Raw genomic sequence first — 57671 nt, 5'->3', positions numbered from 1 at the left:
GGCCTTCTCCTCGAGCGTCATTCGGGCCGCGAGGTCGGCCACCCGCTCCTCGGGGGTGAGCGAGGGGTCGCTCCACGGGCCGTCGGCGGTGGTGGGCGGATCGGCACGGCGGATGTGCGGGGCGGGGTGGATTGCCATGGCGGCAGGGATTCCTCTCATGAGTGCGGTGGTCCGGAGCGGCGTCGATGTGCTATTTGCCGCCCACCCCCATCAGTCCGCTGATCAGCGCCCGCCTCGCCACGAGGTACACGGCGAAGATGGGTATGACGGAGAGGATGATCGCCGCCAGTACCGCGGGGATGTTCACGCCGAACTGGCTCATGAAGTTGAACAGCCCGAGCGTCAGCACGCGTTGCTCCTCCGACTGGGTCAGGATCAGCGGGAAGAGGAAGCCGTTCCACGCCTGCAGGGCGGAGAAGATCGCCACCGTGCTGATCCCGGCCTTGGACAGGGGCACCGCCAGCTGCCAGAGCATGCGCACGGGCGAGGCGCCGTCCAGGGCCATCGCCTCGTACATCTCCTCGGAGACGTCACGCATCGTGCCGCTCAGCACGAGGACCGCGACGGGCATCGCGAAGGCGGCGGTGGGCAGGATGATCGCCCACAGGGTGTCGTACAGCCCCATCTTGCCGATCATCAGGTACAGAGGCACGATCACCGCCTGCGCCGGGATCGCCACCCCGAGCAGGAAGGTCCGGAAGGCGAGCGACGAGAGCCGGCTGCGGGTGCGCACCGCGACGTACGCCACCGGGACGGAGAGCACCAGCACGATGGCCACCGTGGCCACGGCGACGATCGCGGTGTTGCCGATCAGCGAGAGGAACCCGCTGTCGAGCACGAAGCTGTAGTTGTCCAGCGTCGGATCCGAGGGGATGGCCAGCGGGTCGCCGTTCAGCGCCTCGTCCTGCCGCATCAGCGACGCGGAGACCAGCGTGTAGAGCGGCACCAGGACGATGACGAGCCAGACCAGCGAGCCGATGCCGGCCACGGGGTTGCCCAGGGACCTGCGACGGCGGGCCGGGCGGCCGCGGCGCGGCGGGGCGGGTGTCGGGCGCTGCCGCGGAGAAGCGGGGCGGGTGTCGATCGACATCGTCACATACCTTCCCGGGTGGAGCGCATGGTCCCGAAGCCACTGAGGCGGACCATGATCAGCGAGATACTGGTGGCCACGACGACGAGAGCCGTGGCGATGGCCGCCGCGTAGCCGAGGTCGTACGTCTGGAAGCCGGTCCGGTACATCAGGTAGGGCAGGATCGTCGTGTCCGTGCCGGGCCCGCCCTTGGTCATGATGAGCACGGTGTCGAAGTACGTCAGCGAGCCGACGATCATCAGGATCGAAGAGGTCGTCATCGTGTGGCGCAGCTGCGGCAGGGTGATGTGGAAGAACTGCCGCACCATGCCCGCGCCGTCGATGGAGGCGGCCTGGTAGAGGACCTCCGGGATCTGCCGGGCGCCGCCCTGGTAGATCAGCGTGTGGAACGGCATGAACTGCCAGCCGCCGACGAACGCCACCACGAGCAGGGCGCCGGTGGACGATCCCATGACGTTGGGGTCGATGCCGAACCAGGGCCCGATCGTCTGGATCACACCGAAGTTGGGGTCCAGCAGGGCGCGGAACAGTATCGCGATGGCGGTGGTGGAGAGCAGGAGCGGGATGAAGAAGATCGCGGACAGGAACGCGCGGCTGCGCTGGCGGCCCGCGGCCCACACACCGAGCAGCAGGGCCACCGGAGTCTGGAAGACCCAGCTGATCGTGGTGAGCAGGAGGCTCAGCCAGGCGGCCTGGCCGAACTCGGAGTCGCTGAACAGCCGGGTCCAGTTGTCCAGACCCGTGAAGGTCGGGGAGTTGAGCCCGTCCCACTCGGTGAAGGAGAGATAGACGGCGATCGCCAGAGGGACGATCGCGAAGACGGCGAAGAAGAGGATGCCGGGGACGGCCCAGGCGACCGGGGGGCGGCCGACGTTACCGGCGGCCGCCTTCCCGTCTCCGTGGCTCTTCGCGACCGGAGTGTGGTGGGACATCGTTACTTTGCGGCCTTCATTGCTTCGACGAACTGCTCGGGGGACGTCTTGCCGGCGAACAGCTTGCTGATCTCCGTGAGCAGTGGCGTGGCGTACTGGGATTCGAGCGCCTGGTCCCACGAGAGGGTGAAGCTCGGGGCCTTCTCCACCATCTCGTACTGGTCGGTGGCGAACTCGGGGTTGGGCGAACCACTCAGCATCGATGCCGCGTTGGACGTGGTGGGTACGTCACCGTTGTCGACGAGTGCCTGCGCGTATGTCTTCGAGGCCATCGTCTTCAGGAACGCGATGGCGGTGTCCTTGTGCTTGGTCCGGGCGTTGACGGACCAGTAGTTGGTGGGGTTGCCCACCACGTTCGCGGGGTCCCCCACGCCGCCGGCGACCGTCGGGAAGGCGGTCCAGCCGAGGTCCTTCTTGGCGAACTCGGGAGCCTTGCCCAGCTGCGTCGAGTACTCCCACGAACCCATGAGGTGCATGGCGGCCTTGCCCTTGCTGAGCAGGGTCGGCGCCGCTCCGCTGCCGTAGTCCACGGAGTTGAAGTTCTTGCCGAAGGCGCCCTGGTCGATCAGCTCCTTGACGGTCCGGGCCGTCTTGAGCACCGCGGGGTCGCCCCAGCCGTCGCTGTCGCCGTCCTGGATCTTCTTGAAGACCTCCGGGCCGCCGATCCGGTCCAGCAGGTACTCCATCCACATCAGTTCGGGCCACTTCTCGGAGCCGCCGAGCGCGAAGGGGATGATTCCGGCGGCCTTGAAGGTCTTGATCGCCGCCTGGAGGTCTTCCCAGGTCTTGGGCGGCTCGATCTCGTGCTCGGCGAAGAGGGTCTTGTTGTAGAAGAGCATCACGGGCTGCATGCCGCGCATGGGCACCCCGTAGATCTTCCCTTCGAGACCACCGGCCGTCATGATCGAGGGGATGAAGCCGTCCTTCAGCGTGGCGTCGTTCTTGACCGTCGAGGTCAGATCGACCAGGTCGCCGGAGTCGACGTACGGCTTGATGGACCCGCCGCCCCAGTTGAAGAAGACGTCCGGGGCGCTGGGCGAACCCATGGCGCTGCGCAGCTTGTTCACGTAGTCGGCGCCCGGGACCGGAACCAGCTTCACCTTGACCTTGGAGGTCTTGTTGAACGTCTCGACCGCTGCCTGCTGAACCTTGACCGCGTCGTCCCCGTAGACGTAAGCGGTGATGGTTCCGCTGTCGCTCCCGCCGCCCCCGGAACCGCAGCCGGCCAGCACGCCGGCCATGAGCATCGCCGCGCCCGCCGCGGCCCATCTCGTCGTACGTGTGCCCTGAGTGAATATCCCCGACCGCATGACCGCACCCTCTGTCGAATGTTTCGGCGTGCCTTTCGAATGTTGCCGGAACCGTACGGTCGTGTTTCGGGCGCGTCAAGAGGGCAGGAGCAAGGATTTACCAACCTTGCCCGGACGCCTGTCCAGGGCTGCGAGGGAGCTACGATTCGTGCATGAGCCCCGCAAAGGTCCAGCCCCAACAGGAGAAGGCGCCCGTCGGCGAGTCGTCGGAGAGCACCGCCACGCTGGCAGAGATCGCCCGAGCGGCCGGAGTCTCGGCTCCGACAGTTTCGAAAGTGCTGAACGGCCGCGCCGATGTCGCCCCAGGTACGCGCACGAAGGTGGAGGAGCTGTTGCTGCGGCACGGCTACCGCCGCAGGCGTGGCGCCTCCCAGCAGTCACAGCTCATCGACCTGGTCTTCCACGAGCTGGACAGCGCCTGGGCGATGGAGGTCGTCCGGGGCGTCGAGAACGTCGCGAGGGAGGAGGGCCTGAGCCTGGTCCTCTCGGAGAGCGCGGGCCGGCTCACCCCGGGCCAGACATGGGTGGACGGTGTGCTGGCACGCCGGCCGGCAGGGGTGATCCTGGTCCTCTCGGACCTCGACGCGGCGCAGCGTGCCCAGCTGACCAGCCGCTCCATCCCGTTCGTCGTCGTCGACCCGGCGGGCGACCCGGGTGACGACATCCCCTCGGTCGGGGCGGCCAACTGGCAGGGCGGGCTCGCCGCGACCCGCCACCTGACGGGGCTGGGCCACCGGCGGATCGGCGTGATCGGTGGACCGGCGCGCATGATGTGCAGCCGCGCCCGGATCGACGGCTACCGCGCCGCCCTGGAGACCTCGGGCGTCCCGATGGACCCCGAGCTGGTCCGGGAGGGCGAGTTCAACCACGAGGGCGGCTATACGGCGGCCCTGGAGCTGCTGCGCCTGCCGGAACCGCCGACGGCGATCTTCGCGGGGGACGACCTGCAGGCACTCGGTGTCTACGAGGCCGCGCGTGAGCTGGGGCTGCGGATCCCGGAGGACCTCAGTGTGGTCGGCTTCGACGATCTGCCGCTCACCCGCTGGATCGGCCCGCCGCTCACCACGGTGCGCCAGCCGCTCATAGAGATGGCCGAGACCGCGGCCCGGCTGGTCCTGGACCTGGGCCGGGGCAGGAAGCCGGCGACCACCCGGGTCGACCTGGCGACGAGCCTGGTGGTGCGCAGCAGCACGGCTCCGCCCGCGCGCTGAGCGGGCGCCCCCTCGGGAGCAGATGTCCGAGGGGGTTGAGGCGTCGCCCTGACGAATGCCCGGACCGGCCCGCACCGATGAGCTCGCGCTCCCTGCCACGACCGCTGTGACCTGGGCTGACGCCGCGTCTCCCGGCCGTTGTCAGTGGTCGGGTGCAGACTGGCCTCGACCGGCGACAACGGCGTTTCGGGAGGTCCTGTCATGACCGAAGTACTGCTCACCGTAGGCACCCGCAAGGGACTCTTCATCGGCCGCAGACACCGCGGCTCGTGGACGTTCGGCGATCCGCATTTCAACGCGCAGGCGATCTACTCCATCGCGATCGACACCCGCGGCGAGAAGCCTCGTCTGCTGGTCGGCGGTGACAGCGCGCACTGGGGCCCTTCCGTCTTCCACTCCGACGACCTGGGCGCGACCTGGGTGGAGCCGAAGCAACCGGCCGTGAAGTTCCCGCAGTTCACCGAGGCGTCGCTGGAGCGGGTCTGGCAGCTGCACCCCGCCGGGCCCGAAGCCCCCGGCGTCGTCTACGCGGGGACCGAGCCCGCGGCGCTGTTCCGGTCGGACGACAGCGGCGAGTCGTTCGAGCTGGTCCGCCCGCTCTGGGAGCACCCCACGCGGTCCGAGTGGGTGCCGGGCGGAGGCGGTGAGGGGCTGCACACCATCCTGACCGACCCGAGGGACGCCCGGGCTGTGACCGTCGCCGTCTCCACGGCGGGAGTGTTCCGGACCGAGGACGGCGGCGAGCGCTGGGCCCCGTCCAACAAGGGTGTCTCCGCCGTCTTCCTGCCGGACCCGGACCCCGAGTTCGGCCAGTGCGTGCACAAGGTGACACGGGACGCGGCCGACCCCGACCGGCTCTATCTGCAGAACCACTGGGGCGTGTTCCGGAGCGACGACTCCGGGGAGCACTGGAAGGACATCGGGGCGGGCCTGCCCTCGGACTTCGGCTTCGCCGCCGCCGCGCACCCGCATCGCGCGGACACGCTCTACGTCTTCCCGATCAACGCCGACGCGGACCGGGTCCCCGCCGGCCACCGCTGCCGCGTGTTCCGTACGCAGGACGCGGGGGAGACCTGGGAGCCTCTGACGCAGGGCCTCCCGGACGGTGACCACTACGGCACGGTACTGCGGGACGCACTCTGCACGGACGACGCCGACCCGGCGGGGATCTACTTCGGCAATCGCAACGGCGAGGTGTTCGCGAGCGCGGACGACGGCGACACCTGGGAGCAGTTGGTCTCCCATCTGCCGGACGTCCTGTGTGTGCGGGCGGTGGTGCTCCGCTGACCGGTCCTGCCACGGTGAACGGGCGGACGACGGGCGCGGTCAGCACCCCGCCGGCGCACAAGTAGAGTGCGCCCCGTGGCAGCAAGACCGTTGAAAGAGATCGTCGAGCCGGGATGGGCGCAAGCCCTTGAGCCCGTGGCCGAACGCGTCGCCGCTATGGGCGACTTCCTCAGGGCGGAGATCGCCGCGGGGCGTACCTACCTGCCCTCGGGGCCCAACGTCCTGCGGGCGTTCCAGCAGCCGTTCGAGGAGGTGCGCGTCCTGATCGTCGGGCAGGATCCCTACCCGACGCCGGGGCATGCGATCGGCCTCAGCTTCGCGGTGGCACCGGACGTCCGCCCGCTGCCGGGAAGCCTGGAGAACATCTTCCGGGAGCTGCACGCGGATCTGGGGCTCCCACGGCCCTCCAACGGCGATCTGACGCCCTGGACCCGGCAGGGGGTGCTCCTGCTCAACAGGGCGCTCACGACGGCTCCCAGGCGCCCTGCCGCCCACCGGGGCAAGGGCTGGGAAGAGGTCACCGAGCAGGCCATACGCGCGCTGGCTGCCCGGGGAACGCCGCTGGTGTCGGTCCTGTGGGGGCGCGACGCCCGCAACGCGCGTCCGCTGCTGGGCGATTACCCTGCGGTCGAGTCCGCCCACCCCTCCCCCATGTCGGCCGACCGCGGCTTCTTCGGTTCCCGCCCCTTCAGCAAGGTCAACGAACTTCTTCAGCGCCAGGGGGCACAGCCGGTCGACTGGCAGCTGCCGTGACCGGCGCCCCGGACCTGCCGTTCGCCGTAGGCGTCGACTCCGGCGGGTCCGGGCTGCGCGTGGCTCTCGCACCGGTGGCGGCGGGGCACCCGGCGATCACCGCCGCGTGCGCCGAGCCCGTGCGGACGGGTGCGCGTGGCATCGACGCGGGGCACCTGCTGGAGCAGCTGCTGCCCGCCGTCCGCCGACTGCTGGACCGGGCAGGGCCCGGCGCGGCCGTCACGGCGGCGGCCGTGGGGGCCGCGGGGATGGCGACCCTGGGCGAGGAGCTGCGGGCCCGGCTGCCCGGCGCGCTCGCGGACACGCTGGGCGTCCGGCGGGTGGCGCTGGCCGCCGACGCGGTGACCGCGTACGCCGGGGCGCTGGGACAGCGCCCCGGCGCGGTCGTCGCGGGCGGCACCGGCATGATCGCGCTCGGCACCGACCTCACGTCGTGGCGCAGGGCGGACGGCTGGGGGCATCTGCTGGGCGACAGCGGCGGCGGCGCCTGGATCGGTCGCGCGGGGCTCGACGCGGCGATGCGGGCCCACGACGGCCGCCGCGGAGGGTCGCCCGTCCTGCTGGCGCGGCTCGAGGCGGTCTTCGGGCCGGTCACCGGCCTTCCGGGTCTGCTCTATCCGCGTACGGACCGTCCGGCTCTGCTCGCCTCGTTCGCCCCCGAGGTCGGGGCCTGTGCCCTTCAGGACGAGGTGGCGGCGAACATCCTGCGGGAGGCGGCGGCCCACATCGCCGAGGCGGCGGCAGCGGTGTGTCCGCGCCCCGCGGGCTCCCGCACCGATCGGTGTGAAGTCGCTCTGACCGGTGGGCTGTTCCGCATGGGTGAGCCTCTTCTGGGCCCGTTGCGGGAGGAGCTGGCGCAGCAGGTCCCGCAGGCGCGGGTGGTTCCGGCGGAGGGTGATCCGCTGCACGGTGCGCTGGAGATCGCACGGGCCCTCGCGGGACCGGGTCTGCGGCTCCCGGCCCACCCGTCACTGCTCTTCGTACCGGGAGTAACGTAGACGAATCGAGCACTCGTCCGCCCGGACGGAGCAGGTCAGTCGCCTGCTATGCCATTCAACAGACATATACGGACAGATAACGCCTGGCGGCCCCCTCCCCGAACAGAGGGGCACCCAAAACCAGTAGCATGCGGCGCCATGAGCACCCCCACTGGGCCCGCTTCCGGCCTGCCTGTACGAATGCCGCGACCTCGCCAGTCCGGACGGCACCGCCGCCCGGAGCCCGTGGTCGCACCTGAGGGCGCTGCCGCGCTCGTTCTTGCCCTTCCCGGTACCCCTTCCCCGGCCTCGCGCAGCCTGGCCGAGGAAGTGATCAGCATCGCCCGCTCCGAGCTGCCCGGCCTGAACGCGCGGATCGGCTACCTCGACGGCGACGACGCCGAATATCCCACTCTTGTCTCCACGCTCAGCCACGCCGCCGCCGAGCGCACCGCGCGCTACGAGCAGGCCGTCGCCGCGGGCCGCGAGGTCGCCGAGCCCTCGGGCCCGTCCGCCGTCGTGGTGCCGCTGCTGGCGGGCCCGGACAGCGCCCTGATCCGGCGCATACGGCAGGCCGTCATGGACAGCGGGACGCAGGCCGAGCTGACCGACGTACTGGGTCCGCACCCCCTGCTCGCCGAGGCACTGCACGTACGCCTTTCGGAGGCCGGTCTGGCGCGCGCCGACCGCGCGCGGCTGTTCACCGTGGCGACCGCGGCCGACGGCATCGTGCTGGCCACGGTGGGCGGCGAGGAGGCCGTGCAGGCCGCCGGGATCACCGGCATGCTGCTGGCCGCCCGTCTGGCCGTGCCCGTGATGGCCGCGGCCCTGGACGTGGAGGGTTCGGTCGCCTCGATCGCCGCGCAGCTGCAGAACTCCGGCTCCGCGCAGCTGGCGCTCGCGCCGTACCTGGTGGGGCCGGAGATCGACGCCGGCCTGCTGGACGCGGCCGCGAAGGAGGCCGGCTGCTCGGCCGCCGAGCCGCTCGGCGCGTACCCGGCCATCGGCAAGCTGGTGCTCTCGCTGTACGCGACGACGCTGGGCATCACCCCGGAGACCCCTCAGGGGGTCCAGGGGGCGCCGGCGCACTGATCCGCGCCACTCGTGCCGGACGATGCGGCGCGGACCGGTTTCCCCGGTTCGCGCCGCATGCCGTCGCCGGGCCGGGCGTCAGGCGAAGACCACGCAGGAGGCGGCCGGAACCTCGATGGAGCCCGCGTGGGCGGGAATTCCCGTTTCCGCGTCCACGGCGAACCAGCTGACGTTTCCGGAGTGCTCGTTGGCGGCGTAGAGCCACTGGCCCGTGGGGTCGAGAGTGAGATCGCGGGGCCAGCGTCCGCCGCACCCCACGGCCGCCGCCAGGGCGAGTTTCTCGGCCGTCTCGTCGAGTGTGAGGACGGAGATGCTGTCGTGGCCGCGATTGGCGGTCCACAGGAACCGGCCGTCGTGCGAGACCACCACTTCCGACGGATACGTACGCGCCTCCTCGCCCTCGTCGTGGTCGTGCGGCAGGACCTGCGTCTCCCCGAGCGGTTCGAGCAGGCCGCCGACGGCGTCCCAGCGGCACACGGTGACCGTCGGCTCGAGCTCGTTGAGGACGTACGCGTGTCCCCCGGAGGGGTGAAAGGCGAGATGGCGCGGTCCGGTCCCCGGCCGCAGTGCCGTCTCGGCGTGCAGCCGCAGGGAGCCGGTGGCGGGGTCGAGCGCGCAGACGCGTACGGAATCCGTACCGAGGTCCACGCTGAGCACCCAGTTCCCCGAGGGGTCGGTCATCACCTGGTGGGCGTGCGGGCCGGACTGGCGGCCCTCGTCGGGGCCGCGGCCCTCGTGCCTCAGCACGCCGGCCGCCGGGCCGGGTGAACCGTCGTCCCGGACCGGCAGCGCGGTGACACTCCCGGAGCCGTAGTTGGCCGTCAGGAGATGGCCCGCGGCGAGGGTCAGATGGGTCGGGCTGCTCCCGCCGACCGGCCGGGCCTCGCCGATCAGCCGCGGTGTGCCGCCGTCGTCGATGGAGAAGGCCGCGACGGCGCCCTCGGAGGCCTCACTGACCGCGTAGAGCACGGGGTCGCCCGTCCCGGGAGTACGGCCGACCGCGAGGAAGGAGGGGTCTGCCACGGCGTCCGTGGACGCGAGCACGGACGGCGCCCCGGTGTCCCGGTCGACGGCGGCGACACTGATGCCGAGTCCGCCCGCCGACGTGAACGACCCTATGAATGCCCGCTTCTCCTGATCGGCGCCCATCCCGCTACCCCTCTTCACGTCCGTCACGATCTTCCCGGCCGACGGTAGCAGGCGTCCTGTCCCGCTCCCGGGCTGAAAGCAGGGAGCGTCGGATGACGGTCGGCGGAGCGTGGGGAGCCTGGTCCGAGCCGGGATGGTGCTCACCGATCCCGTCGTGGACGACGGCTCAGGCGCCGGCCGGGACCGGGCGGGACCTGCGGAGGGGCACGGCGAGTTCGAGCAGGGCCTGCTCCAGCGCGTGGAGGTGGGTGAGCATCTGATCGGCGCCCGTCGGCTCCGTGGCCGTCGTCTCGTCGGGCCGCGGGTGCCGCCCGACGGCCGGCGCATCGGTGAGGGCTTCGACGGCGGCCTCCACCCGCCAGCAGGCCGCGGCGAGCCGGACGTCGTGCGAGGCCTCCGGGTCGGCAGCGACGGCGGCCAGGCCGCGCACCTCGCGCACGCAGTCGTCGAGCAGCGCGAGCACCTGCCGTGCCCGTCGTCTGCGGGCCCGCAGCGGGTTGAGCGGGTGCACCAGCGGTGCGAGCGACAGGCGCACCCGGCCGAGGATCGCCTCCAGCTCGACGACGCGCCCAGGCGGGTCGTCGCCCTCGCTCCCGGCGAGCCGGGCGGCGGCCTCCGCCGTGCACGTGTGCACGCATCGCAGCGCCCGCTCCACCCACGCCTCGGTCACCGAGTGCGTGGTCACCGGCAGCACGAACAGCACCGCCAGTACGGCGCCGAGCGCACCGGCCGCGGTCTCTGTCACCCGCAGCACGAGCAGACCCGTGTCGAGCACGCCGAGCAGGCCGTACAGCATGCTCGCCATGACGGTCACGGCCAGCATCATCCAGGTGTAGGAGACGGCGGCGGTGTAGAAGATCCCGAACACACTGGCCGCCACGACCACGGCGGCCACGACCGGCTCGTGGTGCAGCGGCACGGCCACGGCGAAGCCCAGCCCGATCCCGAGCACCGTTCCCAGGAATCGCCGGAACCCGCGGACGACGGTCTCGCCTCGCGAGGTCGTGGCCACGAACACCCACCAGGTGGCTCCGACCGCCCAGTACCAACGCTGGTCGGAGAGCACCTGCCCCACGGCGAGCGCGAACCCGGCCCCCACTGTCGCCTGCACGGCCTGCCGCGTCGTGATCCGCGCGAGCCCGGACGCCCCGGAGGGGAGGGCGACCGCCATGGGGGCCGGGAGCCGCCGCTCGTAGCACCACACGCCGAACCGCACCGCCGAGGACGCGACGAGCGACAGCAGCACGGCCGCGTACAGCTCGGGCAGCTGGCCGGGCACGGTGTGCAGGAACTGGGCGGAGAAATATGACATGAAGCCGAACACGCCCAGCGAGTGCCCGCGAGGCCCCCACCGCCTCGCGTACACCCCGGCCCCCACGACGGCGAGGAACGCGAGGTCGCGGGCGACGGGCACATCGTGCAGCACGGCGGCCAGCGTGAGCACAGGGAGACCGACGGCGGGCAGGAAGGCGGTCGTGATCGCCTGCCCACGCACCGTCGCGTCGGTCACCGTGAACAGTGCGAGCAGCGCTGCCAGACCACCGGTGACGGCCGCCTCAAGCGAGTGCCCGGCGGCACCGCACAGCGCGACGGCGAGCCCGATGCCGAGCACGGCCCGGGACGCGAACCGCAGTCGCATCCGCCCCGGATCCGGTGCCACGAACGCCCTCTTCAGCAAGTTGCCCCCTACCTTCCGCACGTGGACCTGCGCAGACATGAGAAAGGCGCCGCGGTGATCCCCAGGGGGACCCGCAGCGCCATTGATAGCTCTATTGCAGCACCAGGAGGGCTGATGGTTCAACCGACCCACGATCTCCTGTGCCAATGGGCCATGAACCGCTGTCACTGCTCGGCCGCAGCAGAGCCAACGGACCAGCCGGAGGCGATACCTCGGACGAACGGCTCAGGAATGCGGACGGCGGAGCTCCGGCTCGGACCACCGGCGGCCGGCCGTCAGCTCCCGATCCCGCCGTCACTGCCGAGCAGTTGCCCGTCGATCCACCCGCCCCGCTCGGAGCACGAAAATCCGACCAGGTTCACGGGACGCCCGGGCAGCCCAGCGGTGGGGCCCGGACCGTCCGGTGTCACCGGCCGTACGTGGTGCGGCACAGGTCGACGATCTCGGCGGACGCGACCCCCCGCCCCGACGCACAGACGGTGCGCATGTCGTACGTCCGGTCCGGACGCGCCCGGTGGGGCGCGCCCACGCCGCGCGGCGTGCGGGGCCGGTCGGGAGCGGCACGTCGCGGCTGGTTCCGTGCCTCCTGGCGGACCGGTGGCGCGACGACGTCGGCACGCCGGGCCGGGGCGCGTGACCCCTTCTCCTTCTTCCGCTTCCCGCCCTCCGCTCGGTCCGGCCCCTTCTCGGTCCTTCCGAGCGTGTCGTGGACGGCCGCGGGCTCGGTGGGCGCCGTGGGCGCCTGCGCGGCGGGGACGTTTCCGGGACGTACGGAGGCGGAGGGCGAGGGCCTCTCCGCTTCGGCCTGGACGGAGACGCAGCCGGCCGTACTCAGCAGGGCGACGAACACGAGGGGGATGGACCGCAGGTTCATGCCGTGGTCAACGACGGGCCGCGCGAGCGGACACGTCCGAAAGCGCCGGTCAGGACGCTCAGTCGGACAGACCGGCGCGGGCGATACCCAGCGCGCGGTGGATGGTGTGTGACAGCGAAGCCGGCTGCGGGTCCGCACTCCACGCCCACTGTTCGACCGCGACGCGGAGGGCCCCGTTGAGCAGGGTCGCCTGCAACCGTGGTTCGAGGTCGTCCGGCCCGTGGTCCGTCCGCTCGGCGATGACCGCGGCGAAGGCCGGCTCCGCATCGTGGTGGACCTGCAGCCACACGGCGCGCAGCCCGGGTTCGGTCCGGGTGAGCAGGACGAGGTCGCGCAGGGCGTCCGCATCGGTGTCCGCCGATGCGGCCGGGCGGGAGGGCCGGGTCCCCGAGACGGCTTCCGCCAGCGGCCGGTCGCGCGGCCACGACCTCATCAGCGCGATGACGAAGTCGAGCGCGTAGGTCAGCAGGGGGCGGACGCACAGCTCCTTCGACGAGGTGTAGCGCCACAGGGTCCGCTGCGAGATCCCCGCGGCGGCGGCGATCTCCTCGGCAGTGGTCGCGGCCACACCTTGTTCGGCGAAGAGGCGCACGGCTTCACGGGCGATCTCCAGCCGGGTCGCGGCCTTGCGCCGTTCGGTCAGCGGCGGGCGTCCGAGGCGGGCGCCGCCTGCTGTGCCGTTGGCGGCGGTGGCCGGGACAGGGTCGGGCACCCCTCCCGCGTGCGCGGCTTCCACAGTTTTCGGCCACCTTCCCTCACGGCTTCGCCCATCGTAGCGACACCTTTTCTGGCACCACTTGCCATTTTGGCACTGGCCGCCATTAAAGGTAACGTTCCTGCCCTGTCGACGAAGCCGAGGAGCATCACGTGAACACCACCCCCAGCGGCCCGGGCCGCAGCGTCATCGTCACCGGCGCCGGATCCGGCATCGGCCGGGCCACCGCCCTGCTGTTCGCGAAGGAGGGGGCCCGCATCGTGATCGCCGATGTCGACGAGGCGGCCGCCCGGATCGTCGCGGAGGAGACGGAGCAGGCCGGCGGGACCGCGGTCACCGTGATCGGGGACCTGCGGGACCAGGCCGTCGTCGACCGGGTGGCGGCCACGGCGGCGGAGGAGTTCGGCGGTATAGACGTCCTGGTCAACAACGCCGGAATCATGGACAGCATGTCGGCCGCGGCCGACACCGGTGACGACGAGTGGGAGCGCGTCATCGGCATCAACCTCACGGCTCCGTTCCGCCTCACGCGTGCCGTGCTGCCGCACATGCTCGCCGCGGGGAAGGGCGCCGTCGTCTTCACCGCGTCCGAGGCGTCCCTGAGGGGCAGCGCCGCGGGTGCCGCCTACACGGCGTCCAAGCACGGCATCGCGGGCCTGACCAAGTCCCTGGCCGTCATGTACCGCGACAAGGGCATCCGCTCCAACGCCATCGCGCCCGGCGGCACCGTCACCAACATCCGGGTCGACGCCGACCGGGGCGCCCACGGGCCGGCCGCCCTCGCCCCCTACATGGGCAATGTCGGTTCGCCTGCCCGGGCCGAGGAGCAGGCGGCGGCGATCTTTTTCCTGGCGTCCGACGCGGCGAGCAACATCAACGGGGCGATCCTTCCCGTCGACAACGGCTGGTCCGCCGTCTGAGCACCCGGCACCCGCGAGGGCGTGCGAGCGGGCGTCGCGGATCGCTCAGTCGAAATAGGATTCGAGCGTTCCGCGGCGCCTGACGTCGAGAGTCGCGCAGTGGAAGGAGCCTCCGAACGGCGCGTAGTGCAGAAGATCGCACGGGATCGGCTCGAAGCCCCACTTCTCGAGAGCGCGCAGCATGCCCGTGTGGCGTCGCTCCGCGATGACCCGCTTCTCGTCGACCATGAGGATGTTCATGCTGAGCCACTTGCCGCAGAGCGAGGTGAGCTTGAGCAGCCGCTCGTTGATCCGGTCGGGTTCGGGGGCGATCAGGATGTCCCACGACCGCAGCACGTCGGGCAGGCGGTCGACGTCGACGTATTCGGGATTGACCAGCACCTTGCCGGGAGCGAGCACGAGGAACGTCGTGTCGATGTGCATGGGCGTGCGGCAGCGGCTCTCGATCTCGTGGATCCGGTAGCGGGGCCCCAGATGACGTCGCAGCCAGTCGATGCCCATGCGGTTGGTGACATTGCTCCGGGTGACGAACAGGTCGCGTCCGGCGCGCACGAAATCCGCCGCATCGAACACCGGCTCGAATTCGGTCAGGATGTAGCGCATGGGCTCGCCGGCCGCCGGGGGCCGGAATTCCGGGTCGAACAACTCGTCGGTGAGCTGCGGTTTCGGTGCCGCCGTCCAGCGTGCGCCGCGCCTGAAGTAGTCCTTCAGGAGCGAGCGGTAGGAGTGGGTCTCGAAGTACCTGCACGGCCAGGCCATCGGGGTCTCGATGATCTCGTCGCCGATCACGAGCATGCTGTCACGCGGGCAGGTGTTGCAGAATCCGCGTGACGTCCACTCGGGGGTGCTGAAACGCCGCTTGTGGTCGACCGCGTCCGGGCGCCTGACGGTGACACCCAGGGATTCGAGCAACTCGACGAACCGGTCGAGTTCCTCCTGTGCGGGCTCGATCAGCCGGCGCGGGTAGGCGAGACCCGACGCCAGCCCCTGCAGCCGTCCCGCCCAGGGCGGGATGTTGCACGACACGACCGGATGACCGGAGGGGATCGTCGCGCCGTCCAGCCGCCCGACGATGATCTCCTCCAGCGGGTCCCACTCGTTGTGTGAATTCACCGGCGAAGCGAGGGCCATGTTCACCGCTTTCGGTCACAGACCGGGAGTAACTCCATGAAACCTGTCCACCACCCAAAGCAATCACGGCCGGTCGGCACCGTCAAACGGTCACCCCGACCGATCCGGCTGCCGTGCGCGCCGACGCCGTACGGCCCGGCCCTGGGTAGAGTCGGGCGACCGATCTCCGACCCAGGAGGAGCACAGCCCGGCATGGCGGTGGACGCCCTCGACACCCGTATCCTCCGGCTGCTCATCGAGCAGCCCCGCACCAGCGTGCGGGAGTACGCGCGCATCCTCGGCGTGGCGCGCGGCACCCTGCAGGCCCGGATGGACCGTCTGGAGCGGAACGGAGTGATCACGGGCACGGGCCCCGCCCTCTCCCCCGCGGCCCTCGGACACCCGGTACTCGCCTTCGTGCATCTGGAGGTGACCCAGGGGCATCTGGACGAGGTGGGTGACGCGCTCGCCGCCGTACCGGAGATCATCGAGGCGTTCTCGACGACCGGGGGCGGCGACCTCCTGACGCGCGTCGTGGCCCGTGACAACGGGCATCTGGAGGACGTGATCCAGCAGCTGATCCAGCTCCCCGGAGTGGTCAGGACCCGGACGGAAGTGGCTCTGCGCGAGCGTGTGGCACACCGGGTCCTGCCACTGGTCGAGTCGGTGGGGCGGGCAGCGGACCCCGGCTGATCGCCTTCGGGCATGCTGGAGGCCATGAAGACCGCGCCCCTCCCCGCCCCGCCCGTCCTCTTCGACCTCGACGGCACCCTCGTGGACAGCGAGCCGAACTACTACGAGGCGGGGCGCCGGCTCCTCGCCAGGTACGGGGTGCGGGACTTCAGCTGGGAGAACCACACCCGCTTCATCGGGATCGGCACCCGGGAGACCCTCACCGTCCTGCGGGAGGAGTACGGGATCGAGGCGCCGGTCGACGAACTCCTGGCCGGCAAGAACGCCCTGTACCTGGAGCTCGCCGGGGCCTCGACCGAAGCCTTCCCGGAGATGCGCGCCCTCGTCGAGCGGCTGCACGAGGGCGGGGTGCCGATGGCGGTGGCGTCGGGGTCCTCCCGAGCGGCGATCGCGGCCTCGCTCGCGGTCACGGGACTGGAGGCGTACCTCCCGCTCTATGTGTCCGCCGAGGAGGTGGCGCACGGCAAGCCGGAGCCCGACGTGTTCCTGGAGGCGGCCCGGCGGCTGGGTGTGGCGCCCGGCTCGTGCGTGGTCCTGGAGGACGCCGTCCCCGGTGTCCGGGCGGCTCACGCGGCGGGCATGCGGTGCGTCGCCGTCCCCGACGCCCATGCGACGGCTGACGGCACGGAGTTCGGGAAGGCGGAGTTGCTGTTTCCGGGCGGGCAGGCGGAGTTCACCGCTGCCGCCGTGCTGGAGTGGCTCCGCGGCGGGTGAGAACAAGCCGGTCCGACCCGCCGATTGGCCGGATCCGGCGTCTCGTGCTCCGGCCGGGCGAGCGGCGGTCCCGGGGACGGATATCCTGATCATGCCGCGCACCCCGACGCACCGTACCGAGGCGATGAGCCCGATGAGGTCGCCGCCGCGGCAGTCGGAGAGGGCCATAATTCGAGATTGGTGTGCACAGGTGCTGGTTGCTGGGCGGTACCGGCTGATATCCCCCATCGGCCGTGGCGGTATGGGTGAGGTGTGGCGCGCCACGGACGAAGTACTGGGCCGGGCCGTGGCGGTGAAGCTGCTGCTGGGCGACCAGGCCGATGCCTCGTCGACCGCGCGTTTCCGCCTCGAGGCGCAGACGGCCGCACGTCTGAGCCACCCTCACCTGGTGGCCGTGTTCGACTTCGGCTCCTGGGAGGACCGCTTCTATCTCGTGATGGAGCTGGTCGAGGGAAGGAGCCTGGGGGATCTGCTGGAGGCCCAGGAGACCGTCCATCCCGAGCAGGTGGCCCATATCGCCGGCCAGGCCGCCGCCGGTCTGGCCGCCGCCCACAGGCAGGGCATCGTCCACCGGGACATCAAGCCCGGCAACCTGATGCTGGACGCCGACGGGTCCGTGAAGATCGGGGACTTCGGCATCGCCCAGTTCGTCGACGACCCCTCCACGGCGCTGACCACGGCCGGCCACATCGTCGGTACGAGCCTCTATCTGGCTCCCGAGCGGGCCCTCGGCCGTACGGCGGACTCCGCGTCGGACATGTACTCGCTGGGCTGCGTCATCTATCAGCTGCTCGCCGGACAGCCGCCGTTCCGCTCGGACACGGCGACCGCGACGCTCTACCAGCACGTGGACACGCCTCCGGTGCCGGTCAGACAGCGGGGGGTCGACATCTCCCCCGCGTTCGATTCGTATCTCCTGGGTCTGCTGGCGAAGCAGCCCGAGGACCGGCCGAGCGCGCAGCAGGTCTCCGACTGGTTCCGTACGGATGCCTGGCGTGGCCGGCCCGAGCCGCTGCCGCACCACGCGACCGCCGCCCCGCGGCCCGCCGCGCACGACGTCCCTCCCGCGCCGGTTCCGAACGCCCAGGCCGCCGGGGGCCCGTCGACGTACCGGCTGCCGCAGTCCGGCGGTCGCAGACGGGCGGCTCCCGCGCCCCGGACGTCCAGATCCGCGGCCAGACCGGCCACGACTCGCCGGATCAAGACGAGTGAGGCCATCCGCCGCCGCCCGCGCGTGGCGAGTGCTGTGGCCGGTACGGTCGCCTTCCTGGCGGCGGTGTATCTGGGCACGATCCTCTTCGCACCGGACACCGGCGCGGCGGACACCCCGGATCCCGGTTCCTCGCCGACCGCGGGGCTCGAATCGCCCGCGCCGACCGGACCCGCGGCGGAGCCGGGCCAGGACGGCGAGGGCGAGGACGACTGAGCCTCGGCTCACCAGCGCGAGTGGATCTCCGCGCGGATCCGGCGGTCGTACAGGTCGCGCACCGCGTCGAGGGTGCTCTGCGGAAGCGGCGGGAGAGCGGCGGCCGACGCGTTGGCCCGGGCCTGCTCCACCGACCGCGCACCGGGGATGACGCTGGTGACACCGGGCTGCTGGATGATCCAGCGCAGCGCGGTCTGTGCCGGGGTGGCGCCTTCGGGAGCGAGTCCGGCGAACTCCGACGCGGCGGCCACGCCCGTGGCGTAGTCGATGCCGGAGAACGTCTCGCCCTGGTCGAACGCCTCGCCGTGGCGGTTGTACGTGCGGTGGTCCTCGGGAGCGAAGACGGTGTCGGCGGTGTACTTGCCGGACAGCAGCCCGGAGGCCAGCGGCACCCGCGCGATGATGCCGACCCCGGCCTCCGCCGCGGCCGGGAGCACCTCGTCGAGGGGCTTCAGGCGGAAGGGGTTGAGGATGATCTGGACGCTCGCGACTCCGGGCCTGGCGATGGCCGTGAGCGCCTCGGCGCATGTCTCCACGCTCACCGCGTACGCGGCGATCCGCTGCTCGGAGACGAGCGTGTCGAGGGCGTCGTACACGGCGTCGGAGGAGTAGACCGCTGTGGGCGGGCAGTGCAGTTGTACGAGATCGAGGGTGTCGACGCCGAGGTTGGCGCGCGAGCGGTCGTTCCAGGTACGGAAGTTGTCCAGGACGTAGTTCTCCGGAAGCTGTTCGGCCCGTCGGCCCATCTTGGTGGCGACGAAGACCTCCGCATCCGGGCGTTCCTTCAGATAGCGGCCGATCAGCTGTTCGCTGCGGCCGTCGCCGTAGACGTCGGCGGTGTCGAAGAAGGTGACCCCCGACTCGACGGCGGCGTCGAGGACGCCGAAGGCATCGGCCTCCCGCACCTCGCCCCAGTCCCCGCCCAGCTGCCAGGTTCCCTGTCCTACGACCGATACGTCACGGCCGGTCCTGCCGAGTGTGCGCTGCTCCATACGGATCATGCTACGTCCGCACGCGGACCGGCGGCGGTGGCCGGCGCCGGTCCGCGTCCGCGCTCAGTCGGCTGTGGTCACGCGGACGTAGTCGACGACGAGCTGTTGCGGGAAGCTGGTGCTGCCGTCGGGGTCACCGGGCCAGTAGCCGCCCACGGCGAGGTTGAGGATGAGGAAGAACGGCTTGTCGAACACCCAGGGGTTGCCGTTGAGGTCGGCGGGTGTCCTTCTCTGGTAGACGGTGCCGTCGACGGACCAGGTGATGGAGTCGGGGGCCCAGTCCACGGCGAAGGTGTGGAAGTCGTCGGCGAAGGCGGCTCCGCCGGGGAGGGTGTATCCGGCGCCGATACCGCCCGAGCCGGAGTAGCCGGGGCCGTGCAGGGTGCCGTGGACGGTGCCTGGTTCGAAGCCGACGTTCTCCATGATGTCGATCTCACCGCTGTTGGGCCAGCCGACGCTGCCGATGTCGGCACCGAGCATCCAGAAGGCCGGCCATATGCCCTGTCCGCGCGGGATCTTCATCCTGCTCTCGACGTGCCCGTACGTCGCGGTGAACTTTCCCGAGGTGTTGAGCCTGGACGAGGTGTACTCACAGGTTCCGTACCAGCACTGGTAGTTGCCGGGGTTCTCCTTACGCGCGGTGATGACCAGGTTGCCCTGGCCGTCGAGGGCGGCGTTGCTGTTGCCCGCCGTGTAGTACTGCCGCTCGTGGTTGTTGACGTTGTCGCCGGTCTCCGTCAGCCACTTGCCGCCGTCGACGGCCGAGCCCGCGGGGCCGTCGAACTCGTCGGCGAAGGCCACGGCCGCCGTCCGGGAATCCGTGGAGGATGCAGCCGTGTGGGGGTCGGGTGCGGCCGAGGCTCCGGCGGGAAGTGCGGTCATGGCCACGGAGCAGCAGAGCATGGAGAGTGCGGCGTACAGCGTCGTACGGCGCCTCTTCGGGAGGCGGCGCACGGTGTGTCGGGGTGAATGCACGGTCATCACTTCTTTTCGGGGTGGGGGGATGACAGTCATGCGCATGACAGATGACGCCGAGAGGTGAACGCTTGGCACACTCACCCCGGGCGGCATCTTTCAACACTTGATTTAAGGGAGTGGTCCGAGGCCCGTCAAGGATCTGGTCCGGACCGGGCGGGCGATGGCAGAAGTCGACGCGGCGGGGAACGGACAACCCGTGCGCATCCGTGCCGAAGCAGCCCTCCCCGCTGCCGTCGGGCGGTCCGGCTACGCCGCCGTGCGCACCCTGGACCCGGCGGCCACGGAACCGCGGGTGGTGGACCGGCTGACGGCCGCCGGGGACCCCGCGTACCGCGGGCGGACCTTCGACGCCGCCTCGCTGGGGGCGCCGGACGGGATCCGGGTGTGGGAACCGGTGACCACCCGGTGGCACCGCTCCGGCGCGGCGGCCGACGCGACGCTCGCGCGGTACACCGGCTGACCGGAGTCCCGCGCGGCTTCCGCCGTGCGGCGCGCGGCCGGCGGAAGCAGAGTGGAGACATGGACTGTGCGGGGCCCGCACGGCCGCGACCGGGCAGGCGCGCATCGTCCGACCGCATCCCGGCGGAAGGATCAGGCGTGGACAGCGAGAGCACACGGCGTTTCGTGGTGCAGATCCACGACGCCCGGCGCATGCATTTCGATTTCCGTCTCGAGGTCGGCGGCGTCCTGAAGTCCTGGGCCGTGCCGCGGGGCCCGTCGGACAATCCGAGCGACAAGCGGCTGGCCGTGCCGACGGATGACCATCCCCTCGAGTACCGCGAGTTCGAGGGGGTCATTCCGCAGGACGAGCAGGGCAGCGGCACGGTGATCGTCTGGGACCAGGGCACCTACACCCCGACCAGTCACGACCTCGCGGGCGACCCGGTCCCGTTCGCCGAGTCCCTGGAGCGGGGGCACGCCACGTTCCGGCTCGACGGGGCGAAGCTGCACGGGGAGTTCGCGCTCACCCGCTTCCGTATCGACGACGAGGAAGGGACCCGGGGGCCGGAGGCCTGGCTGCTGATCAAGGCCAACGACCGGCAGGCCGTCCACGACCGGGCGGGCACTCCCGATCCGTACCACGCGCGTTCGGCCCGCACCGGCCGCACGCTGCACCAGGTCGCCGTGGCCGAGCGGGAGGGCGCCCACTGAGCACTCACCGGAGGGGCGGCGCGTCGCCGGACCCGGTGAGCCGGTCCAGGACGTCCGTATAGAGCGAGCGCCTGTCGGGACGGGCCTGGCCTGCGGCGTGCCGCAGAGCGGGGACCGCGGCTCCGCCCATCAGCAGCAGCCCGTCGGCGGCCTCCTGGCGGACCGCCGGATGCGTGTGGCCGAGCAGAGCGACCAGCGCGGGCACGGCCGGCTCCCAGGCGGCGTGGCAGAGCGTCCTGATGGCCATGCGCCTGACGTCCGGCTGCGGGTCGTCCAGCAGGACGGCCGTGTGGAGCAGGTGGGCCGGCCGGTCGAGCATGGTGCGCGAGATCCGGTGGGCGTGCAGCCTGACCTTGGGCCGGGGATGGGTCAGCAGCTCCCCGATCACCTCCTCCAGGGCGGGGTCCGGGTCCGGCGCCCGCCCGGTGTGCTCCTCGGCGAGACGGGTGAGGGCCCTGCGTATCTGCTCCGGTCCACCGGTCCGGGCCAGGCGGAGCAGTTCGGCGCGCCCGGGCCGGCGGACAGCTCCGGCGGGAGCCGTCGTAGCGGGGGCGGGGCCCTCGTCCAGCAGAAGCCTCTCGGCGAGGTCGTCCCGCCCCTCGGCGCACAGCCGCTCCCGGACTCTCGTCCTGTCCGGCGAGCCGAGCAGCGGCCGGCCCGCCAGCAGGTCGAGGAGCCCCCAGGCCCCTGCCTCGATCCGGGGCAGGAGGTGCTCCGCCAGGACTTCGGCGGGCGCCGCCCGCAGGGCGTGGGCGGCTTCCGTCCGGAGACCGGCCGGGCCGTGCTCCCACCATCCGAGCAGCAGCGGAATCAGGGGCACGAGCTCCCAGGTGTCCAGGTGCGGGGCGAGGCCGGCCATCCTGGCGGGCAGGATCTCCTCGGTGCTCAGCTCCTCGGGAGCGACGGCGGCCAGGGCGCGTGCCAGGCTCTGTCCGGGCGGCAGGTCGACACGTCCTCGGAGGTAGGCGTCGAGGACCACACGTGCCGTGTCCGGCTCCGGCCAGTCCAGGAGCTGCCGGGCGGCGCCGGATCTGCGGCCGGGGTCGGACGCTTCCAGCATGCCCGTCAGCCGGCCGCGCCGCTCGGCGGAACGCGGCCGGCCGAGGTCGTCGCGTACGACTTCCGAAGCCGGACCGGCCGGCTCCGAGAGCGTCCACGGAGGTGTTCCCAGCGGCTGGAGGCCGGTCATCCAGTCGACGAGGAGTGCGCGTACACCGTTGTCGCCGGCATGGGAGTAGGCGTCGACGAGGACGTGCAGGCGCTGCCGGGAGTCCGGCGGGTGAGGGACGCGGCGCCGGAACTCCTCCAGGGCGCGGCGGGTGCGGAGGGCCGGGCGCAGTGCGGACCGCCACGCTTCCGCCTCCTTGCTCGGCGTGGGCGGCGGCTCCGGGGTGCCGAACGCCTCACGCAGTACGGCGTTCTCGGCCTCCTGTACGTCGTCGTCGAGGCGGGCGGCGGCCAGGGCCCGGTCCAGGTCGCCTCGGACCGGCACGGCGTCGCAGGCACGGAGCAGCCGCAGCGCCGGCACGTGCTGAGGGGGCGTCATGGACCGTACGGCATCGGCGAGTTCCATGCGCTCGGACCAGGGCAGCCGTGGCGCCACGGCCTGGAGTACGGCGAGGAGTCCGGGCCGGTGCTCCCGCCGGCCCGCGAGACCGTCCGTCAGCACCTGGACGGAGTCCGCCATCTTCTCCAGTTCGTCGGCCGTCCACGGTGCGGGGCACAGCCGCAGGACGAGGCCGAGGACCCGGTCGCGGGCGGCTTCCGGTACGGACCGGGCCAGGCGGAGCCACTCCGCGAGCATCGGCCGCAGCTCCCTCAGGCGCCGCGGCGGCAGCGCGTCGGGGCTGTCCGCCAGGCACAGGGCGACCGGGGCGCTCCAGCCGTGGCCGACGAGCCGGGCGGCCCAGGAGTCGGCGTCCGCAACCGACGGATGGCCGGGCGGTGTGATCCCGTACCCGGCCGACAGCTCCGCGAGGTCGGCGGCGCTCCCCGCGCCGAGACGGATCCGGCCGTCGGCCACCGCGGCGAGCAGATACGGCACGAGCGGAGAACCCTGATCGGCCAGGGCGGTGACCGTGCGGGCGGTGAGGGCGCCGGTGAGGGCCCCCAGCAGCAGCGTGCGCTCACGGGTGTCCCCGGTGCGCGCCGCGGCGGCGAGGACCGTGGCCGTGCAGGCGTCACCCAGCACCGCGCGCAGCGCGGCGGCCAGTCCGGCGCGCAGCCCCGGGTTGTCGTTGCGGCCGAGGGCGCGCAGGAGTCCGGGCACGGCGGCCGGTGTCCCGGCGCTCGCGAGGACCGACGCGGCGGTCTTCCTGATGTTCATCGTGGGATGTTCCAGGAGTGCGGTGATCGCCGGGCAGGCCCAGCGGGCCTCCGCGTGGCCGAGGGCCAGCAGCGACTGGCGTACGGTCTGGATGTCCTCGGCCCGGGTCAGGGCGATCAGCGTGGCCGACAGTGCCTGTGCGTCCTCGCCCGCCGCACCCGCGGCCAGGACGGCGATCACGTGCTTGCGCACATGCGGATCGCGGTGGCGGAGCAGCCGGTGCACGCGGGGGCGGGTCTCCGCGGAGGGCGTGCGCCGCAGGACTTCCAGGAGGACGGACTGCTGACGGGCGGACAGGTCCGGCCGGTCCAGCAGGTCGAGGACGATTCCGGCCATGAGCGCGTCGCCGGCCTCCCGGGCGTCCCGGGCACCGAGCAGGCAGGACGGCCTGATCCTGCGGCGTTCGTGCAGGTGGCCGCCCAGACCGCGTACGGCGTCCACGACCTCCTGGGGGATCACGGGCTCCGTGGCGCGGGCCGGTTCCGGGCGCGGACCCGTCTCCACCGTCTCCCATGACGCCGCCAGTTCGCTCACAATCCTCAGCAGCAGGCCGGTGAGGGCGGGCAGGGTGGCCGCGCTCCCGCGGGCCGCGAGCGCGCACAGCGCCGCCACCGGATCGGCCGGCTCGGGACCCGCGGCCAGCAGGGCCAGTTCGCGCTCGTCGGGGGCTCCGAGGTCGGCCGCGACGGCCGGTGGCGGCGTGGTGGGACCGACACGGGCGAGCAGGCGGCGCCGGAGGTCCGGATCGGTGTTGAGCTGCCACAGGAGTTCGAGTGCCCGGTGGCGTACGGGGCGGAGGAAGGGCGCGATACCACGTCCGTCGCGATCCGGGCCGAGCGCCTCGGTCAGTGCCGCGACGGTGCGGTCCCCGCCGATGGCTTCGAGCGTGTCGAGGACGGCGGCCGGGACGTGGGGCAGCAGCGCGAGGACGGCCTCCTCGGCGTCCTCGTGACGGAGTGCGCGGATCGCGCCGAGGAAGGGCGCGGGTCGGCGGGCGGAGGGCAGCAGCCGGGTGACGGCGGCCCCGATCGGGAGGTCTCCCGTCCCCTGCCCGGCCAGGGCGACGAGCAGGTCGAGCCGACGTGGCGCGCCCGGGTCGTCCGCCGGGGCGTCGACGAGCAGGTCGAGGACCGTCCGGCGGCAGGTGTAGAGGACCGTCGCGACCGTGCCGGGGTCGATCGAGTGATCGGCCAGCGCCAGGCCGACGACGGCCGGCGCCTGCGACGCGTCGGGGAAGTGCCCGCGCCTGTGGAGCCCTTGCAGACAGCTGATCGCGGGTCCGCCGAGCAGCAGTGGGTCCTGGGCCGCGATGTCCAGGAGCGCGCCGATGTCACCGCGTCCCGCCAGGTCACCGAGGAGTTCCATGGCCAGTCGGCGTACCGCCGCGGGTGCGGCGGGATCCGCCGCCGTACGCGACAGCAGCGCCTCGTGCCCGTGCCGGGCCGCGGCGGTGAGGGCGCGAGCCGCGACCGCGAACGGCCGGGCCGGGTCGAGATGCGGGGCGAGGAGGGCGGCGGGAAGGGGGTCGGACGCCGCCCAGGGCTCGGCCAGTTCCGCCAGGGCGGCAGCCACGACGGCCGTGTCGTCCGGGTCCGCACCGAGCAGCCCGGCCAGATGGTCCCTGGCGAGGCCCGGGGCCAGCAGGCCGGCGTGCAGGCCCTGCCGGATCAGCCGGACCGCCTCCGCGCGCACGGCGGGGTCACGGGTGTCCAGGACCTCGGCCACGAGCCGGTCCGGCCGGTGGGCGTCCCAGGCGTCGACGGAGCGCACGGCCTGGTGGAGCAGCTCGCCGGGCGGCTCTTCCCGCAGCGCGGAGGGGTCGGTGAGGAGTTCGGCCCGCAGCCAGGCGATCCGTACCCGTTCCGGCATCGGGACCGTGCGCCAGGCGGGCAGTCCGCGCGGGAGGTGGATCCCGAGACGCCCGTGGAGCCCGGCCAGGAGGAGCGACTCGTCCGGCGCCTCGGGAACGTCCGGCGGCAGCAGCTCCGCCAGTCCGGCCGCTTCACCGGCGGGCAGGTGGGGCACGGCCGCCCGCTCGGCGAGGAGGGTGAGCCCCAGACGCCTCGTACGACGGTCCGCGTGTCCGGCGAGCCGCCCCAGCTCGGAGACCGGGCAGAGGTCCACCGCCATGTCACGGCCCGGACGGTCGGTGTGTCGCTGCTGTATCCGCACGTCAGCGGGGCTCGTGGTCACCCCGGGATGTTAGGTGCGCGGGGGACGGCCCAGCCACTGGATATCGGTGCCGTCAGCGGACCGCCGGGTCCACCGCCCCGACGCGGGACGCCAGTTGCTCACGCAGCCGGGTGAGTCGGGCGATCTCCGCGTCGAGGACGGCCAGCCTCCGCGCGGCGACCCCCGGGCTCTCCGCGTCCCCGCCCCCCGAGGCGCCGCAGCGCTGCGGCGGATCGTCCATCAGCAGGTCGAGACGGTCCGCGCAGTGGCCCAGGTCCTCCACGGTGAGCCCCAGGGCCAGCAGTTCGCGGATGAATCCGACCCGCGCGACATCACGTGCGCTGTACTGCCGCTGCCCCGTGGCGCTGCGCGCGGGAGGGGGCAGCAGTCCCCGCTCCTCGTAGAACCGAAGCGCTCTCGGTGTGGTCCCGGCAGCCGCCGCCGCGTCTCCGATCCGCATCCCCCACCCCCACTGCCGCCGTGCCGTCCCGGTGCTACAACTCGACCACCACTGTGCCGAGGTGCTGTCCGGCCATCAACTCGTGCAACGCGGACGGGGCGTTGTGAATGCCCGGGATCCGCACATGCGGAAAGGTGATCTCTCCCGAGCGCAGCCATGCCCCGAACTTCCGGATCCATTCGCCCTCGGCCCCGGGGTGGGCCGGCCCGGTGATCCCACGCATCGTGATCCGCTTGACGACCAGCTGGAAGGTGTCGATCTCGACCGGAGCCGTGGCGCCGCCCCCGTCTCCGGACAGCTGGCCCGCCAGTGTGCCGATCAGAACGAAACGGGCGCCGGACCGTGCGGCCCGTACGGCCGCCCGCAGCTGTTCGCCCCCGACCATGTCGACGAAGACATCGATGCCCTCGGGAGCCGCCGCGGCCAGCCGGGCCGACAGGGACTCCTCCGGGCCCCTCGCCACGACCGCGTCGTAACCGAGGGCGTCCGTCATCCTCTCGGCCTTGGCCGGAGAGCCGGTGGACCCGATCACACGTCCGGCCCCGAGCAGCCGGGCGATCTGGCCCGCCATGGAGCCGATGCCCCCTGCTCCACCCGACACGAACACGGTTTCTCCCGGCTGGAGTTCCGCGATCCGGGTGAGCGCCGTGTACGCCAGGAGGCCCTGGGACAGGTGAGCCACCGGGTCGGGGAGCCCGTCGCCGACGAGGAGCGTGCACTCGGCGGCGGGCACCACCGCGTACTCCCGCCAGCCGAGGAAGTGCGAGACCGTCGCCCCCAAGGGCGGCCCGGCGGTGCCCGGCCGCGCCACGACCTCACCGACGGCCGGGCCGAACAGCGCGTCCCCAGGGTTCAGACCGGCGAAGGGCGTGCCCTCCACCCCGCCGCCGATGAGGGTGCGCAGGGCCGGGAAGACCTGGAAGTACTTGTTGCGCACCAGCACCTCCCCCTCCCCCGGCCGGGGAAGGGGCTGCTCCACGACACGGAGGTGCTCGGGGCGCGGCAGCCCCTCGGGGACGGCCACGAGCCGTACCTCCCGGGAGGTACGCGGCAGGGACGGGTGTGCGGTCATGGGCGGACTCCTCGTCTGCGCGCTCCGGGCCCGGTCGGCCGGGAGCAGGCAGACGCTAAGCCCTCACCCGTACGTCAGGGGCAAGGGCCGCACCGCCTCAGGGGCTCTTGGTGGAGGCGAGGTGGGCGAACACCACCACGTTGTCCTCGTAGTCCTTCTTCTTCTTGTCGTAGACACCACCGCAGGTGATCAGCCGCAGCTGGGCGGTGCCGTTGTCGGCGTACACGCGGTCGTCGGGGAAGTCCTCCTTGCTGAAGGTCTCGACCGAGTCGACCTTGAACGTGGCGACGGAGCCGTCCCGCCGGGTGATGTCCACCGTGTTGCCCGCCTTGAGCGTGCTGAGCAGCAGGAACACGGCAGGACCGGTCTTGGTGTCGACGTGCCCGGCCACCACCGAGGTGCCGCGCTCGCCGGGGGTGGCGCCGTCCTTGAACCAGCCCGCGAGGTTCGCGTCGTTCGCGGGCGGCGCGTCCAGCTGTCCGGAGGGGCCGATCGACAGGGGTGTGAAGGGGGCGTCGACGGCGATCGACTTGATCGCGATCCGTTCGGGCTCGGACCGGGGCATTCCGAGGCCGGCGGGGGGCGCGGACACGGACGGTGCGGGCGAGGCGGGGGCCGAGGCCGCGGGGAGGGACACCACGGCGGGGGCCGGCGGGACCCCGGCCGACGCGTCGAAGGAGTTGTAGACGAGGAGGAAGCCCAGCCCCACCGCCGCGACGGGCCACAGCAGGGAACGGCCGAGGGCAGGGGAGGCGGGGGCTGGTTCTGACGGCTGCGGGGCGGCCATGCGCATGCTGCCTTTCGCGTACGGGAGGGACGGGTGGCTGTACGGGGGAAATCGGCGCGGCCACCGCCCCGGAGGGGGCGGCGGCCACGACGGATTCGATCAGTCAGCGGAGCGCCGGTCAGGCGGCCGCCGCACCCGAGGCGTTGCGACGGCGCAGCTTGTACGCGGCGGCGCCCAGGCCACCGAGCATCAGCACCGAACCGGCGGCCAGGCCGCTGCCGGAGAGCGCCATCGCTCCACCGCCGGTGTGGACGCCACCCTCGGGCTTCTCGTGCTTCCAGGTCTGCTCGCTGTCACCGGAGCCGGAGCCGGACTCCTTGTCCTTCTCCCAGTCGTCGGCCGTCAGACCGGCCAGCGCACCGCCACCGGCGTGGACGCCGCCTTCCGGCTTCTCGTGCTTCCACGAGTCCGGCTTCTCACGGTCGTCGTTGCTGCCGGAACCGGACTCCTTGTCCTTGTCCTTCTCCCAGTCGTCCGCCGACACGCCGGCCAGCGCACCGCCACCGGCGTGGACGCCGCCCTCGGGCTTGTCGTGCTTCCACGAGTCGGGCTTCTCGCGGTCGTCGTTGCTGCTGGCGGAGGAACCGCTGTCCTTGTCCCAGTCGTCCGCCGAGGTCACGGCGTATGCGGCGGGAACGGAGACCGCGAGGACCGCCGTGACGGCGGCCGATGCGAACAGGGTGCGGGCAGAGCGCATGGATACACAGTCCTTTCGCCACCCCCGCGCTGGCCGGCTGGTTGTCGGCTCATCGGATTCACGGGTGCGACGTGATCCACCGTCAGCTGAAATTCACGGGCCCACCACTCGGGAAGGCCGCATTCGAGGGAAGCGGTGGGCTCATCGTGTGACAGGGAGCCAGATGTCACCCGTTGGACGGCACGCCACGCCGGGAGGAGGTTTGGGCGGCGACGATCACCGGTGTAGGGGGCTCAGCGGTGCTCGTAGGATCACGGCATGAACGACATACCACCTGCCGGCTGCTGCTCACCCGGCCGTGGAACGACTGACGGCCTGTCCGGGACCGCCCGCCCCGTCCGCCCCGGACGGGACCGGCCCACCCTCGTGGCAACGGCGTCGAAGGAGGTCGCCGACGGGATGGTGCTGCTCCCGGGCGGACCCTTCCTCATGGGCGCCGAGGACCCCGACGGGTTCCGGGCGGACGGTGAGGGCCCGGTCCGCGAGGTGCGGGTGTCCGCCTTCCGCATCGACGCGCACGCGGTCAGCAACGAGCGGTTCGCGGAGTTCGTCTCGGCCACCGGTCACGTCACCGAGGCCGAGCGTTTCGGCTGGTCGTACGTCTTCGCCGGGTTCCTGCCGGCCGCGCTCCGGCGCGGCGCCGGCCGTCCGGAGGGCGCCCCGTGGTGGTGCGGGGTGGAGGGCGTGCGGTGGGACATGCCGGAAGGGCCCGGCAGCGGGATCGAGGACCGCGCGGACCATCCCGTCGTCCATGTCTCCTGGAACGACGCGCGCGCGTACTGCCGTTGGGCGGACGCCCGGCTGCCGACGGAGGCCGAGTGGGAGTACGCGGCACGGGGCGGCCTGGTGCAGGCACGCTTCCCCTGGGGCGACGAGCTGACCCCGGACGGGGAGCACCGCTGCAACGTCTGGCAGGGGCACTTCCCCACGAAGAACACCTCTGAGGACGGCTACGCGGGCACTGCACCGGTCGACGCCTACCAGCCGAACGGATACGGCCTGTACAACATGGCGGGAAACGTCTGGGAGTGGTGCGGGGACTGGTGGAGCACCGACCGCAGGGCGGCCCGCCGGAGCGATCCGCGCGGCCCCGGCACGGGCGACGCCAAGGTGATCCGGGGCGGCTCCTATCTGTGCCACCGCTCGTACTGCAACCGCTACCGAGTGGCGGCGCGCACCCGCAACACGCCGGACAGCACGACGGGGAACCTCGGCTTCCGCTGTGTGCGCGCGGCCTGATCCCGCCGTCGTTGCGGCAACATGAATATTTTTCCGGGTCATTGACCAAAAAATGGCGCGGTCATCATGCTGGGCGCCATGCACTCACAAGGTGGACCTCTCTCGCGGCTGAGGCGCGGGCACGAGGAACGCGTACTCGGTCTGCTGCGTCGTCACGGACCACAGAGCCGGGCGGAGCTCGGACGCCAGGCCGGGCTGTCCCGCACCACGCTGTACGACATAGTCGGGACCCTGGTCGCGAGTGGTGCCGTCGTGGCGGCCGCCGCGGAACCGGGTCCGCGCCGGCGCGGCCGTCCGGTCGAGCACCTCACGCTCAACCCCGCGGCCGGCCAGGCCGTCGGCATCGATTTCGCCCGCCGAGCCGTTCATGTGGCCGCCGCCAACGTGGCTCACGAGGTGATCGGGTCGGCGAGCCGGGCCCATCCTCCCGGGCTCTCCTGGGAGCGACGGGTGGAGCTGGCCGAGCGGCTGGTCTCCTCGCTGGCGGGCGGCACGCTGCGGCTGGCCGCCCTCGGCACGACCGGTGCGGTCGGGGTCGGTGTCGTGGGCCCGGTGCCGACGGCCTCGGGCGCACCCGAGGAACCGCTGGCAAATCTGGCCGGGCTGCTGGGCAAGCGGTTCGGGGCGCCGGTCCTGCTGGACAACAACACCCGGCTCGCGGCCCTCGCGGAGTCCACCTGGGGGGCTGCGGCGGCGAGCCAGGACGTGCTGTATCTGCGGCTGTCGCACGGAGTGGGCGGCGGCCTCGTGGTGAACGGTTCGCTGCACCGGGGCGTGGACGGACTGGCGGGCGAGCTCGGGCACATCACCGCCGATCCCGGAGGCCGGCCGTGCGAGTGCGGGGGCACGGGCTGCCTGGAGACGATCGCCTCGATCGGCCCCGTACTCGCCTCCTTCCGTGCCCTGGGCGGACGTGCGGACGACGTCCCGACCCTGCTGCGAGCGGTCGAGAACGGCGACCGGGCCGCACACGAGGTGCTGCGGACGGCGGGGGCCCGGACCGGTGCGGTGCTCGCGGGGGTCGTCAACGCGGTCGGTCCGGGTGTGATCGTGCTGGGCGGTGAGCTGGCCCGGGCCGGCGAGGCGCTGCTCGCACCCGTGCAGGAGGCGCTCGACGCGCATGTCATGCCGCTGGCCCGCGGGCGCGTCACGCTGCTCCCCGCCGGGCTCGGCGAGGCGGGCGGCGCGCTCGGCGGTGTCGCCCTCGCCCTCCATGAATCCCCTCTGCTCGCCCGCTACCCCGGCCCGGGCGGCGACGACCTTCCCGAGGACGCCACATGAGTTCCACGGAGACACCCCTGAAGCAGGCCGGACCCGTACTGGAGGACGCCGTGCCCACCCGCGTGCGCCGGCGAAAGCGGCCCCCCGTCCCCGCGGTCGTCCTGAACCTGATCGCCCTGGCGGCGGGCATCGGCCTGTGGGCCTGGCTGGCGTCGCTCGGGGTGCAGGCACTCCCGGGGCCCGCCGCCGTGGCCGGCAGGGCGGGCGAGCTGATCGCTGACGGCACGCTGGCGGAGGACTCGCTGGCCAGCCTGCGCCGTGTCCTGAGCGGCTTCGCGCTGGGCACCCTGCTGGCCGTGCCCGTGGGCTTCCTGATGGGCTGGTATCCGGTGGCACGCGGATTGCTGGAACCGTACGTACAGTTCTTCCGCACCGTGCCGCCGCTCGCCATGATCCCGCTGGCCATCGTGCTGCTGGGCATCGGCGAGGTGCCCAAGGTGTTCGTCATCTTCCTGGCGGCGTTCCTGTCGAGCGTCGTCGCGGCCTTCCAGGGCGTCGTGGGGGTCGACAGGACGCTCATCGACGCGGCCCGGGTGCTGGGCGCCCGGGACGGGTCGATCTTCCTGAAGGTGGTCGTCCCCGCCTCTGCTCCGTTCATCCTCGTCGGGATGCGGATCGGCCTCGGATCCGCCTGGGGAACCCTCGTCGCGGCGGAGCTGATCGCCGCCCAGGAGGGCCTCGGCCACCGGATGCAGAACGCCCAGCTCTACTACGACCTCCCCACCATCTTCGTCGGTCTGATCACCATCGGCCTGCTCGGCCTCCTGATGGACCGGCTGCTGATGCTCGCCGAACGTCGCCTCACCCGTTGGCAGGAGACCCGTTGAACGCCAAGATCTCCTTCCGGAACGTCTCCCGGACCTTTCCGCTGAAGAAGACCACCTTCACCGCCCTGGACGAGGTGTCGCTGGACATCGGTGACGAGGAGTTCGTCACCGTCGTCGGCCCGTCCGGGTGCGGCAAGAGCACCCTGCTCAATCTGGCCGCCGGCCTCGCCGTCCCGACCTCGGGCGAGGTCCTCGTCGACGGGCGGCCCGTCGACGGCCCCGGACCGGACCGTGGGGTGATCTTCCAGCAGTACGCGCTCTTCCCCTGGCTGACGGTGCGCGGCAACGTCGAGTTCGGGCTGAAGCTGGCGTCCGTGCCCGCCGCCGAGCGGAAGCCCCGGGCGGAGCGCGCCATCGGGCTGGTCGGTCTCGCCGACTTCGCCGACGCGCTGCCCAGGACGCTGTCGGGCGGGATGAAACAGCGCTGCGCGATCGCCCGTGCCTACGCGGTCGATCCGCAGGTGCTGCTGATGGACGAGCCCTTCGGGGCGCTGGACGCGCTGACCCGGGTCCAGCTTCAGGACCAGCTGCTGGACACCTGGAGCCGGGACAGGCGCACGGTCATGTTCGTCACCCACGACGTGGACGAGGCCGTGTACCTCGCGCGCCGCGTCGTGGTGATGGCAGCGCGGCCGGGCCGGATCCAGTCGGTCATCGATGTGGACCTGCCGTATCCGCGTACCGAAGCCATCCGGCTCTCCCCCGGGTTCGCCCGGATCCGCAATGCCGTGTGGACCTCCGTCTACCACCAGTCCCCGGCCGCCCCGGCCGCCTGATACCTCCCGTCCTCTCCCCTCCGAGCCCCGTAAGGAATCCCTGCGTCATGCGTCTACCTCAACGCGCCCTGACAGCGGCCGCCGCCGTGTCCGCCCTGGCACTCTCCGTCACCGGATGCTCCGGTGACTCGTCGTCCGACGGAGCCACCGTCCGCTTCGGCTACATCAGCGACTACAACGGCGCGAATCTGCTGGCCATCGCGGACGAGCGGGGGCTGTGGAAGGAGGAGGGGCTGAACCCCGATTACAAGACGTTCACCAACGGTCCCCTCCAGATCCAGGCCCTGGGATCGGGCAACCTCGACTTCGGTTACATCGGCCCCGGCGCCATGTGGCTGCCCGCGTCGGGCAAGGCCAAGGTCGTCGCGGTCAACACGCTCGCCCGCGCCGACCGGGTCATAGCCCAGCCCGGCATCACCTCCATCGAGGGCCTCAAAGGCAAGAAGGTCGGTGTGCCCGAGGGCACCTCCGGTGCGATGGCGCTCGATCTCGCCCTGCAGAAGGCCGGCATGTCGGAGAAGGACATCGAGAAGGTTCCGATGGACCCCTCCACGGTCGTCTCGGCGTTCGTATCCGGGCAGATCGACGGGGCCGGCCTCTGGTACCCCCTGATCGACACCATCAAGACGAAGACGCCGAAGCTCAACGAGGTCGCCAGTACGGCGGACTTCGAGGACCGGGCGTTCCCCACGGCCTTCGTGGCGCCGGCCAAGAGCGACGAGAAGCTGAACACGAAGGTCGTCAAGGTCCTCCAGAAGGCCAACGACTGGCGCGCCGCACATCCCGACGAGGCCATCGACGCCGCCGCCTCGCTGCTGAAGACCGACCGCGCCAAGGTGGCGGCGGACGCGGCCAACGTGGAGACGCTGTCGACGGCCGATCTGGTCGCCAGGACCGAGGACGGCACCGTGGACGGCTGGCTGGACGGGCTCGGCGAGTTCTTCGTGGACACCGGCCAACTCGAGAAGGCCACGGCGGCGGGCACGTACTACGAGGGCGACCTCTACACGAAGGCGTACAAGAAGTGAACCTGCTGTTCCTGATGACCGATCAGCACCGGGTCGACACCCTCGGCTGTTACGGCAACCCGCATGTCGCCACCCCCCACCTGGACCGTCTGGCGGCCACCGGCACTCGCTTCGACCGCTTCTACACTCCGACCGCGATCTGCACCCCTGCCCGCGCGAGCCTGCTCACCGGGCAGGCGCCCTTCCGGCACCGGCTGCTCGCCAACTACGAGCGCAACGTGGGCTATCTGGAGGACCTGCGCGAGGACGCCTTCACCTTTCCGGCGGCCCTCGCGGAGCGCGACTACCGGCTGGGGCTCATCGGCAAGTGGCACGGCGGAACCCATCGCAACGCCGCCTCGTACGGTTTCGAGGGCCCGGACCTGCCGGGGTGGCACAACCCCGTCGACCATCCCGACTACCTGGCGTACCTGGAGGAGCGGGGGCTGCCGCCGTACCGCATCTCCGAACCGGTCCGGGGCACGGCCCCGGGCGGAAACCCGGGGAACCTGCTGGCCGCGCGGCTGCACCAGCCGGTGGAGGCGACGTTCGAGCACTACCTCGCCACCCGTGCCATCGAACACCTTGAGCGGTACGCGGCCGGCGAGGAACCGTTCTTCCTCGCTACGCACTTCTTCGGCCCGCATCTGCCCTACCTGCTCCCGGACGCCTACTTCGACCTCTACGATCCGGATCTCGTCGAGCTGCCGCCGTCCATCGCCGAGACCTTCGAGGGCAAGCCACCGGTCCAGCGCAACTACAGCGCGCACTGGGCCTTCGACACCATCCCCATCGAGACGACCCGCAAGCTGATCGCCGTCTACTGGGGCTACGTGACCCTCATCGACGAGCAGATCGGACGCATCCTCACCCGCCTCGACGAGCTGGGGCTCGGCGAGGACACCTCCGTCTTCTTCACCGCGGACCACGGCGAGTTCACCGGCGCCCACCGGCTCCACGACAAGGGCCCGGCGATGTACGAGGACATCTACCGCATCCCCGGCATCATCCGGATCCCCGGCGCCGCCCCTCAGGTCAGGGACGAGCTGGTCAGTCTCACCGACTGCACTGCCACGCTGCTCGAACTCGCGGGCTGCGACCCGTCACCGGCCGTGGACAGCCGCAGCCTGGTCCCGCTGGTCAACGGCGGGGCCCCCGACTGGCCGGGTGAGCTGGTCGCGGAGTTCCACGGCCACCACTTCCCGTACCCGCAGCGGATGATCCGCGACGGCCGATACAAGCTGGTCGTCAATCCGGAGTCGGTCAACGAGCTGTACGACCTGGACGCGGACCCCCACGAGCTCAGCAACCGCTACACGCACCACGAGTTCAGGCCGGTCCGGGCCCGGTTGATGCGGCGGCTGTACGAGCTGCTGCGGGACAGGGGCGACAACTTCTACCACTGGATGACGTCCATGTACGACATCGGCGCCTCCGACCACGACCCGAGTCTGAGCGCCTTCGAGACCGACGACATGACCTGGAGTCCGACGGCGGATCCGGGCGGGGCAGCGGCGGAGACCTCATGAGACACAGGAAGGGCCGTCCGCACCCGCTTCCAGCCATCAGTTCTTGTCGGCAACAGACCCTGAGATACCCGCTGTTGCACATCTCTTGACGCGTCCGTAACCAGGGTGGAGTATCTCGCACAGTCGGAGAGAGCGCTCTCCGGCTGTGCGCGTCGTGTACCCGCCCCACGACTCAGGAGACCCCGTGTACGCACCCTGGAACCTCCACAGACCCGTTTCCCCACCGTCCGGAAGACGCAGCGGCGTGCTTGCCGTCGTCGCCGGCCTCGTCGTCTCGCTCCTGGCCTTCGTCCCCCAGTCCCCCGCGAGCGCCGCACCGTCGCTGCTCTCCCAGGGGAAGACGGTCACCTCGTCCAGCCAGGAGAACGACGGCACCCCCGCCTCCGCCGCGGTGGACGGCAACAACGGAACACGCTGGTCGAGTGCGTTCTCCGACCCCCAGTGGATCAAGGTCGACCTCGGCGCCACCGCCTCGGTCAGCCAGATCGTGCTCCGCTGGGAGGCGGCCTACTCCACCGGCTACCGGATCGAGTTCTCCCCGGACAACAGCAGCTGGAGCACCGCCTACTCCACCACCACCGGCCCCGGCGGCACGGAGACCCTGGACGTCTCCGGCACCGCTCGCTACGTCCGGCTGACCGGCACCGCACGCGCCACCGGATACGGCCACTCCCTCTGGGAGTTCCAGGTGTTCGGCACGACCGGCGGAGGCGACCCGCAGATCCCCGGTGGTGGCGACCTCGGCCCCAACGTGCTGGTCTTCGACCCCTCGACCCCGGACATCCAGGGCAAGGTCGACGCGATCTTCAAGAAGCAGGAATCCGCGCAGTTCGGCACGGGCCGCTACGCGCTGATGTTCAAGCCGGGCACGTACGACGACATCAACGCCCAGATCGGCTTCTACACCTCGATCGCCGGACTCGGACTCAAGCCCGACGACACGACCTTCAACGGCGATGTCACCGTGGACGCGGGCTGGTTCAACGGCAACGCCACCCAGAACTTCTGGCGCTCGGCCGAGAACCTCGCCCTCAACCCCGTGAACGGCACCAACCGGTGGGCCGTCTCCCAGGCCGCCCCCTTCCGCCGCATGCACGTCAAGGGCGGCCTCAACCTCGCACCGAACGGCTACGGCTGGGCGAGCGGCGGCTACATCGCCGACAGCAAGATCGACGGCCAGGTCGGGCCCTACTCGCAGCAGCAGTGGTACACCCGCGACAGCACCATCGGCAGCTGGGGCAACGGCGTCTGGAACATGACGTTCTCCGGCGTCGAGGGCGCCCCCGCCCAGAGCTTCCCCGAGCCGCCCTACACCACCCTGGACACCACCCCCGTATCCCGCGAGAAGCCCTTCCTCTACCTCGACGGCAACGACTACAAAGTCTTCGTCCCCGCCAAGCGCACCAACGCACGCGGGGTCTCGTGGAACGGCACCCCGCAGGGTGAGTCCATCCCGCTCAGCCAGTTCTACGTGGTGAAGCCCGGCGCGACCGCGCAGACCATCAACGCGGCCGTACGCCAGGGGCTGCACCTGCTGTTCACCCCGGGCGTCTACCACGTCGACCAGCCCATCGAGATCGACCGGGCGAACACCGTCGCCCTCGGCCTGGGCCTCGCCACGATCATCCCGGACAACGGAGTGACCGCCATCAAGGTCGGCGACGTCGACGGCGTCAAGCTCGCCGGACTCCTCGTGGACGCCGGGACACAGAACTCCTCGGTGCTCGTACAGGTGGGCCCCGAAGGCGCGTCGGCCGATCACTCGGCCAACCCCACCAGCCTCCAGGACGTGTTCGTCCGGGTCGGCGGCGCGGGCGCCGGCAAGGCCACCACCGCGATGGTGGTCAACAGCGACGACACGATCATCGACCACACCTGGCTCTGGCGCGCGGACCACGGCGACGGGGTCGGCTGGGAGACCAACCGGTCCGACTACGGACTCCGGGTGAACGGTGACGACGTGCTGGCCACCGGGCTGTTCGTCGAGCACTTCAACAAGTACGACGTCCAGTGGTCCGGCGAGAACGGCAGGACGATCTTCTTCCAGAACGAGAAGGCGTACGACGCCCCCAGCCAGGCAGCCATCCAGAACGGCGACATCAAGGGCTACGCCGCCTACAAGGTCGACGACTCCGTCACCACCCACGAGGGCTGGGGCATGGGCAGCTACTGCTACTTCAACGTCGACCCGACCATCCGCCAGCAGCACGGCTTCCAGGCCCCGGTGAAACCCGGAGTCAAATTCCACGACCTGCTCGTCGTCTCCCTCGGCGGCCAGGGACAGTACGACCACGTCATCAACGACACCGGAGCCCCCACCTCCGGTACGTCGACGATCCCCTCCCAGGTGGTGTCCTTTCCCTGAGAAGGGATGAGGTGAGCGGAGTCGGCTCATCACACGCGCGGGGCCCGGCAGTCACTCCCTGCCGGGCCCCGCGTCACGCGCCGAGGAGCCCGGCCAGATACGCCGGCAGTTCCGGCCCGTCCGCCGGGACCGCGCGCAGTCCGAGGTAGCCGTCGGGCCGCACGAGGACCGCCTCGCCGCCCCGCGCGCCGTACGTACGCCGGAACTCGTCGAGGCTGTCGTGGACGGCGGGCAGGCCAGGCGCGGGCGCGCTCACCTCCGGGGCGAGCACCGCGCAGGCGTTCAGCATGCCGTGGGCCGCGTGGACCGCCGCGGCCGCCACCTGGCCGAACGAGGCAAGCTGGTCCTCATGGTCGGCGTAGAGGAGGAGGGTGTGCTCACGCTCCCGCAGCAGGCTGAACAGCCGGACGGGGAAGGTTCCCAGCGCGTACAGGAGGCCGCCGCAGTCCGGCGCCCGGTCGCCCGGTGCCGGGCCGTCGTGTGCGGTGCCGTCCGGTGCCACGATCGCACTGCCCCGGTAGCCGACGAGGAGCTGTGCCTCACGGAGCATCGTCGTCGCGGGGCCGTCCGGGCCGGCCTGGATGCCGCTCCGCGCATGGCGCAGGGTGCGCGCCACCACTTCCTCACCGACCGGCCGGCGTTCGGCGTCATAGCTGTCCAGCAGTCCGGCGCCCGCGTGCCCCCGCACCGCGGCGGCGACCTTCCAGGCCAGGTTGTACGCGTCCTGGATCCCGGTGTTCATCCCCTGGGCGCCCGTCGGCGGGTGGATGTGCGCGGCGTCCCCGGCCACGAAGACCCGCCCCCGGCCGTACCGGTCGACGATGCGGTGGCTGATGCGGAACACCGATGACCAGCGCAGCGAGGAGGCGGTGGTGGGACGGGGCGAGAGCCGGTCGAGCACTGCCTGGATGTGTTCGATCCCGGGCACCGGACCCTGTTCACCGCTCAGGCCGTGTGTGACACCGTCCGCGGTCTGTCGCCCCGCGCGGGACAGTTCGGGCGGGGCGGCCATCGACATCCGGTAGCGGTGGTCGCCGGGCAGCGGGATGCACACGAGGAGGTCGTCCGCATGTCCGTCGACGACGTGCGACGCGCGGAGGCTGTATCCGGCCGGCAGGTCCCAGTCGACCTCGACGTCCCCCAGCATGTACTCCTCGGGAAGGGCGGCGCCCTCGAAGGACAGGCCCAGCCCCTTGCGCACTACGCTGTGGGCGCCGTCGCAGCCCAGGAGGTAGCGGGCGGTCAGTTCCTCGGTGCCTCCCGCCGGCGGGGAGAGGACGACCCGCACCTCGTCGGAGTCCTGCTCGAAGGAGACGAGTCCGGTGCCGCGTTCGACGTCGCCGCCCCTGCGGCGGAGGAGTTCCTCCAGGAGCCGCTCGGTCTCGTACTGCGGGAGGGCGGCGAAGCCGTAGGGCACCTCCGGCGGCAGTTCCAGATCGATGCGCGGTCCTTCCTCACCGTTGACGTGGAGCAGTTGGCCCCTCAGCGGGACGGCTGCCTCCAGGGCCTCACGGACCATCCCCATCCGGTCCCAGATCTCCAGCGTCCGGGGCTGGACGCCCACGGCCCGGGCATAGGGAAGCCGTGCAGGGAGCCGGTCGACGATGCGGCACGACACCTCGCGGCGGCACAGCTCGGACGCGGCTGTCAGGCCTACGGGGCCCGCCCCCGCGACCAGCACATCGATATCGGCCACGGTGCCTCCCAGGGCGAGGTGCGTTCACTCCAATGCAGCACGCCCTGGCCGGTATGTCCATTTGGCGGACCGCGGGGCCGGTGCGGGCACAGCTCAGCCCGCCGCACCGGCCCCGGGGCTCAGCCGACGGTGCAGGCCTCACCGCCCAGCGTGAACGCGTCGGGCTCGGCGCTGCCGCCCGGTGTCGTGCCGGTGAACCCGAAGCCGGCCGAGGAGCCGGGCGCGACCTTGCCGTTCCAGCCGACGTTCGTCACGGTCACCTTCGCCCCGTCCTGCTGGTGGGAGGCGTTCCACATCTGGGTGACCTTCTGGCCGCCCGGGAAGGACCAGCCCAGCCGCCAGCCGTCGTAGGCCGTGCTGCCGGTGTTGGTGACCGTCACCTCGGCCTGGAAGCCGCCGGACCACTGGTTGGTGACCGTGTACGTCACCGCGCAGTCGGCATCCGTCGGCGGATCGGTCGGGTCAGGGTCAGGGTCCGGGTCCGGGTCCGTGCTTCCGCCGCCGGTGTCGGAGGACTCGCCCACCTGGATGCCCCGGCCGTTCGTGGAGACGTACACCCTGCCGTAGACCCGTGGGTCCCCGGTGATGGCCGCGCCGGTCCAGGCCCACTGGTGCGCGTCGTCGTTGATCCGCGTCCAGTTGGCGCCCGCGTCCGTGGAACGGAAGATGCCGCGCACCCCGCCGATCTTCGCGCTGACGAAGACGGTCTGGTACGAGGCCCCGGCTGCCGCCTTGCCGAAGCCGACGCTGTCGGCCTGCTCCACACCGGAGAACTTGGTGAAGCTCGTACCGGAGTCGGTGGAACGCCAGAGCCCGTACGCACCCGTGGCGGCGCCGCCCGCGAGCCAGATGTCGCCCTCCGCGCCGGGGAGCGCCTTGAAGCGGATGTTGCCCTCGGCCGGGAGGCCGGTCGCCTTCGCGGTGAACGTGGCACCGCCGTCGGTCGACACGTAGAAGGTGCCGGACTTGAATCCGTAGAACTTCTCCGGGTTCTCGCGGTCCGACTCGACCGTCGCCCCCGCCGGGATGCCCGTCGAGGCCGTCCAGGAGGTGCCGTAACCGGTGGTGTGATGGACGGCCGCGCCGTCCGGGCTCCAGACGAATCCGCTGCCGTCCGCCGCGGCGGCGACCGTGCCTCCGCCCGTGACACCGGAGGGCTCGGAACCCTGGAACCAGTTGGCACCGTTGTCGGTGGAGAAGCCGATGTGCGGAGCGGCGTCGGCGTTGCCGACCCGGACGACCGTGCCGGGGGACTTCTCCGCGAAGTCCAGGCTGGTGGTCGAGTCCAGGTTCGGCGAGGTGAACATCATGGCGGGCACCGCGTCGAGATCGGTGTGCCGGAAACCCCCGATGTCACCGAGCGCGCTCAGCAGCGGCGCGCCGGAGGGCGGGCTGGCCAGGTCGTTGACGGCCGTCTCCTCCAGCCCCTTCACCATCGGCGTGATCGTGAACCGGCTCCCGGAGTCCCAGGACGTGAGGTCCTCGGTGCCGTAGACAGTGGCACCCGTGCCGTACATCATCCGGTCCGAGTCGAAGGGGTCGATCTCCAGGGACTCGGTCATCCAGCCCAGTTTGGGCGCGGTCTCCGGCGGTGAGGGGTTCGCGCCCCAGCTGAGCCAGGGCACCGAGGAGACGTCCAGCGTGTACCGGTTCGAACGGTTGGGGTAGCTGGTGTAGTCCCATGCCTGTGTCCACGTCGCGCCGCTGTCCGTGGAACGGAAGATCTGGGTGTCCGGCCACCACGAGCTGTAGGCGGTCGCCATCAGGGTGCCGGGCTTCTGCCGGTCGACGGAGATGCCGCTGAAGCCGTAGTAGGTGTCGGCCTCGGCGACGGGGCTGACGTCCGTCCAGGCGCCGGACTCCGTGTCGTACCGCCAGATCCGCCCCTTGCCGCCGTCGTACGGTCCACCCGTGTCACTCAGCGTCAGATAGAGGTAGCCGGTCGTGGAGTCGAGGACGCCCTTGTGCGCGAGGTATCCGGTCGGCTGGCCGGCGATCCTGGACCAGGTGGCACCACCGTCCGTGGAGCGGTAGACGGTGTTCTCCTTGTCGGCGACCCCCACGTAGATGTCCTGGGTGGCGCTGCCCGCGCTGCCGGAGCGTTCGTCGAAGGTCACCCACACGATGCCCTGGTTGTCGTTGCCGTAGCCGCTGGTGTCCGTCGGGTCCTGCGCGTAGTTGCCGGGGTTCGGGAAGGCGGTCACCTCGGACCAGGTGACGCCCGAGTCGGTGGACCGCCAGAGCCCGTTGCCGCTGGGGGCGCCGAGGTACAGCACGGAGTTCTTGTTCGGGTCGACCGCGAGCCGCTCCCCCATTCCGCGGCCCGGCATGTTGCCTCCGAGCTTGAAGGGCAGCGTGGCCGCCTTCCAGGAGGCGCCGCGGTCCGAGGAGCGCAGGACCGCGCCGTTCGTGGGATCCCAGTCGTTGGTGTACGTGCCCACGGCTGCGTACACGTTGTCGGGCTCGGCCGCGTCGGAGGCGAGGCTCACCACCCCGGACCAGCCCCACCGGTCCCAGTCCACCCAGTCCAGCAGCGGTGTCCACTGCTTGCCCGTCTGGTCCCAGCGGTAGGCGCCACCGATGTCGGTGCGCGCGTAGGCGAGGTTCTTCTCGGACCGGTTGAAGACGATGCCCGGCACGAATCCGCCGCCGTCGATACGCGCGTTCTTCCATGTGTACGTGTCCGCGGCGACGGACACATCGGATGCTTCGGCTGCGGCGGGCCCTTCGTCCGAGCGTGCCACGGCCGGGGTTCCGGTGACCGATAACCCGGCGGTGAGGGCAAGTGCCGCCAGTAGGGCGGCGATTGGTCTGGCGCTCAAGCGCACGGAAACGTCCTCTCCGAGCTGGACCGCCGCTCAGCGGCGGTACGGGACTGACACAGAGATGGGAGCGCTCCCATAGCTTCCCGATGGTAGCGCCACGCGTCGCCCTGGAGAAGGGTGGTGCGGACGTTTCATCGGATGAATCTGACCCACCCCGCCTGACCGGCCGCAGAAGCAACCGCACCTCAACCTCGGCGTCCAGGAAAGGCGGCACACCTTCTCCACACATCCGGAGGTCGCGTGACACCGTGAACACTCGAAAGCAGAAAACACTCCATAAACGCGCCGGTCATTCATGCGCCGGGCACAGAAAAAAGAGAGCCGTGTTCACCTTTCACAATGGCGTGAATACCGATACCTCCCGAACTCCGCGCGGCCACACTTGTCACCGGCACTCGGAATCGAAAGGGCCCCCGGAGCGAAGAAACCTGCACACGGCGTGCGCACACCGATCACGCGACCTGGCACGGAATGCCAGGTCCAGGGGGGTCCAGGGGGTGATTCAGGCGGGAGTGTCCCACTTGGGGAGCATGGAGCCGTGGCGTCACGGAATTCATCCGGTGAAGCTCGTGAAGGATTCGCCGCCAAGGAATGAACACTTCTGCACGTAAGTCGGTTCCAGCGGGCCGATAACCACAGATCCGCCGCAGTTCGATTGGCTGTACGAGGCGCGGGCGTGCTTTGATCCTGGCCCATACGGAGGCCGCACCACGGGTTTCCGTATATAGGCAATTTCCATACGAAGGGCAGCGCTCATCATGAACTACACCCCCCAGGTCGAGACCGCCGAGATCTCCGACAGCGACCTCGACAACGTCTCGGGCGGCCTCGTCGGCGGCCTGCTCGGCAACGTCACGGGCACCGTTGAGGGCATCGTCCCGGTCGCCGGCGTCGTCGGCTCGGTCACCGGTCTCGTCGAGTCCGCCACCGGCGTGAACACGGGCGCGGTCACCGGCCTGGCCACCGGCCTCACCGCCGGTCTCTGAGACACGGCAGTACCCCGCCGAGCCCCGGAACCCGTCGGTTCCGGGGCTCGGTGCCGACCGCTGACAGGTGAGGGAAGAGTTCCGTGCAGTTCCGCCAACAGGCCCTTTCCAAGCTGCAGTCACCCGAACAGCTCGATCTTCCGGTGCGCTTCGCCCGCCCACAGGGCCTGCTCGTCCTCTGCGTCACCGTCGCCGTGATGGCGGCCGCCTGCTTCTGGGCAGTGACGGGCTCGGTCGCCAGCACCCTCGACGCCCCCGGCATCCTCACGCACTCCCGCGGCAGTTACATCCTGCAGAGCCCCGTCGCCGGCCAGATCACCGAGGTGCTCGCCGAGGAGGGCGAGACCCTGCCCCGGAACTCCCCCCTGCTCAAGGTCCGTACGCCGCAGGGTGAACGCGTCGTCCGCACGATCGACGCGGGCCGGCTCACCTCGGTGACCGCCACCATCGGCGCCGTGGTCACCACCGGCGCGGACGTGGCGAGCGTCGAACGGATCGACGGCGAGGACGACCCGCTGGTCGTCCTGCTCTACGTGTCCGGCAGCAGCGCCGCCTCGGTCCCGGTGGGCGCCTCCGTCGACCTCACCGTCCAGTCCGTGCCCGCCCAGCAGTACGGGGTGCTGCGCGGAAAGGTGGCCGCGGTCGGCAGGGCCCCGCAGACACAGCAGCAGATCACCCGCTTCCTCGGCGACGCCCAGCTCGGCGAGCAGTTCTCCCGGCACGGCAGGCCGTTGGCGGTCCTGGTGAGGATCGAGCCCTCGGACACCACGAAGTCCGGCTACCGGTGGTCCTCGGCCGACGGCCCCCCGTACGCGATCGGCTCCATGACCCTGGCCACCGGCTCCGTCCGTCTCGCCGACCAGCGCCCGATCGATTGGCTGCTCCCGTGACCGCACCGCATCCGTCCCCCACCGCCCAGCAGCTGCCACCGCCCGGCCGGGGCAGGCACCGCCCGGAGGGGCCCCCGGGCGGCAGGCGGCGGCCACGTACGGCGCCGAAGCCCGGGCGGACGAAGACGGTGCACACCCCCACCGTGCTTCAGATGGAGGCACTGGAGTGCGGTGCGGCCTCGCTCGCGATGGTGCTCGCCCACTACGGCCGCCATGTGCCGCTGGAGGAGCTGCGGATCGCCTGCGGCGTCTCGCGTGACGGCTCGCGCGCCAGCAACGTGCTCAAGGCTGCCCGGAGTTACGGTCTCCAGGCCAAGGGCATGCAGATGGAGCCCGCGGCCCTCGCGGAGGTCCGGGCGCCCGCCATCCTGTTCTGGGAGTTCAACCACTACGTCGTGTACGACGGCGTGGGGCGCCGTCTCGGACGGCGGGGCGTGTACATCAACGACCCCGACAAGGGGCGCCGGTTCGTCCCCGCCGAGGATTTCGACACCAGCTTCACCGGGGTCGTCCTGGTCCTCGAACCCGGCGATGACTTCGAGCGCGGCGGACGGAAGCCCGGTGTCATGGCCGCACTGCCGGCCAGGCTGCGCGGCACCACGGGCACGATGCTGGTCGCCCTGCTCGCCAGCCTGCTGCTGGTGGCGGTCGGGGCGACGCTCCCGGCCCTGAGCCGTACCTATATCGACATGTTCATGATTGGTGAGCAGACCTCGTTGCTGGGCGTGCTGTTCGCCGCGATGGGCACCATGGTCGCCCTCACCGTCGTACTCACCTGGCTGCAACAGGCGAATCTGCTGCGTGGGCGCGTCATCGCGTCCACGCTCGGCAGCGCGCGCTTCTTCCGGCATCTGCTCCGGCTGCCCGTCACCTTCTTCTCACAGCGCAGCCCGGCCGACCTCGTCCAGCGTCTCCAGTCGAACGACGCGGTGGCCGAGACCCTCGCCCGCGACCTCACCGCGGCGGGCGTGGACGGCATCGTCGTCCTCCTCTACGCGTTCCTGCTCTGGACCTACGACCCCCAGCTCACCGTGATCGGGGTGGGGATCGCTCTGCTCAACGTGGTCGCCATGCGCATCGTCGTACGGATGCGGGCCGTCGGGACCCAGAAGCTGCGGGCCGACAGCGCGCGTCTCACGAACACCTCGTACACGGGCCTCCAGCTGATCGAGACGATGAAGGCCACGGGGGGTGAGAGCGGGTACTTCCGCCGGTGGGCCGGGCAGCACGCGACGACGCTGGAGGAGCAGCAGCGCCTCGGGGTGCCGAGCGCCTGGCTGGGCATCGTCGCCCCCGCGCTCGCGACGCTCAACAGCGCGCTGATCCTGTGGATCGGCGGACTGCGGGCCGTCGAGGGGCACATCTCGATCGGTCTGCTGGTCGCCTTCCAGGCTCTGGTGACCCGCTTCACCGCGCCGGTCACCCGGCTCAACGGGGTGGCGGGCAGGGTCCAGGACTTCGCGGCAGACGTGGCGCGGCTCAAGGACGTCGAGAACTTCCCCGTCGATCCGCTGTACTCCCGCCGTGAGCCGGCCGCGAGCACCCGCCGCCTGAAGGGCCACGTGACGCTGGAGGACATCACCTTCGGCTACAGCCCGCTCGACAAGCCGCTGCTCACCGGCTTCTCGCTCTCCGTGGGCCCCGGGCAGCAGGTGGCGCTCGTCGGCGGTTCGGGCAGCGGCAAGTCGACGGTCTCGCGGCTCATCTCAGGTCTGTACAGCCCCTGGGAGGGCACGATCCGCATCGACGGGCAGCGTCTGGAGGACATACCCCGGGGCGCACTGGCCGCGTCCGTGTCCTTCGTCGACCAGGACGTCTTCCTCTTCGAGGGGACGGTCAGGGACAACGTGGCGCTGTGGGATCCCTCGGTCCCGGACGAGGCGGTGTCCGAAGCCCTCCGGGACGCCGCCCTGTACGACGTCGTGGCCCGCCGCCCCCGTGGCATCCACAGCCGGGTGGAGCAGGACGGCCGGAACTTCTCCGGCGGGCAGCGTCAGCGCCTGGAGATCGCCCGGGCACTCGTGCGCCGCCCCAGCATCCTGGTCCTGGACGAGGTCACCAGCGCGCTGGACGCCGAGACGGAGCGGGTCATCATCGACAACCTTCGGCGGCGCGGCTGTGCCTGCGTCGTCATCGCGCACCGGCTCAGCACCGTCCGCGACAGCGACGAGATCGTGGTCCTGGACCACGGGACCGTCGTGGAGCGCGGCCGGCACGAGAACCTGGTGGCCGCCGGTGGCCCGTACGCCGATCTGGTCAGGGAGCACTGACGTGGCATCCGTACATCCTCTCGCCGGCGCGGAGGCTTCCGGGCAGGACCCGGTGATCGGCGCGCTGGGTGCTCTCGGTGAGCCGGTGGACTGCGCCGGGCTGCGGAGTCTGTCGCTGGAAGGCCCCCAGGTGCTGTGGCTCGTCGTGGGCGGTTCCCTCGACCTGTTCGCCGTGGACGCGGTGGAGCAGGGTCACTGGCACTTCCTGGGCCGGCTGGAACCGGGAACGCTCGTGCTGGGCCCGGTCGAGGGCCCGCAGCACACCCTGGTCGGGCGGCCGCTCCAGGAGTGCGTGCTGCGCCGCATCCCGCTGCGTGAGCTGTACCGGCCGGAGTACGCGGACCAGGGGGCGTACGAGGCTCGGTACCGCAGCCGTTACGACACCGGGGACGCCACGCTGAGCCTGCTGGAGCACGCCTTCTCGCTCGGCGTTGGACGGGGCCGGCGGGTGCTGTTCGAGGCCCCGCTGGACGGGCGGACCACCTTCGACGAGGAGGCGGGCGACGAGGACATCCTGTGGCTTCCGGTGTCGCCCGGCAGTGTGCAGTACGGCGCCGCGTTCAGCGCCGAGGCGTCGGGCGACCTGCTCGTCGACCCGGTGATGTGGCAGGGCATGGTCAATCAGCAGTACCGTCTGCTGTCGGCACTGGACCGCTGGATCGAACAGCTGGAGCGCGCGCACGAGGACCGGACCGCGGCGGGCATGAAGGCGGGCGAGGCCGTCCGCAAGGAGGCCGACCAGGCGCTGCTGACGTCGATCGGCCGGTCCCGGAGGGGCTCCTCGCCCGCGACGGGGGCCTCGGACGACGCGGTGTACGCGGCCTGCCGCCTGGTGGCGCGGGACTCCGGGATCGTCCTCGGTGAGCCCGCGACGGGCGGGGCGGTGAGCGACCGGATCGACCCGGTGGAGCGGGTCGCGGTCGCCTCGCGCGTCCGCACGAGGGCGGTGCGGCTCGACGGACGCTGGTGGCGGGAGAACTCCGGTCCGCTGGTGGGCCGGCGGGCCGCGTCCGGAGCACCGGTCGCCCTGCTCTGGCGCCGTGGCCGCTACGAGGCGGTCAACCCGCTGACGGGGCGGCGCAGCCGTGTCGACAAGTCCTCCGCGCAGGAGTTCGACGAGCGGGCCGTGATGTTCTACCGGCCGCTGCCGGAGCAGCCCTTGAACAAGAGGCAGCTGCTGCGCTTCGGCCTGTTCGGCACCCGGGGTGACCTGCGGAGACTGGTGCTGGCGGGGCTGGTGACGGTGGCGCTGGGCGCTCTGGTGCCGATCGCGACCGGCAAGGTGCTCGGCGTGTACGTGCCCAACGCCCAGAACGCCCTCATCGTGCAGGTGTCACTGGCCGTCATCATCTCCGCTGTGGTCTCGGCGGCCTTCATGCTGCTGCAGAACCTCACGATCCTGCGGATGGAGGGGCGGATCGAGAGCACGCTCCAGCCCGCGGTCTGGGACCGGCTGCTGCGGCTGCCGACGAGGTTCTTCACCGAGCGCTCCACGGGCGAACTGGCGAGCGCGGCGATGGGGGTGAGCTCGATCCGCAGGGTGCTGTCCGGCACCGGTCCGGTCGTGGTGCAGGCGGGCACGCTCGGGGCGATGAATCTGGGTCTGCTGCTCTGGTTCAGTGTGCCGCTGGCGCTCACGGCCGTCGCGATGCTGGTGGTCATCGCCGGGGTGTTCCTCACCATGGGCATGTGGGAGCTGCGTTGGCAGCGCCGTCTGGTCGTGCTGGGCAACAAGCTCAACAACCAGGCGTTCCAGACGCTGCGGGGGCTGCCCAAGCTGCGGGTCGCGGCGGCGGAGAGCTTCGCGTACGGGGCGTGGGCCGCGGAGTTCGCCCGCAGCCGCGAGCTGCAGAAGCGTGCGGGCCGGATCAAGAACATGACGACCGTCCTGAACGCGGTCTATCTGCCGCTGTGTTCGCTGGTCGTCTTCGTCCTGCTGGCGGGCCCGGCACGCGGATCCCTCACGGCCGCCGAGTTCCTGACCTTCAACACGTCCGTGACGATGCTGCTGACGGCCGTCACCCAGCTGACCGGGGCGTTCGTGTCCGCCGCCGCCGTGCTGCCGATGTTCGAGCAGATCAAGCCGGTGCTGGACGAGGCACCCGAGGTACGCGGCGCCAGCACCCAGCCGGGCGAGCTGTCCGGGGAGATCGAGGCCAGGGGTGTGTCCTTCCGCTACTCCGCCGACGGCCCCGTCGTCCTCGACGACGTGTCGCTGACCGTGCGCCCGGGCGAGTTCGTCGCGGTCGTCGGCCCCAGCGGGTGCGGCAAGTCGACCCTGCTGAGGCTGCTCATCGGCTTCGACAAGCCGGTCTCCGGCAGTGTCCTGTACGACGGCCAGGACCTGACGGCGCTCGATCAGGCGGCGGTGCGCCGTCAGTGCGGGGTCGTCCTGCAGAACGCCCAGCCGCTGTCCGGGTCGATCCTGGACTGCATCTGCGGCGCCGAGGTCTTCACCCAGGAGGAGGCGTGGGAGGCCGCGGCGATGGCGGGGCTGGCCGAGGACATCAAGCGGATGCCGATGGGGCTGCAGACGATGATCTCCGGCGGAGGCTCGATCTCCGGGGGGCAGCGCCAGCGGCTGATGATCGCCCAGGCGCTCGTCCGGCGCCCCCGCATCCTCTTCTTCGACGAGGCGACCAGCGCGCTGGACAACGAGACCCAGCGGACCGTCATCGAGAGCACCCGGTCCCTGCGGGCCACCCGTGTGGTGATCGCGCACCGGCTGTCCACGGTCATGGACGCCGACCGGGTGATCGTCATGGCGGACGGCCGTGTCGTCCAGGAGGGGCCGCCCGCCGAGCTCCTCGCGGACACGGCCGGGCAGCTCCACGAACTGGTGCGGCGCCAGATGAGCTGAGGGCTGTCGACCCGCCGGCTCGTTCCGGCGGAACCTGGTGGTGCGGTGGCCGTGAGGTGACTAGCCGACCTGCCGCAACTCCCAGTAGTGCGGCTCGATGGGGGCCTGCCTCACCACGATCCGACCGGTTACATCAGGGCTGTCGACCAACTTCCCCCACGAGGTGGACCCGTCTCCGGGGGTGTGCTCGATGTCGGCCCACACCACGCTTCCGGGACCCGCGGAGCCGAAGGAGACGGTCCACTCGGCGTACCTGTCGGCGCAGGTGTCGCCGACCTTCACCCTGTGGTCCGTGGTCAGGCCGAGGCAGGTGCGCGGATTCGAGCCCGGTGTGGAGACCTCCATCGTCCCGTTGGGACGTTGCCGCACCTGCCAGTCCGCCGAGGTCGACGTGCTGCCCGTGCAGGCGCCCAGCTCCACCGGGCCGATGTTCGCGTGCGTTCTGGTCCAGACCAGGCACCTGCCGTCCTGCAGAGCCGCGAACCGGTAGATCCCGTCGACGACCGGGGCGGCGTGGGCGGGTTGCGGAAGGGCGGCGGCAGTGGCCGCGGCGGCCATGACTGCGATGACGCGTGAACGCATGGGAGGGACCTCCTCGAACAGCCGTGGTCGCGTCGGTCGCCGGCACAGACGCGGGCGACGCGCGTTCCGCCGGGGACGGCGGCGGCACCCGATACTGGAACACCGGCCCGCCCGGTGGCCGTCTCCGGTAGCCGCTGTCACCCGCACGGCCGAGCCGCGTCACCCGATGGCGTGGCGGCTCGGCCCCTGCTGGTCGCAGCCCTCAGGAGCTCTCGGTCCGTCGCCCGCCCGGCCTGGGAGGCTCGACCGCGTCGCGGATGGCGGCGCGCGCCGCTGCGGCCACGGCCTCGGCGGTGATGCCGAACTCGTCGTACAGCCGCTGGTAGTCGGCGGATGCGCCGTAGTGCTCCAGGCTGACGATCCGGCCGGCGTCGCCGACCACCTCGCGCCACCCCTGGCCCACGGCGGCCTCGACGCTGACGCGTGCCCGCACGTCCGGCGGCAGCACCTCGTCCTGGTAGGACAGCGGCTGCTCGGCGAACCATTCGCGGCAGGGCATCGAGACCACGCGGACGGCCAGTCCTTCGTCGACGAGCAGCTTGCGCGCGTCGAGGGCGATCTGGACCTCCGACCCCGTCGCCACCAGGATGACGTCGGGGGCGGTCCCGGCGGCCTCCACCAGGACGTAGGCGCCGCGCGCCGCTCCCCCGGCGGAGGCGTGGACCCCGTCGGCCCGGTCGAGCACCGGCAGGTTCTGCCGGGTCAGGACGAGGCCGGCGGGCCGGTCGGTGTGCTCCAGGATCGTCCGCCAGCAGACGGTGGTCTCGTTGGCATCACCGGGGCGTACGACATCGAGCCCGGGGATCGCACGCAGTGCGGCCAGGTGTTCGACGGGCTGGTGGGTGGGGCCGTCCTCGCCGAGACCGATCGAGTCGTGGGTCCACACGTAGGTCGCGGGAAGCTTCATCAGGGCGCCGAGGCGGACCGCGGGGCGCATGTAGTCGCTGAACGTCAGGAACGTGCCACCGTAGGGCCGGGTCAGGCTCTGCAGCGCGATGCCGTTGAGCACCGCGCCCATGGCGTGCTCACGGATACCGAAGTGCAGCGTGCGCCCGTAGGGGCCTCCCGAGAACTCGGCCGTCTGGCGGTCCGCCGGGATGAAGGACGGCTCGCCGTCCATGGTGGTGTTGTTGCTGCCCGCGAGGTCCGCGGAGCCGCCCCACAGCTCCGGCAGGACCGGGGCGAGCGCGGTGAGCACCTTGCCGGACGCCTTGCGGGTTGCCATCCCCTTGGGGTCGGCGGGGAAGTCCGGCAGGGCGTCGGCCCAGCCGTCCGGGAGCTCCTGCTCCCGCAGCCGGTCCAGCAGGGCCGCCCGCTCCGGAGCGGCGGTCCGCCAGTCCTCGTAGGTCCGCTCCCAGCGCTTCCGGGCTTCCCTGCCCCGCTCCCCCACGGCCCGGGTGTGGGCGAGGACCTCGTCCTCCATGGGGAAGTACACCTCGGGGTCGAAGCCGAGGAGCCGCTTGGTGCCGGCCACCTCGTCGTCCCCGAGGGCCGACCCGTGTGCCTTACCCGTGTTCCTCTTCGTCGGCGCGGGCCATCCGATGATCGTGCGCAGCATGATCAGAGAGGGCCTGGACCGCTCCGCCTTCGCCGCCTCGATCGCGGCCAGCAGCGCGTCGACGTCCTCGACGTAGTCGCCCGTACGGGTCCAGTCCACGGTCTGTACATGCCAGCCGTACGCGGCGAAGCGGGCCGGGACGTCCTCGCTGAAGGAGATGTCGGTGTCGTCCTCGATGGAGATCTGGTTGGAATCGTAGAAGGTGATGAGGTTGCCCAGTTGCTGATGGCCGGCCAGCGACGCGGCCTCGGAGGCGACGCCCTCCATCATGTCGCCGTCGGACGCCAGCACGTAGACGTGGTGGTCGAAGGGGCTGGTGCCCGGTGCGGCATCCGGGTCGAGCAGTCCCCTCTCGCGGCGTGCGGCCATCGCCATCCCGACGGAGGCGCCCATGCCCTGGCCCAGCGGCCCTGTGGTGATCTCGACGCCGCGGGTGTGCCGGTACTCCGGGTGGCCGGGGGTCGCCGACCCCCAGGTCCGCAGCGCCTTCAGGTCCTCCATCTCCAGGCCGTAGCCGGCCAGGTAGAGCTGGATGTAGAGGGTGAGGCTGGTGTGGCCGCACGAGAGGACGAAGCGGTCCCTGCCCAGCCACTGGTCATCGGCGGGGTCGTGCCGCATGACCTGCTGGAACAGCAGGTAGGCGAGCGGGGCCAGACTCATCGCCGTACCTGGATGGCCGTTGCCCTTCTTCTGGACGGCGTCGGCGGCGAGCACCCGCACGGTGTCCACCGCACGCAGGTCCACGTCGCTCCACCCCGCCCGCTCGGCCAGTGGCCGGGCGAGGCCGGGGTCTCGTGATGCCGTGAGGCCGGAAGAGGATCGCTCGGGCGCCATGGTGTTGTCTCCCTCGGACGTCGCTTCTCGGTACGACGGGGCCGGTAGGTGCGGCTCGCCACCTCTCGCATCCTCCGTTTTCCCGCCGCCCTCCGCACCCGGAGTGGCGGCGGCGAAAGGTCCCGTCGACCCGCGCCTACCCTCTGCGGCCCCCGACAGACACGACGAACTTGTTCGTGACGAACATGTTCGTTACGGTTCAGGAGTGACCCCGCGATCCCCGGAACCCCGAAGCCGCCGAGAACGGCCGGCCAAGCCTGCCCTCACCCACGAGACCATCGTCGCCGCCGCCGTCCGGCTCATGGCCGCCGAAGGACTGCAGCGCGTCACCATGCGCCGACTGGCCCAGGAGCTCGACACCGGGGCCGCGTCCCTGTACGTGTACGTCGCCGGCACGGCGGAACTGCACGCCGCGATCCTCGAGGAACTTCTCGGGGAGGTCGATCTCACTCCGGCCACCGGCGACGGCGACTGGCGTGACCGGCTGGCACAGGTACTCCTGTCGTACACCCGCGTCCTGTTCGACCACCCCGGCCTCGCCCATTCCGCACTGCTCGCCCGGCCCGCCGGGCCGCACTACCTGGCACTCGTCGAGACGGTCCTCGCGATCCTGCACCAGGGCGACGTACCCGACGCGCAGGCCGCCTGGGGAGTGGACGTACTCCTCCAGGTGGCCACCGCCACCGCGGCCGAGCAGTCCGGGCGCGCGGGTGATCCCGACGCCGAGGCCGAGCACGACGCGCTCGTCGGGACATTGCGGCAGGCATCCCCCCGGACCCATCCACGCATCGCCGCGCTCGGCAGCGACCTCGCCTCCGGCACCCCGCAGCAGAGGCTGGCCTGGATCTTCCGTGCGGTCGTCAACGGCACGGCCGGCACACCCCGCTGAGCTCGCCGGAAGCGCCCGTGCCCGTACGAAGGAAAGCGAAGGCATGACCATGAACACCACCCCGCACCACCCCATAACCATCGTCGGCGCCGGCATCGGCGGTCTGGTCCTCGCCAGGGTTCTGCGTGTACACGGCATCGAGTCCGCCGTCTTCGACCTGGACGCCGATCGGCATGCCCGCACCCAGGGCGGCATGCTCGACATCCACGGGGAGACCGGCCAGGCGGCGATGCGCGCCGCGGGACTGTACGAGGAGTTCCGGGCCCGGGTGCATCCCGGCGGCGAAGCCGCGCGCGTGGTCGACAAGCAGGGCCGCGTGCTGCTGGACCAGAAGGACGACGGCACCGGTGACCGGCCCGAGATCGACCGGGGCGATCTGCGCGATCTCCTGCTCGACGCGCTCCCCGGGGACACCGTCCGCTGGGGCGCCAAGGTCATGGGGGCGGAGCCGCTCGGCGACGGGCGCCACACGGTGACGCTCGCGGACGGCACCACGTGCACCACCGGCCTGCTCATCGGGGCGGACGGCGCGTGGTCGAGGATCCGGCCGCTGCTGTCCGGTGCCCGGCCCGCGTACACCGGCATCTCCTTCGTCGAGCTCGACCTCCACGACGCCGATGCCCGCCACCCCGAGTGCGCCGAGCTGATCGGGGGCGGGATGTTCTTCGGCCTCGGCGAGAACAAGGGGTTCCTCGCCCACCGCGAGACGGACGGAAGTCTGCACGTCTACGCCGCGCTGCGCGCAGCCGAGGACTGGCTGTCCACCATCGACTTCACCGACACCGAGGCCGCGAAGGCCGCAGTGCTGGCGCACTTCACCTCCTGGGCGCCCGGCCTGCGCAGGCTGATCACCGATGCGGACGGCCCACTGACCCCCCGGCTCATCCACGCACTGCCCACCGGGCACCGCTGGCAGCGCCTTCCCGGTGTCACCCTGCTCGGCGACGCCGCGCACCTGATGTCCCCGTTCGCGGGCGAGGGCGCCAACCTCGCCATGATCGACGGTGCCGACCTGGGGCAGGCCGTCGCCGCACACCAGGGGGACACCGAGGCCGCGCTGTCGTCCTATGAGGCGGTCCTGTTCGCCCGGAGCGAGCAGACCGCTCTGGAGTCCGCGCGGGGCCAGGAGACCCTGTTCGACGACCGGGCACCGCAGCTGCTCATCGACATGTTCACCTCTCACGGGGCATAGGCACACGGCTGCGGCGTCGCCGGCGCCGTGTGCCTATGCCCCGGGCGGGGCCGGGTCACCGGAGCCGGTTCACATCACCGCCACGTCCGCGAAGCGGGCCGCCGTGTGCAGTTCGGACTCGATGTCCCCCGCGGTGCGTCGCAGTTCGGGCAGCACCTGCTCCAGGCATTCGCCGATCGTCCGGCTGCTGCTGTGCATGGCGACGTTGACGGACGCGACCGCCGTGCCCGCCCGGTCCCGTACGGGTACGGCGATCGAGCGCAGGCCCGCCTCCAGCTCCTCGTCGACCAGGGCGTATCCCTCGGTGCACACGCGCTCCAGGGCGGCTTCGAGTTCGGTGCGGTGGGTGAGGGTGTGGGGCGCCAGGGGGCGCAGCTCCGCGTGGTCGAGGAGGGGCCCGAGCTCATCCGCGGGCAGTCCGGCCAGCAGGGCACGGCCCAGAGAGGTGGCGTAGGCGGGAAAGCGTGTGCCGACGGTGATGTCGACGTTCATGATGCGGTGGGTGGCGGCGCGCGCCACGTACTGCACGGAGTCGTCGACGAGGACGGCGAGGGAGGCGGAATCCTGGATCCGTTCCGCCAGCGCGGCGAGGTGCGGGTCGGCGATCCGCGCCAGGGTCGTGCGGGAGAGCGGGGCGTAGCCGAGGGCCAGGACGCGTGGTGTCAGCCGGTGTTCACGGCCGTCGGCCATGACGTATCCGAGGTGTTCGAGGGTGATCAGGGCGCGGCGGGCGGAGGCGCGTGAGAGACCGGTGGCGCGTGCGACTGCGCTGAGCGTCAGAGCGGTGCCGTTCTCCCCGAAGGCGGTGATGACGGTCAGGCCCCGGGCGAGGGACTCGATGAACTCCCGGCCGAGCTCCTGCTTCGAGGCCGCGGTCCAGGAGGCGAGGGGCCCCGGGGCCGGGGCCGCCGCAGGGCTCGCGGGAGACGCGTCACGCAGTCGGCGCTCCATCGCCGAGGCGGCGTCGAGCAGCTGGGGCAGGAGGTCCTCGCGCAGGCCCCGCGCGGTGTGCCTGCTGGTGTGGCTGACCACGCTGAGCGCGCACGCGATGCCGCCGGCGTGATCGCGGACGGGCACGGCGAGGGCGAGGAGGCCTGGCTCGATCAGCTGGTCGTCCACCACCCAGCCGTCCGCCCGTGCCCCTTCCACGCGCTCCTCGAACAGGTCGTCCGCCGGACGCGGACCCGGAGGCAGGGAGGGGAAGCCTGCTCCGTCCGGGTCCGAAGCCCGCCGCTCCCGCCAGGCCCGCCACTCCTCGGCCCCCCATCGGGTGGCGAACAGCGTGCCGGGGGCGGTGCGTTCGGCCGGCAGCAGGTCACCGATGCGGAAGCGCAGGGACATCGCGCGCCGGCGGGTGGTCTGGTGCACGAAGCGGACGCCGCTGCCGTCGGGGACGGCGAGGGAGACGGACTCGTCGAGTTCCTCCGCGAGGGCGTCCACCCGGCCGCCGAGGAGGCCGGGAAGGCGGGCGGAGATGAGGTAGGCGTTGCCCAGCTCCATCAGGCGGGGGGCGAGGGTGACGACCTTGCCGTCCAGACGTACGTATCCCGTGCGGGCGAGCGTGAGCGTGATCCGGTCGACGGTCGAGCGTGCCAGCCCGGTGGCGCGCTCCAGATCACTGAGGCCGAGGGAGCCGTCGGCGTCGGTCAGCCGGCGCAGGACGGCTATGCCACGCATCAGCGGGGCCACCGCCTCCGCGGGTGTCTCCCCGCCCGTCCGTGACGTGCCGTTCGGTGCCATGTGTCCTCCGTCGGGTGGGGCAGGCGCCGGGACCGTTGACAGAGCTCCGGCCCTGGCGGCAGACTCACACCATCATAGTGAAGGAAACTTCACCATGCGAACACTAGTGGATGGGCGGTCCCATGGACAAGGTGGTCGCGTCAGCGGCGCTGGCCGTCGCCGACGTGCCGGACGGCGCTTCGGTGGCGGTGGGAGGATTCGGTCTCAGCGGTGTGCCGAACGTGTTGATCGACGCTCTGTACGCGAGCGGCGTCAGCGGGCTCGGAGTCGTGTCCAACAACTGCGGGGCGATGGACTCGGGGCTCGCGGTGCTGCTCTCCGCCGGCCGGATCACCCGCGTGACCGGCTCGTACATCGGCGGGAACAAGGAGTTCGCCCGGCAGTACCTCGGCGGTGAGCTGGAGCTGGAGCTGATCCCCCAGGGCACCCTCGCCGAGCGCCTCAGGGCCGGCGGGGCGGGGATACCCGCGTTCTACACCCCCGCAGGCGTGGGCACGCAGGTCGCCGACGGCGGTCTCCCCTGGCGCTACGACGGCGACGGCGGGGTGGCCGTCGCCTCCCCGGCCAAGGAGGTGCGCGACTTCGACGGCACGGAGTACGTCCTGGAGCACAGCATCCGCACCGACTTCGCCCTCGTCAGGGCGGCGAAGGGCGACCGGCACGGCAATCTGGTCTTCAACAAGTCCGCGCGCAACTTCAACCCGCTCGCGGCCATGGCCGGCCGCGTCACCGTCGCGGAGGTCGAGGAGCTGGTCGAACCCGGCGAGATCGACCCGGACCACGTGCACCTGCCCGGCATCTTCGTCCAGCGGGTGGTCGCGCTGACACCCGAGCAGGCCGTGGACAAGAAGGTCGAGAAGCGGACGATCACGGAGCGGGAGGCGCGGGACCGATGACCTGGAGCAGGAACGAGATGGCGGCCAGAGCGGCCGCGGAGCTGCGCGACGGCGAGTACGTCAACCTCGGCATCGGACTGCCGACGCTGATTCCCAACCACCTGCCCGAGGGCGTGCACGTCGTCCTGGAGTCCGAGAACGGCATCCTGGGCACCGGCGCCTTCCCGTACGACGAGGACGTCGACCCCGATCTGATCAACGCGGGGAAGGAGACGGTGACCGTGCGTCCCGGCGCCTCCTTCTTCGACTCGGCGCTCTCCTTCGGCATGATCCGGGGCGGTCACATCGACGCCGCCGTCCTCGGGGCCATGGAGGTCTCGGCCCAAGGCGACCTCGCCAACTGGGCGGTGCCGGGGAAGATGGTGACCGGCATCGGCGGGGCCATGGATCTCGTGCACGGGGCCCGCCGCGTCATCGTGACCATGACGCACACCTCCAAGGACGGCAGCCCGAAGATCGTCGAGGAATGCACCCTGCCGCTGACCGGCAAGGCGTGCGTCCAGCGCATCATCACGGACCTCGCCGTGCTCGACGTGACCGACGGCGGCCTGGTCCTGGTGGAGACCGCACCCGGGGTGACCGCCGCCGAGGTCATGGAGAGGACGGCCGCCCCGGTCCTCGTTCCCGAAAGGGCCACCTCATGAGCTTCCGCCCCCGCGACGTGTACGTCGTCGACGCCGTCCGCACCCCGATCGGCAGGTACGGCGGGGCGCTGGCGCAGGTGCGGCCCGACGACCTCGCCGCCCACGCCATCCGCGCGCTGCTCGACCGCACCCCGGAGCTCGACCCGTCGCGCATCGGTGACGTGGTGCTGGGCAACGCCAACGGTGCGGGTGAGGAGAACCGCAACGTCGGCAGGATG

Annotated in this window: 48 protein-coding genes (2 of these 48 cut by a window edge); 27 read left to right on the top strand and 21 right to left on the bottom strand. The window is 71.5% G+C overall.

The genetic code is table 11. The annotated features are described in order from the left end of the window. The 4 genes in view from AB0P41_RS21235 to AB0P41_RS21220 are tightly spaced (at most 52 nt apart) and all read right to left on the bottom strand, a layout consistent with a single transcriptional unit that may run on beyond the window. Window positions 1-138, bottom strand: the 5' end (the start) of a protein-coding gene (locus AB0P41_RS21235) for a glycoside hydrolase family 3 N-terminal domain-containing protein (RefSeq protein ID WP_365933473.1). The gene continues 2265 nt to the left of window position 1, outside the view; 138 of the gene's 2403 nt are visible here — the first part of the coding sequence; the start codon lies at window positions 136-138; the stop codon falls past the left edge of the window. A 52-nt stretch (window positions 139-190) separates the two neighbouring features. Next, window positions 191-1090, bottom strand: a complete 900-nt coding sequence (locus tag AB0P41_RS21230; RefSeq protein WP_356716719.1) for a carbohydrate ABC transporter permease — start codon at window positions 1088-1090, stop codon at window positions 191-193. Window positions 1091-1092: 2 nt separating this feature from the next. Further along, entirely contained in the window at window positions 1093-2022 is a 930-nt protein-coding gene (locus tag AB0P41_RS21225; protein ID WP_365933471.1) for a sugar ABC transporter permease, read from the bottom strand. A 2-nt stretch (window positions 2023-2024) separates the two neighbouring features. Further along, on the bottom strand, window positions 2025-3269 hold the full coding sequence (locus AB0P41_RS21220) for an extracellular solute-binding protein (protein ID WP_365933512.1): 1245 nt from the start codon (window positions 3267-3269) through the stop codon (window positions 2025-2027). Between the two features lie 215 nt (window positions 3270-3484). Here AB0P41_RS21220 and AB0P41_RS21215 point away from each other — a divergent pair, with 215 nt between their 5' ends. The 5 genes from AB0P41_RS21215 to AB0P41_RS21195 all read left to right on the top strand — a co-directional run bounded on the left by AB0P41_RS21215 (window position 3485) and on the right by AB0P41_RS21195 (window position 8652). Beyond that, complete coding sequence (locus tag AB0P41_RS21215; protein ID WP_356716715.1) at window positions 3485-4543, top strand: LacI family DNA-binding transcriptional regulator; 1059 nt, start codon at window positions 3485-3487, stop codon at window positions 4541-4543. Window positions 4544-4744: 201 nt separating this feature from the next. Next, the gene (locus AB0P41_RS21210) at window positions 4745-5830 is read left to right on the top strand and encodes an exo-alpha-sialidase (RefSeq protein ID WP_356716713.1); all 1086 of its coding nucleotides are present in this window, start codon (window positions 4745-4747) and stop codon (window positions 5828-5830) included. Window positions 5831-5905: 75 nt separating this feature from the next. After that, window positions 5906-6583: a uracil-DNA glycosylase gene (locus tag AB0P41_RS21205; RefSeq protein WP_356716711.1), complete on the top strand. Its 678-nt coding sequence runs from the start codon at window positions 5906-5908 to the stop codon at window positions 6581-6583. Next, window positions 6580-7581 (top strand): BadF/BadG/BcrA/BcrD ATPase family protein, encoded by a 1002-nt coding sequence (locus AB0P41_RS21200; protein ID WP_365933468.1) that lies wholly within the window; start codon window positions 6580-6582, stop codon window positions 7579-7581. Before AB0P41_RS21205 ends, AB0P41_RS21200 begins: the two co-directional genes overlap by 4 nt. 138 nt (window positions 7582-7719) lie before the next feature. Then, the gene (locus AB0P41_RS21195) at window positions 7720-8652 is read left to right on the top strand and encodes a hypothetical protein (RefSeq protein WP_356716708.1); all 933 of its coding nucleotides are present in this window, start codon (window positions 7720-7722) and stop codon (window positions 8650-8652) included. Window positions 8653-8730: 78 nt separating this feature from the next. On the opposite strand, the gene AB0P41_RS21190 is transcribed toward AB0P41_RS21195, so the two are convergent. From AB0P41_RS21190 to AB0P41_RS21175, 4 genes are all read right to left on the bottom strand, one after another. Beyond that, the gene (locus tag AB0P41_RS21190) at window positions 8731-9801 is read right to left on the bottom strand and encodes a lactonase family protein (protein ID WP_365933466.1); all 1071 of its coding nucleotides are present in this window, start codon (window positions 9799-9801) and stop codon (window positions 8731-8733) included. Between the two features lie 166 nt (window positions 9802-9967). Continuing rightward, window positions 9968-11479, bottom strand: a complete 1512-nt coding sequence (locus tag AB0P41_RS21185; RefSeq protein WP_365933464.1) for an FUSC family protein — start codon at window positions 11477-11479, stop codon at window positions 9968-9970. Window positions 11480-11885: 406 nt separating this feature from the next. Beyond that, entirely contained in the window at window positions 11886-12353 is a 468-nt protein-coding gene (locus AB0P41_RS21180; RefSeq protein WP_365933462.1) for a hypothetical protein, read from the bottom strand. Window positions 12354-12411: 58 nt separating this feature from the next. Next, window positions 12412-13065 carry a TetR family transcriptional regulator gene (locus AB0P41_RS21175; protein WP_365933510.1) on the bottom strand — a complete coding sequence of 218 codons (654 nt, stop codon included), beginning with the start codon at window positions 13063-13065 and terminating at the stop codon, window positions 12412-12414. A gap of 155 nt (window positions 13066-13220) precedes the next feature. Between AB0P41_RS21175 and AB0P41_RS21170 the strand changes: the two genes are divergently transcribed. Beyond that, window positions 13221-13988 carry an SDR family NAD(P)-dependent oxidoreductase gene (locus AB0P41_RS21170; protein WP_356716701.1) on the top strand — a complete coding sequence of 256 codons (768 nt, stop codon included), beginning with the start codon at window positions 13221-13223 and terminating at the stop codon, window positions 13986-13988. Between the two features lie 45 nt (window positions 13989-14033). Here AB0P41_RS21170 and AB0P41_RS21165 read toward each other — a convergent pair whose 3' ends face one another. Continuing rightward, complete coding sequence (locus AB0P41_RS21165; RefSeq protein WP_356716699.1) at window positions 14034-15119, bottom strand: amidinotransferase; 1086 nt, start codon at window positions 15117-15119, stop codon at window positions 14034-14036. A gap of 192 nt (window positions 15120-15311) precedes the next feature. Here AB0P41_RS21165 and AB0P41_RS21160 point away from each other — a divergent pair, with 192 nt between their 5' ends. The 3 genes from AB0P41_RS21160 (at window position 15312) to AB0P41_RS21150 (ending at window position 17931) form a co-directional block, all read left to right on the top strand. After that, window positions 15312-15791 carry an Lrp/AsnC family transcriptional regulator gene (locus AB0P41_RS21160; protein ID WP_356716697.1) on the top strand — a complete coding sequence of 160 codons (480 nt, stop codon included), beginning with the start codon at window positions 15312-15314 and terminating at the stop codon, window positions 15789-15791. Window positions 15792-15815: 24 nt separating this feature from the next. Then, entirely contained in the window at window positions 15816-16505 is a 690-nt protein-coding gene (locus AB0P41_RS21155) for an HAD family phosphatase (protein WP_356716695.1), read from the top strand. A gap of 91 nt (window positions 16506-16596) precedes the next feature. Beyond that, window positions 16597-17931, top strand: a complete 1335-nt coding sequence (locus AB0P41_RS21150; protein WP_356716693.1) for a protein kinase — start codon at window positions 16597-16599, stop codon at window positions 17929-17931. Window positions 17932-17939: 8 nt separating this feature from the next. Here the strand turns inward: AB0P41_RS21150 and AB0P41_RS21145 are convergent, their stop codons facing one another. Both AB0P41_RS21145 and AB0P41_RS21140 read right to left on the bottom strand, forming a co-directional pair. Beyond that, entirely contained in the window at window positions 17940-18932 is a 993-nt protein-coding gene (locus AB0P41_RS21145) for an aldo/keto reductase (protein ID WP_365933459.1), read from the bottom strand. Window positions 18933-18986: 54 nt separating this feature from the next. After that, window positions 18987-19904, bottom strand: a complete 918-nt coding sequence (locus AB0P41_RS21140) for a glycoside hydrolase family 16 protein (RefSeq protein WP_365933458.1) — start codon at window positions 19902-19904, stop codon at window positions 18987-18989. A gap of 193 nt (window positions 19905-20097) precedes the next feature. On the opposite strand from AB0P41_RS21140, the gene AB0P41_RS21135 reads away from it, so the two are divergent. Together AB0P41_RS21135 and AB0P41_RS21130 are read left to right on the top strand one after the other, a co-directional pair. After that, on the top strand, window positions 20098-20361 hold the full coding sequence (locus AB0P41_RS21135) for a hypothetical protein (RefSeq protein ID WP_365933456.1): 264 nt from the start codon (window positions 20098-20100) through the stop codon (window positions 20359-20361). A gap of 59 nt (window positions 20362-20420) precedes the next feature. Then, on the top strand, window positions 20421-21053 hold the full coding sequence (locus AB0P41_RS21130; RefSeq protein WP_356716687.1) for a DNA polymerase ligase N-terminal domain-containing protein: 633 nt from the start codon (window positions 20421-20423) through the stop codon (window positions 21051-21053). Window positions 21054-21057: 4 nt separating this feature from the next. On the opposite strand, the gene AB0P41_RS21125 is transcribed toward AB0P41_RS21130, so the two are convergent. From AB0P41_RS21125 to AB0P41_RS21105, 5 genes are all read right to left on the bottom strand, one after another. Further along, the gene (locus AB0P41_RS21125; protein WP_365933453.1) at window positions 21058-25572 is read right to left on the bottom strand and encodes a HEAT repeat domain-containing protein; all 4515 of its coding nucleotides are present in this window, start codon (window positions 25570-25572) and stop codon (window positions 21058-21060) included. Between the two features lie 52 nt (window positions 25573-25624). Next, entirely contained in the window at window positions 25625-26011 is a 387-nt protein-coding gene (locus tag AB0P41_RS21120) for a MerR family transcriptional regulator (RefSeq protein ID WP_356716683.1), read from the bottom strand. Window positions 26012-26045: 34 nt separating this feature from the next. After that, complete coding sequence (locus tag AB0P41_RS21115) at window positions 26046-27083, bottom strand: NADP-dependent oxidoreductase (RefSeq protein ID WP_365933451.1); 1038 nt, start codon at window positions 27081-27083, stop codon at window positions 26046-26048. 97 nt (window positions 27084-27180) lie between these two features. Beyond that, window positions 27181-27870, bottom strand: coding sequence for a class F sortase (locus AB0P41_RS21110; RefSeq protein WP_356716680.1), 690 nt, complete (start codon window positions 27868-27870; stop codon window positions 27181-27183). A gap of 118 nt (window positions 27871-27988) precedes the next feature. After that, window positions 27989-28567 carry a hypothetical protein gene (locus AB0P41_RS21105; RefSeq protein ID WP_365933449.1) on the bottom strand — a complete coding sequence of 193 codons (579 nt, stop codon included), beginning with the start codon at window positions 28565-28567 and terminating at the stop codon, window positions 27989-27991. Window positions 28568-28966: 399 nt separating this feature from the next. Between AB0P41_RS21105 and AB0P41_RS21100 the strand changes: the two genes are divergently transcribed. The 7 genes from AB0P41_RS21100 (at window position 28967) to AB0P41_RS21070 (ending at window position 37591) form a co-directional block, all read left to right on the top strand. Further along, window positions 28967-29806, top strand: a complete 840-nt coding sequence (locus AB0P41_RS21100; RefSeq protein ID WP_365933509.1) for a formylglycine-generating enzyme family protein — start codon at window positions 28967-28969, stop codon at window positions 29804-29806. 66 nt (window positions 29807-29872) lie between these two features. After that, entirely contained in the window at window positions 29873-31087 is a 1215-nt protein-coding gene (locus AB0P41_RS21095; protein ID WP_365933447.1) for an ROK family protein, read from the top strand. Further along, window positions 31084-31914: an ABC transporter permease gene (locus tag AB0P41_RS21090; RefSeq protein WP_365933445.1), complete on the top strand. Its 831-nt coding sequence runs from the start codon at window positions 31084-31086 to the stop codon at window positions 31912-31914. The genes AB0P41_RS21095 and AB0P41_RS21090 overlap by 4 nt, the downstream gene beginning before the upstream one ends. Then, window positions 31911-32690: an ABC transporter ATP-binding protein gene (locus AB0P41_RS21085; RefSeq protein WP_365933444.1), complete on the top strand. Its 780-nt coding sequence runs from the start codon at window positions 31911-31913 to the stop codon at window positions 32688-32690. The genes AB0P41_RS21090 and AB0P41_RS21085 overlap by 4 nt, the downstream gene beginning before the upstream one ends. Before the next feature lie 47 nt (window positions 32691-32737). After that, window positions 32738-33718: an aliphatic sulfonate ABC transporter substrate-binding protein gene (locus AB0P41_RS21080; protein WP_365933443.1), complete on the top strand. Its 981-nt coding sequence runs from the start codon at window positions 32738-32740 to the stop codon at window positions 33716-33718. After that, window positions 33715-35226 carry a sulfatase-like hydrolase/transferase gene (locus AB0P41_RS21075; RefSeq protein ID WP_365933441.1) on the top strand — a complete coding sequence of 504 codons (1512 nt, stop codon included), beginning with the start codon at window positions 33715-33717 and terminating at the stop codon, window positions 35224-35226. Before AB0P41_RS21080 ends, AB0P41_RS21075 begins: the two co-directional genes overlap by 4 nt. 244 nt (window positions 35227-35470) lie before the next feature. Further along, window positions 35471-37591, top strand: a complete 2121-nt coding sequence (locus AB0P41_RS21070; protein ID WP_365933439.1) for a discoidin domain-containing protein — start codon at window positions 35471-35473, stop codon at window positions 37589-37591. Between the two features lie 73 nt (window positions 37592-37664). Here the strand turns inward: AB0P41_RS21070 and AB0P41_RS21065 are convergent, their stop codons facing one another. Both AB0P41_RS21065 and AB0P41_RS21060 read right to left on the bottom strand, forming a co-directional pair. Continuing rightward, on the bottom strand, window positions 37665-39287 hold the full coding sequence (locus AB0P41_RS21065) for an FAD-dependent monooxygenase (RefSeq protein WP_365933438.1): 1623 nt from the start codon (window positions 39285-39287) through the stop codon (window positions 37665-37667). A 119-nt stretch (window positions 39288-39406) separates the two neighbouring features. Beyond that, window positions 39407-42115 carry a cellulose binding domain-containing protein gene (locus AB0P41_RS21060; protein WP_365933436.1) on the bottom strand — a complete coding sequence of 903 codons (2709 nt, stop codon included), beginning with the start codon at window positions 42113-42115 and terminating at the stop codon, window positions 39407-39409. A 755-nt stretch (window positions 42116-42870) separates the two neighbouring features. Here AB0P41_RS21060 and AB0P41_RS21055 point away from each other — a divergent pair. The 4 genes from AB0P41_RS21055 to AB0P41_RS21040 all read left to right on the top strand — a co-directional run bounded on the left by AB0P41_RS21055 (window position 42871) and on the right by AB0P41_RS21040 (window position 49118). After that, window positions 42871-43098, top strand: a complete 228-nt coding sequence (locus AB0P41_RS21055; RefSeq protein ID WP_356714145.1) for a type A2 lantipeptide — start codon at window positions 42871-42873, stop codon at window positions 43096-43098. An 83-nt stretch (window positions 43099-43181) separates the two neighbouring features. Beyond that, window positions 43182-43988, top strand: a complete 807-nt coding sequence (locus AB0P41_RS21050; protein ID WP_356714144.1) for an HlyD family efflux transporter periplasmic adaptor subunit — start codon at window positions 43182-43184, stop codon at window positions 43986-43988. After that, on the top strand, window positions 43985-46258 hold the full coding sequence (locus AB0P41_RS21045) for an NHLP family bacteriocin export ABC transporter peptidase/permease/ATPase subunit (RefSeq protein ID WP_356714143.1): 2274 nt from the start codon (window positions 43985-43987) through the stop codon (window positions 46256-46258). Before AB0P41_RS21050 ends, AB0P41_RS21045 begins: the two co-directional genes overlap by 4 nt. Window position 46259: 1 nt before the next feature. Next, complete coding sequence (locus AB0P41_RS21040; protein WP_365933434.1) at window positions 46260-49118, top strand: NHLP bacteriocin export ABC transporter permease/ATPase subunit; 2859 nt, start codon at window positions 46260-46262, stop codon at window positions 49116-49118. A gap of 60 nt (window positions 49119-49178) precedes the next feature. Here AB0P41_RS21040 and AB0P41_RS21035 read toward each other — a convergent pair whose 3' ends face one another. After that, window positions 49179-49700: a hypothetical protein gene (locus tag AB0P41_RS21035; RefSeq protein WP_365933433.1), complete on the bottom strand. Its 522-nt coding sequence runs from the start codon at window positions 49698-49700 to the stop codon at window positions 49179-49181. A gap of 202 nt (window positions 49701-49902) precedes the next feature. Further along, on the bottom strand, window positions 49903-52092 hold the full coding sequence (tkt, locus tag AB0P41_RS21030; RefSeq protein ID WP_365933431.1) for a transketolase: 2190 nt from the start codon (window positions 52090-52092) through the stop codon (window positions 49903-49905). Window positions 52093-52297: 205 nt separating this feature from the next. On the opposite strand from tkt, the gene AB0P41_RS21025 reads away from it, so the two are divergent. Beyond that, window positions 52298-52981, top strand: coding sequence for a TetR/AcrR family transcriptional regulator (locus AB0P41_RS21025; protein ID WP_365933430.1), 684 nt, complete (start codon window positions 52298-52300; stop codon window positions 52979-52981). 49 nt (window positions 52982-53030) lie between these two features. Further along, window positions 53031-54173, top strand: a complete 1143-nt coding sequence (locus tag AB0P41_RS21020; protein ID WP_365933507.1) for an NAD(P)/FAD-dependent oxidoreductase — start codon at window positions 53031-53033, stop codon at window positions 54171-54173. A 69-nt stretch (window positions 54174-54242) separates the two neighbouring features. On the opposite strand, the gene AB0P41_RS21015 is transcribed toward AB0P41_RS21020, so the two are convergent. Beyond that, window positions 54243-55913 (bottom strand): IclR family transcriptional regulator C-terminal domain-containing protein, encoded by a 1671-nt coding sequence (locus AB0P41_RS21015; protein ID WP_365933428.1) that lies wholly within the window; start codon window positions 55911-55913, stop codon window positions 54243-54245. A gap of 122 nt (window positions 55914-56035) precedes the next feature. Here AB0P41_RS21015 and AB0P41_RS21010 point away from each other — a divergent pair, with 122 nt between their 5' ends. The 3 genes in view from AB0P41_RS21010 to AB0P41_RS21000 are tightly spaced (each overlapping or abutting the next) and all read left to right on the top strand, a layout consistent with a single transcriptional unit that may run on beyond the window. Beyond that, entirely contained in the window at window positions 56036-56809 is a 774-nt protein-coding gene (locus AB0P41_RS21010; protein ID WP_356714137.1) for a CoA transferase subunit A, read from the top strand. Beyond that, the gene (locus AB0P41_RS21005) at window positions 56806-57453 is read left to right on the top strand and encodes a CoA transferase subunit B (protein ID WP_356714136.1); all 648 of its coding nucleotides are present in this window, start codon (window positions 56806-56808) and stop codon (window positions 57451-57453) included. Before AB0P41_RS21010 ends, AB0P41_RS21005 begins: the two co-directional genes overlap by 4 nt. Further along, window positions 57450-57671, top strand: the start of a protein-coding gene (locus AB0P41_RS21000; protein WP_365933426.1) for a thiolase family protein. 993 nt of this gene lie beyond the right edge of the window; the window shows 222 of its 1215 coding nt (coding positions 1-222); its start codon is at window positions 57450-57452; the stop codon falls past the right edge of the window. Before AB0P41_RS21005 ends, AB0P41_RS21000 begins: the two co-directional genes overlap by 4 nt.

The organism is Streptomyces sp. NPDC079167, from assembly GCF_040686735.1.
In the GTDB taxonomy this organism is placed as follows: domain Bacteria; phylum Actinomycetota; class Actinomycetes; order Streptomycetales; family Streptomycetaceae; genus Streptomyces.
The sequence above is the reverse complement of the archived record's forward strand: the minus strand, read 5'-3'. Positions and strand labels throughout refer to the sequence as shown.

Bases quoted from the DNA above. Each gene is read 5' to 3' on its own strand.
- AB0P41_RS21230 (WP_356716719.1), bottom strand. From the start codon at position 1,090: ATGTCGATCGACACCCGCCCCGCTTCTCCGCGGCAGCGCCCGACACCC.
- AB0P41_RS21225 (WP_365933471.1), bottom strand. From the start codon at position 2,022: ATGTCCCACCACACTCCGGTCGCGAAGAGCCACGGAGACGGGAAGGCG.
- AB0P41_RS21220 (WP_365933512.1), bottom strand. From the start codon at position 3,269: ATGCTCATGGCCGGCGTGCTGGCCGGCTGCGGTTCCGGGGGCGGCGGG.
- AB0P41_RS21215 (WP_356716715.1), top strand. From the start codon at position 3,485: ATGAGCCCCGCAAAGGTCCAGCCCCAACAGGAGAAGGCGCCCGTCGGC.
- AB0P41_RS21210 (WP_356716713.1), top strand. From the start codon at position 4,745: ATGACCGAAGTACTGCTCACCGTAGGCACCCGCAAGGGACTCTTCATC.
- AB0P41_RS21195 (WP_356716708.1), top strand. From the start codon at position 7,720: ATGAGCACCCCCACTGGGCCCGCTTCCGGCCTGCCTGTACGAATGCCG.
- AB0P41_RS21190 (WP_365933466.1), bottom strand. From the start codon at position 9,801: ATGGGCGCCGATCAGGAGAAGCGGGCATTCATAGGGTCGTTCACGTCG.
- AB0P41_RS21180 (WP_365933462.1), bottom strand. From the start codon at position 12,353: ATGAACCTGCGGTCCATCCCCCTCGTGTTCGTCGCCCTGCTGAGTACG.
- AB0P41_RS21165 (WP_356716699.1), bottom strand. From the start codon at position 15,119: ATGGCCCTCGCTTCGCCGGTGAATTCACACAACGAGTGGGACCCGCTG.
- AB0P41_RS21160 (WP_356716697.1), top strand. From the start codon at position 15,312: ATGGCGGTGGACGCCCTCGACACCCGTATCCTCCGGCTGCTCATCGAG.
- AB0P41_RS21155 (WP_356716695.1), top strand. From the start codon at position 15,816: ATGAAGACCGCGCCCCTCCCCGCCCCGCCCGTCCTCTTCGACCTCGAC.
- AB0P41_RS21150 (WP_356716693.1), top strand. From the start codon at position 16,597: ATGCCGCGCACCCCGACGCACCGTACCGAGGCGATGAGCCCGATGAGG.
- AB0P41_RS21145 (WP_365933459.1), bottom strand. From the start codon at position 18,932: ATGATCCGTATGGAGCAGCGCACACTCGGCAGGACCGGCCGTGACGTA.
- AB0P41_RS21140 (WP_365933458.1), bottom strand. From the start codon at position 19,904: ATGACCGTGCATTCACCCCGACACACCGTGCGCCGCCTCCCGAAGAGG.
- AB0P41_RS21130 (WP_356716687.1), top strand. From the start codon at position 20,421: ATGGACTGTGCGGGGCCCGCACGGCCGCGACCGGGCAGGCGCGCATCG.
- AB0P41_RS21120 (WP_356716683.1), bottom strand. From the start codon at position 26,011: ATGCGGATCGGAGACGCGGCGGCGGCTGCCGGGACCACACCGAGAGCG.
- AB0P41_RS21115 (WP_365933451.1), bottom strand. From the start codon at position 27,083: ATGACCGCACACCCGTCCCTGCCGCGTACCTCCCGGGAGGTACGGCTC.
- AB0P41_RS21110 (WP_356716680.1), bottom strand. From the start codon at position 27,870: ATGGCCGCCCCGCAGCCGTCAGAACCAGCCCCCGCCTCCCCTGCCCTC.
- AB0P41_RS21105 (WP_365933449.1), bottom strand. From the start codon at position 28,567: ATGCGCTCTGCCCGCACCCTGTTCGCATCGGCCGCCGTCACGGCGGTC.
- AB0P41_RS21100 (WP_365933509.1), top strand. From the start codon at position 28,967: ATGGTGCTGCTCCCGGGCGGACCCTTCCTCATGGGCGCCGAGGACCCC.
- AB0P41_RS21095 (WP_365933447.1), top strand. From the start codon at position 29,873: ATGCTGGGCGCCATGCACTCACAAGGTGGACCTCTCTCGCGGCTGAGG.
- AB0P41_RS21090 (WP_365933445.1), top strand. From the start codon at position 31,084: ATGAGTTCCACGGAGACACCCCTGAAGCAGGCCGGACCCGTACTGGAG.
- AB0P41_RS21080 (WP_365933443.1), top strand. From the start codon at position 32,738: ATGCGTCTACCTCAACGCGCCCTGACAGCGGCCGCCGCCGTGTCCGCC.
- AB0P41_RS21055 (WP_356714145.1), top strand. From the start codon at position 42,871: ATGAACTACACCCCCCAGGTCGAGACCGCCGAGATCTCCGACAGCGAC.
- AB0P41_RS21035 (WP_365933433.1), bottom strand. From the start codon at position 49,700: ATGCGTTCACGCGTCATCGCAGTCATGGCCGCCGCGGCCACTGCCGCC.
- tkt (WP_365933431.1), bottom strand. From the start codon at position 52,092: ATGGCGCCCGAGCGATCCTCTTCCGGCCTCACGGCATCACGAGACCCC.
- AB0P41_RS21020 (WP_365933507.1), top strand. From the start codon at position 53,031: ATGAACACCACCCCGCACCACCCCATAACCATCGTCGGCGCCGGCATC.
- AB0P41_RS21015 (WP_365933428.1), bottom strand. From the start codon at position 55,913: ATGGCACCGAACGGCACGTCACGGACGGGCGGGGAGACACCCGCGGAG.
- AB0P41_RS21010 (WP_356714137.1), top strand. From the start codon at position 56,036: ATGGACAAGGTGGTCGCGTCAGCGGCGCTGGCCGTCGCCGACGTGCCG.
- AB0P41_RS21005 (WP_356714136.1), top strand. From the start codon at position 56,806: ATGACCTGGAGCAGGAACGAGATGGCGGCCAGAGCGGCCGCGGAGCTG.